This is a genomic window from Streptomyces sp. NPDC058637 (assembly GCF_042717325.1).
GTDB lineage: Bacteria > Actinomycetota > Actinomycetes > Streptomycetales > Streptomycetaceae > Streptomyces.
Genome location: NZ_JBHXRD010000015.1, coordinates 66,339 through 124,009 on the forward strand (window position 1 = coordinate 66,339; position 57,671 = coordinate 124,009).

Sequence of the window (57,671 nt, forward strand, 5' to 3'; positions counted from 1 at the left end):
GCCGTATCCGGCGTTCCGTCGGCTCCCGATCGTGTGCTTCGGCCGTCCTTCGGCCGTCCGACGGTCCGTGCGTCCGTCAGGCGCCCGGACCCGGCCCCGCCGCTACGACTCCTGGTCCTCCAGCACCGCCGTCTGCACCTGGATCTGCTTGCGGCGCGTCACCCGCGTGCCCCGGCCCGGCGGCAGGTTGCGGCCCTTGATGCTGCCCAGGATGAAGCCCTCCGACGGCGGGCACGAGAGCAGCAGGGTCGGGGTGTTGACCTCCTGCATGCGCCGCAGCATGGGTTCGCCCAGGCCCCGGCCCGCACCGGCGGCGGAACGGGAGACGACCAGGTGCAGGCCGACCTCGTAGCCGAGGGCGAGGTGGTTGAGCAGCGGGTCGAAGGGGGCGTTCATCGCGCTGGTGCCCAGCATGTCGTAGTCGTCCACCAGGATGAACAGCCGTGGTCCGTCCCACCAGTCGCACTTGCGCATCCGGGCCGGCGTGATGTCCGGGCCCGGTACGCGGGCCGTGACCGCCCGGGCGGCACCGGAGACCAGCTCCTTCAGGGCGTCCATCGACACGGCGTGGCCGAGGCGGTACTCGTCCGGGATCGCCTCCACCAGTGCGCGGCGGTAGTCCACGACCATGATCCGCGCCTCGGCCGGGGTGTAGCGGTCCATGATGGCCTTGGCCGTCAGCCGCAGCATGTTGGTCTTGCCACTCTCCGCGTCGCCGACCACGATCATGTGGGGCGTCTCGGAGAAGTCGTGCCACACCGTGGACAGGCGCTCCTCCTCCAGGCCGATGGGCATCTTGAAGTCGCCCTTCGGAGCGGGAAGTTCCGACAGCTTCAATCGGGTGGGCAGCATCCGGACCGGCGGGGCCGGCGGGCCCTGCCAGCTCTCCCGGAGCGCCGCCACGACGCCCGCGACGCCCTCGGACAGATCGTCCGCGGACTCCACGCCGTCGATCCGCGGGAGCGCGGTGAGGTAGTGCAGCTTGGCGTCCCGTGTCAGGCCACGGCCCGGCAGCCGTGGCACGGTCGCGGCGCGCCGCATGTCGATCTCGGAGTCCATGGCGTCCCCCATCCGCAGCTCCAGGTGGGTCGCGGCCTGGTCCCGGATGGCGGAGGTCAGTTCCACCCAGCGGGCGGTGGTGACGATCAGGTGGATGCCGTAGTTGAGGCCGCGGGCGGCGATCGAACCGAAGGTCTGGATGTAACGGTCGAAGTCCTGGCGCACCGTCGACCAGCCGTCGACCACCAGGAACACGTCACCGTGCTGGTGCTCGGGGAACTCCCCGGCGGCCAGGCGACGCCGGAAGGTCGCCATCGAGTCGATGCCGTTGTCCAGGAAGAACCGCTCGCGTTCCGCCAGGAGCGTGGTGACCTCCGAGACCGTACGGCCGACCCGCTCGGTGTCCAGGCGCGCCGCCACCCCGCTGACGTGCGGCATGTCGGACAGCCCGGCGAGAGTGCCACCGCCGAAGTCGAGGCAGTAGAACTGCACCTCGCGAGGGGTGTGGGTGAGCGCCAGGGCGGTCACGATCGTGCGCACCATGGTGCTCTTGCCGCTCTGCGGACCGCCCGCGATGGCGATGTGCCCGCCCGCGCCCGAGAGGTCGATGGTCAGCAGGTCGCGGAGCTGGTCGAAGGGGCGGTCGATGATGCCGATGGGGACGGTGAGCCGCCCCCGGTGCGGTGAGTCGACGGTCGTCAGACCGAGTTCGGGGTCCGGGGTGAGGGGCGGCAGCACCTGGTCGAGGGTGGCGGGGAGGTCCAGCGGCGGCAGCCACACCTGGTGGGCCGGCGGCCCGGCGGTCAGCAGCCGCTCCACGGCCACCGAGAGAAGGGTGTCGCCGGTCTCCTCCTGCTCGGGGGTGGGCTCGGGGTCCGGGCTGTCCGGAAGCTGGCGCGGCACGACGTAACTGTTGGTCCACGGGACGGTCTGGCTGGCCACCCGCGCCTGGTTGGCGCTGCCCCGCCGCTGCAGGTACGGGCCGGAGACGTACGCGGCGCGGAAGCGGGTCAGCGCCTCCACGCCCGACTTCAGGAAGCCGCTGCCGGGCGCCGACGGTAGCTGGTAGGCGTCCGGCACACCGAGGACGCCGCGGCTCTCCATGGCGGAGAACGTGCGCAGACCGATCCGGTACGACAGGTGGCTTTCCAACTGGTGCATCCGGCCCTCGTCCAGGCGCTGCGAGGCGAGCAGCAGATGCACTCCGAGGGACCGGCCGAGGCGGCCGATCATCACGAACAGCTCCATGAACTCCCGGTGTGCGGCCAGCAGCTCGCTGAACTCGTCGACGACGACGAACAGGCTGGGCAGCGGTTCCAGCGGCACGCCCGAGGCGCGGGCCTTCTCGTAGTCCAGCGCCGAGCTGTAGTTGCCCGCCGCCCGCAGCAGCTCCTGGCGGCGCATCAGCTCGCCGTGCAGGGCGTCCTGCATCCGGGAGACGAGCGCGACCTCACCGGCCAGGTTGGTGATGACGGCGGAGGTGTGAGGGAGTTCGTCCAGCCCCAGGAAGGTGGCGCCGCCCTTGAAGTCGACGAGGACGAAGTTGAGCGTCTCCGAGGAGTTCGTCAGGGCGAGCGACAGGACGAGGGTGCGCAGCAGTTCGCTCTTGCCGGAGCCGGTGGCGCCGATCAGCATGCCGTGCGGTCCGGTGCCGCCCTGGGCGGACTCCTTGATGTCCAGTTCGACCGGCTCGCCGTCCGCGCCGACCGCGATCGGCACCTTGAGCCGGGAGGATCCGGTGTTCTGCTGCCACAGCGTCACCGGGTCGTGGCGGTGCAGGTCGGGAATGTTCAGCAGCGCGGTCAGTTCGACGTTCGCGGACAGCGGCTCCGCCGAATCCGACGCCGTGCCCAGACCCATGCGGTACGGGGCGAGCCGCCGCGCGAGCGACACGGCGCCCGTCGGCCCGAAGCTGTCGGGCCTGCCCAGCCGGGTGGTCTGCTCCTTGCGCTCACGGTCGGTGCGCACCAGGCCGAGATCGTCCTCGCCGACCTCGAAGCGCAGCGTGATGCGGCCGGGCCGCCAGGACAGGGCGTCGCTGAGGTCCAGTACGACCGTGTTGCGGAAGCCGGAGCCGTCCAGGCGGTGACCGGTCGGGACGGTGCCGCCGTCCACCACGATCACGGTGTACGGCTCCTCGCGCCCGGGTACGGCGTCCGGGTCGAACTGGGGCCGCTCCATGAACTCGGCGCCGAGCAGGTTCTCCAGCTCGCCCAGGGCGGAGACGGTCATCCGGGTCGGTCCCGCACCGTCCGTGTCGTGCGGGTGGAGGCTGTGCGGGAGCCACTTCGTCCACTCCCAGTCCGCCCGCCGCTCGTCGGAGACGCACAGGGCGATCCACACGTCGTCCGGTGAGTGGAAGGTGGCCAACTGGGCTATCAACGCCCGGACCACGGACCGTATACGCTCCTCGTCGCCCCGGAACAGCACCCGGGCCCAGGCCCGCAGGTAGATCGCGATGGGCTGCTCGGGCACGGTCGAGTAGGCGCGGATGAAGCTGCGCAGGGCGTGCGCGCTGAGCGGTTCCAGGTCCTCGACGGGGTTGGTGGAGCTGGAGTTCAGCTTCAGGCTCAGCTTCTGCTCGCCGACCGCGATCCGGACCTCGCCGAAGTCCTCGTCGCGCGGACGGCGTTCCCACAGCCGGGTGGTGCCCGTCATCGACCACAGGGCGGCGGGCTCGGGGTGGCGCCAGGCCAGGGCCACCTGCTGGTCCACGACGGCGCCGCGCACCTTGCGCCGGATCTGGGTGAGGTAGCGCAGGTAGTCCCGGCGCTCGCCCTTCAGCTTCTGCTTGCGCTCGGAGGCCTTGCGCATGAACTGGCCGATGAACATCGCGGCGGCGCCGAGCACCATCAGGCCCAGGGCGATGTAGATGAACCCGCCCGAACCCCTGGTCATGCCGGGCCGCATGAACATGAACATCATGGAGACCGACATCAGCGCCATGGGGAGGTACGTCCACACGGCGGAGGTGTCGGGCACCGTCTCGGGAAGGATCGGCGGTTCCTGGAGATTCAGCTCCCCGTCGGGCATCTCCGGGCCCCGGCGTCGGGCCGGGCGGCGGAACAGGACCACACTCAAGGAACCGTCTCCTTACGGGGCAAAAAAAGGGGGAGAGCAGGCGGAACGACGCCGTCGTCGGGGCGATGCCCGTCGTCGTCGACACGGTGCCGGGACACCGGGCGGGACAGCGCTTCCGCTCGGCACCCTACGCCGCGCTCCGGCCGGCGACGAGCGGTCGTCCCGGCACCGCCGAGCGGCGCCCGCTCCTGCCCTGGCGCCAAGTCACGATCCGGCTACAACGCCAGGTCACGCTCACGCCGCACGGAGGGCGCGACGGCAGGCGACGGCGTGTACCGCGCCGCCATCCGTACCGGGCCGCCTTTCGCGCGGTGCCAGATCGTGCGCCAACGGCCATGTTCCGTTCAGCGGTTACGAGCCACGTCGTCCGCACCAGTTGGTTGATACTACGATCAATGCGCCGACCGCCAACGCCCGTTCCGTCCCGTGTTCTTGGAACGCGACTGTCGAACTGTGATGTCCGGCGGCGCGTCGGGCCTCGTCCCCCCAACCCGTACTCAGCAGTAACCGGAGAAGCGTGAGCCATCCCGATGACTGACACTCAGGTGGCCGAGCTGTGCCGTCTCACGGTACGAGTCCCCGCCAAGAGCATCGACCTCGCCGTGCCCGCCGACGTCCCCGTGGCGGACCTGCTGCCGGCGGTGCTCAGATACGCCGGCGACAACCTCGAGGAAACCGGTATCGACCACGGCGGCTGGGTACTCCAGCGGCTCGGCGGCGAACCACTGGACGAGGAACGCACCCTCGACTCCTACGGCCTGCGCGACGGCGACATCCTCTACCTCAGACCGCGCACCGAAGCCCTGCCCGAGGTGCACCTCGACGATCTGGTCGACGGCATCTCCACCACGATGCGGGACCACCCCTTCGGCTGGACCCCCAAGGTCAGCCGGTGGGCACTGCTCGGCACAGCGGTCACCGTGCTCATCGCCGGCATGGTGGTGATCGCGTGGCCCGGCGGCTCCGCGCTGCCCCGGGCCGTGTTCGCCACCGCCGTCGGCCTGCTCCTGCTCGCGGGCGCGGGTTCGGCGAGCCGGGCGGTCGGGGACGCCGGAGCCGGAGCCGCGCTGGGCTTCATGGTGGCGCCCTACCTCGCGCTGGCCGGCTGGATGCTGCCGGGCGGCGAGCTCAGCGGGCCGCACATGTACGAGACGCTGGGCGCGCGGCTGCTCGCCGCCGCCGCCGCGGCGGCGGGCGGTGCGGTACTCGCGCTCGCCATCGTGGCCGCGTTCGCCGCGCTCTTCCTGGGCGTCGCCGTCGCCTCCCTGTTCGCGGCCCTCGCCGCCGTCCTGCTCATCACGACGAATCTGGCGCCCGTGCACACCGCCGGGATCATCGCCGTACTCGCGGTGGTCCTGGGCGCCTTCGTCCCGTCGCTGGCGTTCCGGATGTCCGGGATGCGCATGCCCCCGCTGCCGACCAACGCCCAGCAGCTGCAGGAGGGCATCGAGCCGCACGCCACCTCCGTGGTCTCGGCCCGCGCCATCCTCGCCGACGGCTGGATGACCTCGCTGTACGGGGCGGTGGGCGTGGTCAGCGCCGGCTGCCTCCTCGCACTGGCCCGGGAACGCGAACTGGCCGAGATCATCATGACGGTGGCGCTGTGCCTGCTGCTCATCCTGCACGCGCGTGGACTGGGCAACATCTGGCAGCGCCTGTCGCTGGTGGTCCCGGGCGTGGCGGGGCTGCTCCTGCTGGTGCTGGTCGCCGCCCCGTCCTCCTCGCCGAACTCCCGGCTGGTGACGGCCGCGGGACTGCTCGCGGCCACGGCGATGGTCGCGATCGCCGCCTGGACCGTACCCGGGCGCAGGCTCGTGCCGTACTGGGGCCGCATGGGGGAAATCCTGCACTCGGCCCTGGCGATGAGCATGCTGCCGCTCGCCCTGTGGGTGCTCGGCGTGTACAGCACCCTGCGGTCCATCAACGCCTGACCAGAAGGGAGACCCGCTGCCATGCAATCCAAGCGCGATCAGGTCCATGCCCACATGTTCGTCATGGGCCGGCTGACCTCGGGCATGCTGCGCGCGGACCCGGACGCTCCGGAGAGCCCCCAGGGCAGGACCAACCGGGGCATGGTGATCGGCATCGTGTTCGCCGTCCTGCTGTCGGCCGGGTCCTTCGTCCTCGGCCTGCTCAAGCCCGGCACCACGGACTCCTGGCAGGCGGCCGGGACCCTCGTCGTGAACAAGGAGACCGGCTCCCGCTACCTCTACCTGGACGGGCGGCTGCGGCCGGTACGCAACTACGCCTCGGCGCGGTTGATCGCCGGCGCCGACATGAAGGCGGTGACGGTCGGCTCCAACTCCCTGAAGGGCACGCCGCACGGGGCGCCCATCGGCATCAGCGGCGCCCCGGACGCGCTGCCGGGGAGCGGGGACCTGGACACCGGCCCGTGGCAGATCTGTTCGGGCAGCCGGACCGGCTCGACCGGCACCGTCCTCGCGGTGGGCGGGACGACCGACGGCGCCGGGCTGCCCACCGGCCAGGGGATGCTGGTGACGGGTCCGGACAGGACCGGCTATCTGGTGTGGCGGGGCAGCAAGCTCCGGCTCGACGAGGACAGCCGCGCCCGCGAGGCCCTCGGCTACGGCTCCACCCCACGGCTTCCCGTCTCGGCGGCCTTCCTGAACGCCCTGCCGTCCGGTCCCGACCTGCGCTCGCCGGACGTGCCCGGCAAGGGGCAGGACGGGCCGTCGCTCGGCGGCCGGGAGTCCCGGATCGGTGAGGTGTTCCGGGTGACCGTGCCGGGCTCCGCCGATCGCTACTACCTGCTGCGTGAGGAGGGCCTGGCCCCCCTCACGGCGACCGGTGCCGCGCTGGTGCTCGGCGACCCGGAGACCCGCGAGAAGGTGTACGGGGGCGACGCGGCGAAGGTGGCCACCCTGGGTGCGGACGTGCTGAGCAGCCGGCTGGCTCCCGGCGCGGCCGAGACGGCCGAGGACCCGGACCTGCCCTCGGCGCCGCCGGAGGCGGTGGCCCTCGGCGGGGACCGTACCGTCTGCGTACGGGTGCAGCCGGGCGGACAGGGCCCGCAGATCAGCGTGGCCCTGACCGGGACCGGCACCTTGGGACCGGCCTCCCAGGCGCCACCCGAAGGACTCACCCCGGCCTGTATGCCGGTCGGCACGATCACCGTACGGCCGAGCGGCGGATCCCTGGTGCGCGTGCTCGGGGCGAGCGGGAGCAAGGTCGGCGCCACCGTCTACCTGGTGACGGACACCGGGATGAAGTACCGGGTGGGGACGGCCGACGCGCTTGCCGCGCTCGGCTACTCGGAGAGTCAGGCGCGCGGACTGCCCGCACCGCTGCTGGCGATGCTGCCGACAGGGCCGGACCTGACGAAGGAGGCCGCCGCCCTCGGCCGGAACGCGAGCACGACTCCGCGCTGTGACCGGAAATGAAGGCATCGGTGACGAAGTCGCCGGCGGCCACGCCGCACAGTGACTTTCCGCGAACACACCGTGGTGGCAATGGAGATGAACTTCGCGTACACGAGGAATCGTGGCCGTGACACCGCAACGCGAGGTGGCGATCGTCCGTCCTAGGAACGGGAAAGCACAGAGGCCCAGCTGACGGGCAGGTTAAATCTTCCCCGCGAATCACCTGAAACACCCGGACGGAGCCGAAAAGGTGACTCAGGCCATTGAACCGTCAACTGGCTTTTCCTTAGGCTCTGTTCGTTAGACCATCCGGATGCCGGTCCTCCGGCCGTGTCCGGTCACGTACCGCGCCGACCGGTCCGAACAACCGGTGGCGTGACACTCCAGGAGGCACAGGCATATGGCAGGCACAGGCGGACAGCAGTCACTGGCATCAGCGACACAGAACGGTGTCACGGCTCTGGAGATGGCCTTCAACGGCGTCCAGAGGAGCCGTCAGGACGTGGAGAACATGAAGCACAACCTGTCCTCCGGATACGCCGGTAGTGACGGTGGCGCGTTCCAGAAGCTGCTCGACCGGTGGGACGCGCAGGCGGAGATCATCTCCGGGAACCTCCGCGACATGATCACGACGCTGGAGGAGACGATGCGCGCGCAGGGCATCCAGCAGTCCGCGGCGAGTGAATCCATCCAGCAGGCGTTCAACCGCTCCGAGGAGATCTTCAACGCGCTTGCGGGCTCGACCGCCGGTCGCTGACGACCCCACGCGCCCCGGGAGCCCTGACGGGCGCCCGGGCACGACACCCTTCCCCTCTTGAAGTACCCGCCGCGAGACGAGGACGACCATGACTCCCCCGCTTGACTTTTCCGACGGCCAGATCTACGTCGACTACTCCCACATGCAGAACGCCGCCGACGACATGGTCCAGCAGACCAAGGCGATCGACAGCATCCTCACCAACCTGGAAGCGGAGCTGCAGGAGCTCCAGCGGACCTGGGAAGGTGACGACAAGGCGGTGTACACCGAGAAGCAGGCGTCCTGGAACAACGCCGTCGAGGAGATGAAGCGCATCCTCTCCGAGAACTCGGCTCTGCTGACCGACGTCTCCGACAGCTACCAGTACAGCGAGAAGTCCCTGACCTCGCTGTGGGAGAGCGTGCGGATCGGCGGCTGACCCGGGGCGACACGCTCCGGTCTTCTCGGGCGGCCGTCCGCGTGTGCCTCACGCGAGCGGTCGCCCGCTGTTGTGAGGGCGGCGTGCCGCCGCCCTCGATCCGCGCGGATGGTCGGCTCCGCGCGCTCGCAGAACTCCTCGAAGTCGTCGGAACATGGAGACAGGAGAAATAGGCATGGCGGAGAACTCCCCCCCGGTCAATATCAACAAGGCGTGGTTGCAGGGCTTTCTCGACAACGACGTGGTCCCCTTCCTCGCCGCGGTCAAGAAGATCCGGGAGAACGGGAACTCAGCTGAGGGTGTGCTCGTACCCGGGATCCCCACGCTGCAGGGCGGCGAGGACGGGGCGAAGACAGCACCCGGTTTCCTCGACGGGCAGCAGGTACCGCTCGCGATCGGGGCGATGGCGGGTGACAAGGAAGGCCGGACAAACGGCGGTTACCTGATCAAGAGCCTGAACGGGATGGTCGACCAGCTCGACGAGATCCTCAAGCTCCAGGTCGAGCTCTTCGAGGAGATCGAGGACGACCTCGAGGACACCATCGAGAAGATGTTCAAGACCCAGGAAGACAACCTGGGGAAGATCGACGGCAAGGAACTCATCGACTTCTTCGAAGGCGTGGACGAGGTGCTCTCCGAAAGCGGCGGCTCGAACGACGACGAGGACTGAGCCGGCGTCGGTGCCTTCCGGCCCCGCCCGCCGCGGCACCGGCCGTATCCACGCGACTCCGGGAAGCGCACCCCCGTCCACCCGCTCCCCCCATCCGCCCTGACCGAAAAGGCCTCCTGGCATGGCGCTCGACACCAGCAAGATCACCGACGACCTCAGCGGAACCAACGACAAATGGTCCGAGGCGGTCAGTTTCTTCACGGGGTACAAGGCGCCGAACAGGAGCGAACTGTTCGACGCCCTCGTCGGTAACGAGGGAATTCCACTGATGAAGGTGGAGATCTCCGACGTGGGCTACGTCGACTACGTCGACACCGAGGACATGAACTGGCTTTACGAGAACGCCGGTTCCGAAATCCAGAACACCGACTTCGTCATCCCCTTCTACCACGCGAAGGGCGGCACGGGGTCCGACGTGTCGATGTACAAAGCACGCATCACACTGCTCGGCAGCAAGGGCGACGGCAGGATACCGAGCCAGGGCTACCACGAGGGCGGGCAGTTCTCCAGCGGTATCGACGGTCACCTCGGGATGGACGGCAAGCCCACCTGGGACACCACCCCGACCACGCGGTACGCCTACGGCACCGGTCTGGCCCTGGAGGAGCTGCTCAACAACGGGACGCAGGGAACCCACGGGTTCAGCTGGAACGGTCTGCCCGTGGCCGACGGCGACTCCGTCACCCTCGACAACTTCGACGTGGTGGCCGGTGCCTTCGACCGGGTCGCCCAGTTCTTCACCAGCCAGCAGAAGGTGGTGGAGGAGTGGCAGCGCAGGGTCGGCACGGAGAAGAACGAAGCCTGGCGGGGCAAGGCCGCAGGCGTTTTCTGGGACCTCGTCAACAAGATCAACCAGCAGTACACGGACTACGCGGAGGACATGAGCTCGGGTACGGGCTACTCCAAGCAGGGCAACGAGATCCGGCAGGCGAAGAAGGACTTCAGGGACGCGGTGAGCGACCTGCACAGCGTCTGGTCGAAGTGGCAGTGGGCCTACGGAAACCCGCTGACCGTGCTGCACACGCTGCTGTCCGCGGTGATGAAGCACGTGTGGGACCACAACATCACGAAGATCACGTACGAGATCGAGACCTACGGGACGTACGGCGGTGGGTACAGCACCACCACGAACTACATCTCGGAGGAAGGCTTCAGCAACACGGCCGCCATCGCCGCGATCACGGGCAAGACCGACTCGGACCTGAGCGCCGAAGCCCAGGACTTCGGTGACCTCAAGGAACTCAGCACCTGGGAGCACATCGGCAACAAGGCCCTCCTGATGTGGCAGCAGACCATCGTGGACCAGCTCGACGCGGCGGCGATCACGGCCATGACGAAGGTGAGGGACAGCTGGAGCAACAGCACCTTCGACCTGGGGTCCGTGAAGTCCCGGGGCACGAGCGGCACCCTCGAGTCGGACTACAAGGAGGAGAAGGCCGAACTCGCGGAGGAGGAGGCCAAGAAGAAGGAGGAAGCGGCCGCTGCCGCAGCGGCTGCCGCCGCCAAGAAGCAGGAGGAGTTCATCCAGTGGCAGAAGGAACAGGCCGCCAAGGCGGCGGCGGAAGCGGCGGCCGCGAAGGCCGAACAGGAGGCCAAGGAGAAGGCCGCCAAGGAGGAGCAGGCCCGGAAGGAGCAGGAGGCCAAGGAGGAGCAGGCGCGTAAGGAGGCGGAGGCCGAGGCGAAGGCGGCAGCCAAGGAGGCCGAAGCGGAGGCCAAGGCCGAGGAGGCGAAGAAGGAGCAGGAGGCCAAGGAGGCGGAGGCCAAGGCCGAGCAGGAGGCCAAGGAGAAGGAAGCCGAAGGCAAACAGGCCGAGGCAGAGGCCAAGGCGGAGGCCAAGCAGGCGGAGCAGGAAGCCAAACAGGAGGCCAAGGAAGCGGAGCAGGAAGCCAAACAGGCCGAACAGGAGGCCAAGCAGGAACAGCTGCGGGCCGAGCAGGAGGCCAAACAGGAGGAGATCCGCAAGGAGCAGGAGGCCAAGCAGGCAGAGGCCCAGGCCCGTGCGGAGAACATGCAGATGATGCAGATGAACCAGGCCAGGACCCAGCAGGAGGAGGCGAAGAAGGAACAGGAGGCCAAGGAGGCGGAGGCCAGGGCCGAACAGGAGGCCAAGGAGAAGGAAGCCGAGGCCAAGCAGGCGGAGCAGGAAGCCAAGCAGGAGGCCAAGGAGGCGGAGCAGGAAGCCGAACAGGAGAAGAAGGAGAAGGAGGCCGAAGCCAAACAGGCCGAGGCGGAGGCCAAGCAGGACCGCATCCGCACCGAGCAGGAGGAGCGTCAGGAGGAGCAGCAGGCCGAGCAGGAGAAGAAGCAGGCCGAGCAGGAGGCCAAGGCGGAGGCCAGGCAGGCCGAACAGGAGGCCAAGCAGGAACAGATGCAGGCGGAGGCTGAGGCCAAGCAGGAGGAGGTCCGGCAGGAGCAGGAGGCGAAGCAGGCCGAAGCGGAAGCCAAGCAGGAGGAGATCCGGCAGGAGCAGGAGAAGAAGCAGGCCGAAGCGGAAGCCAAGCAGGAGGAGATCCGGCAGGAGCAGGAGAAGAAGCAGGCCGAAGCGGAAGCCAGGTTCGACAGCTCCCGTGAAGGGCTTTTCGGCAACGGCGATCTGCCCGACCTGTCGTCCACCCCCATCTCCGGCCCCGTCAACGACGGCGTCCTGGAGCTCCCCGGCGGCGGCGAGTCGCGCCTCGACTCCAGCGGCCGGGTGATCACCGACTACCCGGACGGCTCCACGGTCACGATCGACCCGGACACCCACTCCTCGACCCTGACCCGGCCCGACGGCTCGACCATCTCCGGTCCGCTCAACACCGGTGACCTGCTGACCAACCCCGACGGCAGCACCACGCACCTGGACTCCGGCGGCAACCTGGTCACGGAGTACCCGGACGGTTCCACCCAGACGATCAATCCGGACACCGGCACCACCACTATCACGCGTCCGGACGGCTCGACCGTTTCCGGCTACCTGGACGACTCCGGCCCCTCCACCCGCGAGTCCGGCCGCCTCAACGACGGTTCGCTCAACTACACGCCTCCGTCGTACGACTTCCCCTCCTACGAGGAGGAGTTGTTCGACGACCAGCCCTACGATTCACCCCTGGCCGGCAGTGGTTCGTCCGGCGAGTCGACCACCCCCAGCCACAATCGCCCGTTCCTGAACAGCGGACCGTTCCCGGGGCCCTCCGGCGGAGCCATGGGAGACACGGGCGGTGGCATGGGCACAGGGACCGGCGCAGGCACCGGCTCCCCGATGAGTCCGGGCATGGGCGGCGGCATGGGCGGCGGCATGGGTGGCGGCATGGGCGGCGGCATGGGCGGCGGGATGGGCGGCGGCCAGGGTGGCCAGTCGGACTCCGGAGAGCGCGTCCGCAACGTCATCGACGGCGAGGTGGTCAAGAACCGCCGTCCCCGGGCCGGTGCGGGCGCACCCGTCAGGAACGGCCAGTACGCCGACGACGAGGTGCGCGTGGCCACCGGCGGATCCACCGCCGGCGGCACACCGTTCCTCCCGCCGATGGCCGGCGGCGGTGGCGCACCCGGTCAGCAGACGCAGACCCAGAGCGGTGACCGCGCACGGGGCTCGTGGGTGCCGGAGGACGACGACGTATGGGGCACGGACGAGGGCGGCGCACCTGCGGTGATCGGGCGGTGACCGCTACGCAGGGGGCTGTCACCGCGACTCAAGCACCGGGATAACACCGGGATTTCGCCTGACGCACATGTGTGCGGCAGACTTTCGTACGAGCACGTGGAGGGGTGACCGTTGAGCGAGTCGATGGAAAAGAAGCTGGCCGACGCCATGGCCGAGCTGACAGCCGTACAGGAGGCCGTCGCTCGCGCCGAGAGCGAACTCAGCCAGGCCTCGGCCACGACCCGTTCACGGGACCGGGCGGTAGAGGTGACCGTGGGCCCGCAGGGCGAGCTGACGGGCCTGAAGTTCCCGGACAACAAGTACCGGAACATGACGGGCATTCAGCTCGCCGCCTCCGTGCTGGAGGCGGTACAGGAGGGTCGCGCCCAGATGGCCCGTAGGGTGATCGACGTGTTCGAACCCCTGACGCAGTCGAGCGGAGGCCCGACGGGCCTCAGGGGCGTGGACATCGACTGGGACCGGGCCTTCGGTTCGGCACTGGACGGCCCGGACGGCGGAAGAAGGCGCTCGGCGGCCCGGCTGCACGACGAGATCCACGAGGACTGACGTTCCACCAGAAGGCGACGACGGAGGGAGTCATGGCCATGGGTAAGTACATCGCGGATCCCGGACGCATGCGTCGCGGCGGCGAGATGATGGAGGCTCTGCCGGAGAGAACGAACAAGATCGCTGACGACTTCATCTCCGATGTCCAGAACTACCGGGGCTGGGCGGGTTACAACGACGACTTCGCCCTTGAGGTGCTGCCCAAGTACGAGGCGAACAACGAGGCGTGCCTTGAGCTGATCAGGACCATCGGCACCGCGTTCTCGGAGCTTCGGCAGGCCGTCTGGGCCAACGGGCAGCACATCGAGGGCGTCTCGTCCTACGCGCACGAGCAGATCGGGCGGCAGTCGTCCAGTCTCGACGGCCTGGGCGAGGACTCCACCGGGGGTGGCAGGCACTAAGTGGAGGAGATCGACTTTCCGCCGGACGTCAGGACGATGCTCTGGATTCTGCTGGGCGAGATGCCTTTGCAGGCCAGGGAGAATCTGGCGTGGGAAAGCCGACAGCTCTACCTGTCTCTTCAGAAGGGCCTGATCGATCTCCGCGCTGCGTCGCGGGAGACGATTCAGATGGTGGAGGAGGCGTTGCCGCCGGAGGTTGCCCGGCCGTACATCGAGAGTGTGCGGATGCTCACCGATGAGCCCGGCGGCACCGATCCCATCCAGAGGCTGCTGTACCAGCTGGATGATCTTGCCAACGGCCAGATCGATTACTCACAGAAGATCCAGGGATCCAAGTGGGAGATCATCGCCGAGATCATCATGCTGCTCGCCGAGCTGGCGCTGCTCGCGGTGCTGATGGCGTTCACGGGCGGTGCTTCGGTGTCGCAGATGTTCCTGGCGAGGGCCCGGAGCAAGCTGGCGATCCTGATCATCATCGACCGTCTGCTCCGGATGACGCACATCGCGCCGACTCTCGGGGAGGCGGTCCAGGAAGCCATCCAGACCCTCGCTGTCCGGCTGGCTCAGATCGGTCTGAACACAGGTGGCCGCAAGCCCGACGGCGTGGACTGGAAGGACGTCGGGGTCGCCGCGGTGTTCGGGGCGCTCACCGCGGGCTTCATGGAGATCTTCGAGAAGGTCCTGAAGCCGCTCGAGAACTACTTCAAGGATCTTTTCGGGGACGTCTTCAGCAAGTTCAAGATCGACCCGGACAGCTGGGTGTTCAAGGGGCTGGTGAACGGTCCGCCGACCGTCGTCACGGTCTTCGTGGTCGGGGGTGCGGCCGAGAGCACCGCCGAGGTCATCGTCAACGGGGCCTTCTACGACACGTGGGAATGGAAGTGGGAGACGTTCGTCGGTTCCGGCACCAGCAGCCTGTTCGACGTGGGCGCGGGGCTGGCGATCGGCGCGGGGGCGTTCTCGGTCTACAACAACTACTTCGACAACGACCGGTTCACCGATCTCAACGAGCTGCCCGGGCCTGACAGCCCGCTGGGCGGCGGCTCCGGGGCCTCGGGATCCGAGAAGCCGGACGTGAGCGGCCCGGACGTCAAGGGCCCTCCGGCGGTGAAGAGCACCCTGTTCACGTCCGGTCCGGCGGCCCCCTTCCCGAACACCGTCTCGGCCGATCTCCCGGACGCGCCGGGCAGCGGTATCGACGTCCCGCCGTCCTCGTACACGCCTCCGCCGCCGTACACGTCCCCGGCCGCACCGAACACCCTGCCCACCGGCGGCCCCGACGCGCTGTCCGGGCCGTTCGACCTGACCACACGGACACCGGACACCCTCAGCGGTACGAACGGCATCGGCGGTCCGAACCAGGCCGGTGGCAGCAACGGCTTCATCGGCACGAGTGGGCAACAGGTCCCGTATCTGCCACCGCCCACGTCTTCGTCCTTCTCGCCGTCCTCATCCTCGTCCTCGTCCCAGCCCGACATCACGTCGCCGGCGTCCGGGCGCACGTCCGGACCCTCGTCCGGCTCGACCACCGGCTTCACGGCGCAGGACCTCACTCCCGACCCGCTGCCCGACGCGTCTTCGGGGCTGCCGGCATCGACGAGTGACCTCCCCCAGGGACTCGCCGGGCCCAAGGGCTCCTCCGCCGCACCGGGCCCGATTCCCCTCACAGGCGCCATGAGCGGTGCGAACGCGGAAACCGGCCTGGACGACGCACCGGCAGGGCAGGACGGGACACGCGACGTCCAGGACGCCACCACCGCACAGGACCTGCCCGGCCAGCAACCGGCGGCAGGCCGGAACACCGGCGCGCAGCCGGGCACGGAGGACGGCACACACCAGCGGGACAGCGGCGCCGCGCCTGAATCCGGCACCGGATCCGCCGGCACCGTCGCACCGCCCGCACCCGTGGCCACGTCGGCCGGCCCCGGCGCGGCGGCACCCGCCCCCGGAAGCCAGGGCACACCGCCCGGCACCGCGCAGGGCACGTCCGGCACGGGAAACCCGGCACAGCAGCCGTCCCGGACCGACCCGACAAGCCCCGAGGACACCACCGGCCCGCCGGAGCGGCAAGCGGACCGGAACAGTCCCCAGGACCTGCACGACGAAGCCGAGCCGTCGCCCGCCCTGCCACCCCGCGGCACGAGCACGAACGCCGGCACGGACACGACCGTGCCCGAAGCCGACCCGGCATCGCCGACAGGACTGCGTACGTCCTCCGACGCACCGCCCGGCGCGGATCCGGCCGACCAACCGGCCACGGTGGGCAGCGACACCCCGACCGGTGAGGCCTCAGCCGATCGCGCCGACGTGGACGCCGAAAACGGCGCCGACGCCCTCACCGGGCCGACGCCGGAGCCAGCCGTGCCCGCAGCCGATCCGGTGCGGCCCGAGCAGTGGCGGGCCGGGCGCCACGACGCACCGGTGGTGCCCGTGCGGACCGAACAGCTCGACCCGGCCATGGAGCCCGGCCCGCCCGGCGACCGCGAAACACTCGTACGGGCGTGGGTGCAGCGGATCCAGGCCGACGACGGCCGCTGGATGAGCAGTGTGTCCCTGCACCTGCCGGTGCGCGCCGGTGAGGGCTTCGCCGAGGGCGACCTAGTCACGTTCGAAAAGCGGATTCAAACGCTCCTGGACGCCCGTCTGAACAACGGCCTGCTGCTGCCGCAGTCGGGGGACCAGCTTCATATCGACTTCACGCTCACGCCCGCACCCGGTCACTCCGAGGCCGTCGAGCTGAGCCGGACGCCCCGGCCGGACGGCTCCGACCAGTTGAACTGGCGTCTGCACACCGCCGATCCCGCCGCCTCCCCCGAGGAGGCTGCCGCGCGGCTGGCACGGGACGACGCCGCGGTGCTCCACGGTCTGCTGAACTTCGCGGGCGTGCCGGACCGAGGCCCGGCCGCCGAGGCGTTGTTCCGCCGTCTGGCGCAGCAGGGCGACAGCCAGGGCAACCCGGCCGGCCCCGGCCGGCTGTCCGATCCGGCGCCCGCCGTGCCGCCGCACTACCTGGAAAGCATCGAGAACGTCATCACCGGCGGTGCCGTCGTCGACCATCCGCTCTCCGCACGGGGCACCCGGCCCCCGAGCGGTATCGACGACCCGGCGCGCGCACTGCGGATGCCGGCACCCGACCGGCCGGACCGCACCGGCCTCGTCGCGCCGTCCGTCCCTGTCCGGACCGCCTCGGACCCGGCCACCGCGTCCGCCTCGGACCCGGCCACCGCGTCCACGACGGACGCGGACGAGGAGCGGTCGGGCACCGGCCCACCGACGGCCGTCCCTTCCTCCGCCGCGGCGTCGGCCCTCGACACGGCCTCGCCCGCTCCGGCCGGAAGCGCGGGCCTCACACCCGGCCAGGACACAGGCAAGGGCAAGGGCAAGGGCAAGAACCCTGGCCCGGACCCCCTGGGCGATCCGATCGTGGTGGACCTCGTCGACGGCTCCACGGTCGACTCCGCCGTCGACGAGGCACGCCAGGAGCACGGCGACGCCCTCATCGCCTTCAACCAGGCCGTCCGGGCCGTGGGGCTGCTCGACGAGCGGGTGGAGGGCGGCCGGGGAGGCACCGACGACACCGCGAGGCTCCACGCCGCGTGGCAGGACGTCGAACGGACGCAGCGGCGGCTCGACGAGGCCGCGGACCGCCTGCGCGACCTCGGCGCGGACGCCGCCCACGACGCGGCGGTGGCCTCGATCGTCCCGCGTGTCCGGCGTACGGACTCCGAACGGCGGCTCATCGCGGCCCTGATCACCGCCGACGATCTGCCGGGCGACCCGCCCCGGCTGGCTCCCGAGGACGTGATCACCCGCGCCGATCTGGACACGGCCGGCGTCACACCCGGCGAAGGCCCCGCGCTCCAGATCGCCCTCAACGGCTCCGTGTCCGTCCGGGACAGCGAGTTCACACCCCTCGACCACATCCGGCTGCTGATGAACCGGGCCGGGCCCTGGACCGACGCGCTGGACGGCATCGCGGCACGAGCAGCCCGCCGTACCTCCGCCGAGCAGGGCACCCTCCACACCTTCTCCGGCCAGGAACCCGTCATCACGCCCGCCGCCGCTCCGCCGGCGGGCGGCGATTCCGGGGGCGGCCGCCGGGCGGACTCCGACGCCGCCCGTGGTGACGACACCGGTGACGCCGGCACCGCGCCGCCCTCGTCCCGGCCCGGCGGAACCTTCGGTTCGCCGCCCGTTCCTCCGGCCTCCGACGAAGCGAAGCTGGCCGTCGGCCGGCGGTTCAGCGCGCTCATGCGGGATCTCGGCCACCCCGTGGTCCTCTCCGGCGGAGCCCGGGGCAGGGTGCTGTTCGACAACCCGCGCCCGGTCGGGCGGTTGGAGTTCCAGCTGCCCGCCGGCGTCGCCCAGCACGCCGACGCCGTCAACGAGGCCCTCGCCCGGCAGTTCCCCGGAACGCGCCGGCACTCCCTCCGCGTGAGCGAGGACGGGCGCACGCTGTCCGGTGTGGTGAACGGCGTGGAGATCGTCGTCGGTACCGCCCCCCACGTCTCGACCGGCACCGCCCGCACCACCGAGACCGACGGTTTCCTGGTCCCCGAGGTCGCCGAGTCGCTGGCGGACACCGCGTACACGCTTGCCGTGGCCACCGACGAGCAGCAGCGCGCGCGGGACCTCTTCGACCTGCTGTGGGCGCTGTCGTACGCTCCGGCCGACGACGCGCTCCCGGCTGCCGGGCTGGAGGCCCTGCGGGGCGACGCCTACCGTGCCGCGCGTACGCCCGGGGCCGCCCCCGGCCTGACCGTCCGGCTCAGCGAACTGCTGGACGGGGTGGCACGGAACCCGGAGGCCCGGTCGGCGGTCGAGCGGAAGTGGCTCTCGCTCGGCGCGGTGCCGGCAGACGTGAGGTGGCTGAACGACGAACTAGGCACCCTCGCCGACGCTCTGCGAGCCGTCGACACGGTGGCCTCCGACCCGGTCCGGCGGCTGGCGTCGCACCTGGCGGGCATGCCGAAGGACGACCGGGAGCAGGAACTGGCCGTACTGACCCCCGGTGAACGCGAGCGGCTGGCCTCCGATCCGACGCTGGTTCGGGCGTTGCGCAACACCCTGTCCACCGCGGACTTCGCGGAGACTGCGGCGCAGCTGATGGTGCAGGTGCCGCCCGGGGTGGACCAGCCCGTGTCGGCACGCCAGGAGGTGCGCAGGCAGATCGCGCGGATGCTGCGCGACCCGGACGTCACGGCGAAGCTGCTCAGGGACGGCGCGCGCGTGATGGTGGTTCCCAGGAGCGAGGCGATGACCTCGCTGGACCCCTTCCGTGACCTGGAGGGACTGACCACGCGGGACGGTCGGCCGTGGAGCGAGGTGCGCGGCGTCGGCCGGCTCACGGCGGGTGTCACGGAGGAGAACCTCCTCGGCGAACTGACCTCCGTCCCGGGCGCCCGGCCCTCCTACGCGGACGGGTACTCCACGACGCTCCACGAGTTCGCCCACACGATCCACCAGTACGGGCTGAGCGAGGAGCGGCAGCAGCTCGTCCACGACGTCTTCCAGGAGACCAGGGCCGAGGACGGGGCTCTGTGGCCGGACGGATGGCTGCACGGCATGGACGGCGAGGGCCGCCGTACGGGGGCCAACTACTCGAGCCGGGACGAGCTGGAGTTCTTCGCCCAGCTCACGAACGTCTACTTCCGGGCGAACCGGGGAACGGACGCGTACACCGGGCTGGGGCGCCAGAACGGCGGCGAGGACTGGGTCCGCAGGCACTACCCGGCGCTGTACCCGCTGATGCGGGAGCTGTACGGCGAGGGCCCGGACAGCGCGGACCGGATGCCCGTCAACCCGGTCGTGGCCTCGCAGGAACAGAACGCGATCTATGAGGGCTTCCGGGCCCTGTGGGACCAGGCAGAGGGCGTTCATGTGCCGCAGCCCCACGCCCCGGCCCCCGCGTCCGCGCCTCCGGTGCTGCCCGTCGACGCGGTCCGGCCGTCCGACGGGAGCACGGACGCTCCCGCGCCGCCGCCGGAGACGGGCGGTATGACGTCCACGCAGTGGTACGCGCTGTCGACCGCTCTCCTCCAGGTGTTCGGTCCGGATGCCGCCGCGAATCCCGCCTTCACGCAGACGGTGAACTCGCTCGCGGTTCTGGACGCGGCACGCAGGGGGGACCGGCACTTCGGCGCGGGACCGATCGACGTGGACGGCATCACGCGGCGCGTACTCCACCTGAGCCCTTCGGTACCGGTGACCGGGGACCTCGTGTACCAGGCCCTGTCGATCGCGGGCAGCGCGGCGCGTCGTCACCGGGCCCGGACCCTGGCGGCGGTGTCCGCCTACCAGCTGGAGCGGTCCGGGGCGCTGGGTGCACCCACGACGCTGTACGGACCGGAAGGGAACGCACAGGGACGCAACCTGACGGGACGCCAGGGGCTGCACCTGCTGTTGGACAGGACGGGGATCCAGGACGAGCAGGGCCTGGTCGGACCTGGGCCGCTGCCGTGGGGAGGCCAGGCCCACGCGGTGGTGGCGGAGCGGTCCGCCTCGGGACGGATCGTCGTCGACAACGGCCACGGGACCCCGGTGGAGCTGGACGAGCAGGAGCTCATCGAGCTGGTGGCGCACGACCCCGGCCGGCCCGCGGGGGTCCCCGTGGTGTTGCTGGTGGAGGAGGCCGGCGAGTCGCTGTCGCGGCGGCTGGCGGACCGGATCGGCGGGCGGGTCTGGTACACCGACGGCGGCTTCCGGTTGCAGCCGGCGGCCCAGGGCAGCGGTTGGCGGTACGCCACCCTCGAGAATTCCGACCCGGGGAAGGTCCCCGTGGGGACATGGCTTCCCGCCGATCCCGGCCTGGTGCCGGACGATCCCGGCGTCCTCGTGACACTGGCCGACGGGACGCGGGTACCCGAGGACGACCTGGTGTCGTACGCCCTGACGACCGCCGACGGGCAGGAGCTGACCGGACGGGTCTTCCTCTCCCCGATGGACATGGCGATGCGGGAGCAGAGCCTGCGCCCGATCTCCGCCGTGCAGTACTACACCGATCTGTACGAGGGGCTGCCGGGAGTCGACACGGACCGGGAGAGCGGACTGCGGCCGCTGCCCAGGGCGCTGGCGGACTCCTACATCTTCGTGGGGCACGGCCGCACCGGTATGAAGACCGTTCCGCTGCGGAGCACCGGCCGGGGCCACCTGCTGGGCGACAGCGAGTTCGGCAGGCTCCTCTCCCGCCGCAAGAGCCTGCAGCGGATGCGGCCGGACAAGCCCGTCTGGGCGCTGTGGTGTGAGCTCGGCCAGGTGAGGACGGGGAAGGACCGGCTGGAGTCCCCGCCTCCGGCGCAGTCGGCCTCCAACCTGGCCGACCGCACGGTGTTCACCGCGGAAGCGACGCAGGGCTGGAGCGCGGCGGAGGGCGACTGGCCGCCGCGGCTGATCAAGTTCGACGATCCCGACCGGCCCGTCTTCCGGTACCGGGAGTTCCGCCCCGAGCCCGGTGCCACCGTGCTCACCACCCTCGCCGGTCTGGGCGGACTGCCCGCGGACGCGGAGCGCAGGACGACCCGGGCGCTGCGGTGGGTACGGGCGCTGCGGGAGACCCACGGTGTGGACATCGACACCGATCCGGCCCGGGTCGCGGAGTTCCACAACCTGATCCGCGGCTTCGGCGCGCTGGAGCGGCTGCGGACGGACGCCCCGCAGAACCCGGACACCGGACCGCTGACCTGGCGGTCGCTGGATCAGATCGTCGGCGCCTACGCCCAGTCGCAGGGCTGGGACCGCGCACTGACCGCCAACGCGCTGGAGCACGTGCTGTACCAGGCGCAGGTGGGCGGCCTGTCGCCGCAGGCCGTGGTCGCCGCCGGCCCCGCCGCGCCGGCGGCCCCTCCCGTGGCGGAGTCGTCGCAGTCGACGGCGGTGGCGCCGCCGGCGGACGGTTCCTCGCCCCGCCCGCTGTCGGAGTACGTGCGTACCCACGGCGCCCGGCACGACGGGCACGTCGGTCTAGTCATCCACGAGCCGACTCCGCGTTCCGTCCTGGAGGGCCTGTACCGGCAGATCATCGGTGCTCTCGGAGTCGCCCCGGACAGCACCGAGGGCCGGGCGCTGCGGACCCGGCTCAGCGATGTGCTGAGCGCGGAGGAAGTCGAGTCGAACAGGCCGTACCTGCGCAGTCGGCAGGGCCACCGGATCACCGTCCGCCAGGGCGGCCGTGACCGGTCGGTGGACGTACGGCTCGCCTACGCTGACCCCGGGCAGTCGGACAAGTACGGCCGGAACACCGGTCAGCGTCCTCCGACACTGCCCGACATGCAGGTGGAGCTCCGGTCGGGCGGCGGACAGTCGTCGTCGCACGCGGAGAGCTGGGGGACCTTCCGCACCGGCTCGGTGCCGTGGACCACGGTCTTCCCGGACAACGACGCCGGGGCGCTGCGCTGGGGGGACGGCAACGTCAGCCTGTCCGCGACGCACAACCAGCTCGCCCAGTCCATCACCGTCGGCGAGACGTTCCTGGTCACGAGCAAGCAGCAGGCCGAGGAACCCTCGCACCCGATGGATGTCGACGGGCGGTGGCAGGTCCAGGTGGACACCACCCGCGAGGCCCCGGCCGACAACTGGCTGCCGGAGCAGTCGCACGGCTCCCTCACGATCTGGTTCCACGAACATCTCGCCTTCGACGGAGCCGGCTCCACCGACCTGCCGGAGCCGGGAGACGTGGACGACCTGCCGCTGTGGGGCGGCGACAGCGTCGCCGAACCGCGCCGGCTGCTGACCGAAATCCTCCAGGACGCGAACTTCGCCTCTCTGCGCGGCCTCGGCGAGGAGTCGGATCAGGCGCTGGAGAACTTCCTGTCCCAGCGGATGCTGCAGGGAACTCCGCATCTCCAACGCGACGGCGGGGTGTTCTCACCGACCTTGCTGGACGAGGACGGCAACGCGATCGGCGTGCTCGAACTCACCGCGGTGATCGAACCGGGGCGGCCGATGCGGAAGAGCGCCGACGGCAAGTCCACGCTGGAGACGTGGTTCTCGCACGCGTCCAGCGTGGACCGGTCGGCGAAGCTGACCAGCGGCCTGGGGGTCGAGGGCGCGGGCGGAGCGTCGTTCACCACCGACCACGCCGCGGGACACCCGAGTGCCTCGTCGTCGTTCGGCGGCAACGTCATGGGCAAGGCCGGCGTCAACTGGCAGATGAACGAGCAGCTGAACAGCGTCAGCAGCGCGACACTGATGCACGGTGTCCGGACCAAGACCAGTCATCTGCTCACCGCCGGCCGGGTCTCCTACACCGTGACGCTGCACCGGGCGGGCGGCGGCCAGGCCGTGAGCACGTTCGGGCCGTGGGAGGACGGCCTGCGGCTGCGCATCGCCCAGCGGGCGACGATGGCGGGCCACCGGCCCGGCCCGGAGGAGGTCCGGGAGCTTCCCGAGCACCTGGAGAACCTGGCGAACATCGGCTACACCGAGACGCCCCTCAAGATCGACGGAGCGGATGCGCTGTTCACGGGGGCGGAGGCGTGGCTGCGGCGGGAGGGTTTCCTGCCTCCCGCCACGCCCCGACGGCGGTCGTTGCCGTTCCGGCTGGACGAACCACTGGTCGTGGCCCAGCTCGAGAACCTCCGCCGACTGCGGCAGATGCGCTCGAAGTTCGGCCTGGCCGCGTCGGCGGCGGACGCCGTGGACGGCGGGGAGCCGGTCTGGTTCCAGCGGCCGAACGCCGTCGCCGGCACCCGCCGGGTGCAGTTGCGGTTCTCCGTCACGAGGGACACCGCGCGGCCCTCGGTCCACAGGCGCAGGCTGCCCGATGTCCTCCAGGTCGGCTTCAGCTCGTACGAGACCAGTGGCGGGCGGCTTCGGGGCACGGCTCTGAGCGGCGCCGCGGGAGGCGGCGGCGGCTTCAACGCCCCTCTCGTGGACGGCACCTGGGGACTGAACGTGGCCCCGGACTACCTGGCCACCAGGCAGCTCACGGACGCCGGGACCGCCGGTGACTCGGTCGGCTACGACCAGTTCGTCATGACGACCAAGAACGGCAGCGAGCTGTTCGAGGTGCCCGCCAGGCTCGGCCTGGACCTGTACGAGGGCTCCGGTGAGGAGCCGCTCGTCCACTTCGCCGACGGGGTGGGAACCGACGACGACGGTGGCACGGACACCGCGGACGGGACGGCGCTGAGAGCCCCGGGCGCCACCCCGCACACCGTGCCCGGCGACGTCTCGCTGCTGGTGCCGCACTACCGGACGCGTGAGCCCGTCAGGAGCCTCGTGCCCGCCGGACCCAGGCCCGGACATGTGATCCGGGAACCGGTCACCGACGGCGGGCCGACGGACGACCTGCGGCGCCTGAACCTGGTCGACGCCCACGGCCGTCCGCTGCCGGGCCTCACCAGGCTGCCCGAGGGCGCGATCGTGGACACCTTCCGCGGCACCGCCGCGCTGATGGCGGCACTGGGGCAGATCGTCGCGGGGACCTATCCGGGCCATCCGGGCCAGGGCCCGGTGGGCCGGGCGGTGCGGCGGGCCTCCGCGACGCTGTCCGGGCTGGCCACGGAGACCGCCAGGCGGGGATCCGTGGTGAAGGAGTCGCTGCCCGAGAGCCTGTCCGGTGCGGTCAACCGGGTCGGCTCGGCCGTCAGCTGGGCCGCCACGCCGGTGACCTGGGTGAGCAGGACGTCCGCCGACGGTGCGGCGGCGACCTACAAGTGGACGTCGGTCGCCGTGGCGGGCGCGTCACTGAACGATCAGGGCACCCTCGCGACCGAGGCCCGGCACGACGCGCTCCGGCCGTCCCAGCTCATCTCCCGGGCCCCGCAGATCCTCGGCGGTACGTACGTGGTCGAGGGCCTGACGCTCCCGGGCATGGCGGCGGACCAGGTCATGATGCTGGAGGTCAGCGGCTACCTGACCAATCCCCGCAACCTCGGCTCCGAGTCGCTCTACTCGGAGCAGGACGTCTCGGCCGGTGACACCGCGGGCCGGCAGCGCGGCACCGGTGTCACCCACCAGGGCAACATGCAGGTCACGGCGTTGCAGGCGGCTCCGACCCCGCCCGACTTCCTGACCCATCAGGCCAACCCGGGCGGCCGCTACTCCCAGTCCCGCCGCACCGACGCCGTCAGCACGGTGAACTCCGGCACGAAGTCCACGCACGCCACGGAGGACTCGGGCGACAAGCTGTGGATCGGCAACGATCTGACGCTGCTGGTGACCGTCCGGTGGGGTGTGCGCAACGTGGCCGGGAACACCGTCGGCCTGGGCGCCTTCGCACCGGTCACGGTCGCCGTCGACCTGCCCCGCGCGGTGACGTACCTGGCTCCCGCCCAGGCCATGGCGCGCCTGGCGGCATGGTTCCAGGGGATGCCCGGGATACCCGGCCCGGCGCAGCCCCGGCCCGGCGTCCCCCTGCCCGGCCGGTTCGTCCGGACCCGTCAGCTCGGCAAGGCGAACGTCCTGTCGGTCACCCAGCTCGACGACACGACGGACCGCAGGGAACACCGGGACCGGCTGCGCCAGGAGCTCACCACCCTGGTGGAGAACGAGGCACCGGGCATCACCAGACCGGGACACGCCTCCTACGTGCCCGGGGTGGCGACCGAGATCGCCCGCGCCACCGAGCCCGCGGCGCTGCGCGCCCTGCCCCGGCGCGGTCCCGGCGGTCACGCGCGTTTCCACTTCATCCACGTCGCGTACGGCGGTGCGCGACTGGTCGAGGTGTCCCTGCGCGCCGAACCGGTGATGCAGACGCCCGCCCTGCGCGGCGTACGCGGCCGTCCGGCCGACGAGGGAAGCGGCCTGGAGCAGGTCGACACGCACATCCCGCAGGGGAAGGTGACGTCATCCGCCGTCACCACGACGCGCCAGGCGACGGCCAACGCCGTCTCCCGCTATCCGCGTACCGGTGGCCTCGGTCCCGTGGACCGCGAGGGACCGTCCGTCGGTCTGACCGACGTCCGGTCCCGTACCGCGCGCTCCGAGGTGACGACGGAGGACCGCAACTGGACACGCTCGGGGAACGCCGCCGACTTCGACGTCGACTACCGCTACACCGCGTCGGCGCGCTCCCAGGTCGTGTGGCAATGGCCGCCGAACATCCCCGGCGCGATCTTCCAGAACGGGCTGCTGAACCTGTCCGGCCTCGAAGGGGACGTGGCGCGGCGTGCGCTCACGTGGATCGGCCGTGTGCTGCGGGGCCGGCCGGTCAGCCGGGTCTCCGTACCGGCCGCGACGGCAGTGCGGTTCATCGGCTCCGAGGCCGCCCAGCCGCGGCAGCACGCGGGGCCCCGGCCTCCCGCGCTGCTCACGGTCGACCCGTTCACGCTGTCACCGCGCGACGCCCCGGCCCATGGCACACTGCCCTTCCCGGACGGCGCGCGCCTGGAGCCGACCGGCCCGACGACGGTGTACGACTCCAACACCGCTCCGCAGATCGTGCAGGCGCTGCACGACGTCGATCCGCGCATGGCCGCTTCCTGGGGACTGCCCGCGAGCGCCTCGGCGGAAGCCGTGGCCATCCGTCTCGGCGAGCTGATCCAGGCCGGTGAGATCAGCCTCGACCCGTCCCGCACGGCGGCCGGTCTGACCACCACGATGCCCGGAAGCTGGCCGGTCCAGAGCCCCGATCCCGCGCCGTCGTTGAAGATCTCCCTGCACCGCCCGCGGCCGGTCACGGACTCGGGCGACGTCGCGGTGGACCGGGTCCGCAGGCAGAACCGGACCACCTCGACGACGTCGTCGGCCGGGAGGTCGTTCGTCCTGAACCAGCAGGGCGCGTACAGCCTCGGGGACGGCAACCTCCAGGTACTGGGTGTGACCTTCCCCCTGGCGGCGCAGCAGCCGCACACCGTCTCGTCCGGTGGCAACGTGTCCGCCTCCGTGTTCAGCCGACTGCGGATCGGCAACACCAGCGAGCCCCAGGACCGGCGCGGTACACGCAGCTACGAGACCCTGGTCGACACCGTCATCGAGGTGAACGGTCCCGACGGCGTGCGGTACGTCACCGGAAGCTCCACCACGCGGCTGTGGGAACGCGATGTGCTCGGCTTCGGTGTCACACCGCCGCGCCCGGGCCCCCGGATCTACGATCTGCCCGCGATGCTCGCCGACCTGGACTCGGACGATCTGCGGGACTGGGCACAGCATCCGGTCACCGACCTGCCGGACGTGCTGGCGGACGGCATCGACGAGCAGGACGCGTCGGCGGAGATATGGCTCGCGCTCGGGCCCGATCCGGACGGCACCCGTCTGGCCCGCGCCCTGTTCGCCGGCTCCCGCACGGCCGCGCTGGCCGGGAAACCGGTCGAACTGGTCGTGCGTACCGAGCAGGGGCTGCGCAACTGGCCGTTCGCCGCCGACGGTTCCCTCGCCGACACGACCGTGGCCACCCGTGACGCCTGGGAGGGCGTACGGGACACCATCGGCGTCTATCTCCGGGCGGTGCGGGCCGAGGCCGCGGCGCGCCACCGGGAGGAAGTGCTGGTACGGCGGCAGCCCGGTGCGCTGGAGGCCCTGGGGTCCGCCGTCCGTGCCGTGGACACCGCCACCGCCGCGCACCAGGATGCGGACCGGACCCACGCGGCCGCCGTCCGGTCCGCCGGGGCCGTACGGTCGGAACTCGTCGCGGTCCGGGGCCGGATCGGGGAGGCGCGGGAGGAGATCGCGCGGCTGGACGGGACCGCGCGTGACGCGCGGACCCGCTACGACTCCGCTCCGGAGCAGGAGCGGGTCCTGCGGTCGCGGGGGCAGGAGGCCCGGGCCGAGGTGGAACGCCTCGAACAGCTCATCGCCACCGCCCCGGAGAACGGACCGGCCGCCGCCGAACGGCGCAGTGCGCTGGCCTCGGCCGAGGGACGCGCCGAGGCCGTCCGGCAGCAGGAGCTGGCCGTCCGCCGGCAGCGCGGGCTGGACCTCGACACGATGACCACCGCGCGTGAGGCGGCCGACGAGCTCGGGACCCGCATCGAGGGGATGCGCGAGCGGGAGACCACCCTCGTCGGGGACCTGGGACGCGCCGAGCAGGCCGTGGACCGCGCGGAGCGTACGGTGCGGCAGGCGGACGCCGACCTGAGGCGCCGGACGAGGACCCATGACGCGATCCGGGCCCAGGTCCGCGAGATCGAGCGGGACCTGAGCGAGGTCCGGCGGGAACTGGCCGAACAGGCGCGCCGCCACAGCCAGGCGTGGGAAGGACTGCCGGGCCTCGCGAGCACGCTGGACACCGGGCGCCGCGCGGAGGGCACCGGTGACGGGCCGTCCCTGCGCGGCTCGGTGTCCTCGGTACCCGCCCGTCCGACCCGGTCCGGCCGGTTCGGCGGGCAGCCCCTGCCCGCGCCGCCGCCCGCGGAGGCGGCGGCCGAGGCGCCCGCCGGCACCGTGCCGCCCCTGTCCCCGGTGCCGAGGCAGTCGCTGCAGCCGGCCGAGCGGGCGGACCTGGCCGGACGGCTGCCCGGGATGACCGAGGAGCAGCGGACCTCCCGGCTGCTGGACCTGTCGTCGGGCGACCGAGAGGCGCTGGCCGCCGACCGGGCGCTGGCGGCGGCACTGCGCCGGGCCCTGCCCGCCGACGCGTTCGCGCGTACCGCCGCACTGCTGATGGTGGACGTGCCGGCCGGTGTGGATCTGCCCGTCTCGTCGGGCATCGAGGCGCGCGCACAAGTGGCCCGGATGCTGCGTTCGCCCGCCGTGGCGGAGAGGATGCTGAACGAGGGCGCACGGATGATCGTGGTCCCGAAGGACACCGCGATGACGTCGCTGGGCGAGTTCGGCGCCCTCCGGGGCGAAGCGGCCGAGGACGCGCGCCCCTTCGAGACGCTGCGTGGTGTCGAGGTCGGCGGGCTCGTCGCCGTCGGCGAGGAGAATCTGCTGGGGGACGCCACCGGCGTGCCCGGCTCCGGGCTGTACGCCGACGGCTACTCCGCCGCGACCCACGAGTTCGCGCACGCCCTCCACCGCCACGGCCTGACCGACGACCAGCGAAGCCTCATCACCGAGGTGTTCCGCGACAAGGTGCTGGCGGGCGGCTTCGCGGAGTGGCCCGACGGGCCGCTGTACGACACCTCCGGAAGGCACCGGAACTACTCCTCCCGTGACGAGTTCGAGTTCTTCGCCCAGCTGACCAACACCTATCTCGGCACCAACACCGGGACCGACCCGTACACCGGCCTGCCGCGCAACAACGGGGCGAAGTGGGTCGGGCGCCACGAGCCGAAGCTGCTGCCGCTGCTTCGGGAGCTGTACGGCACCGACCCGAAGGGCGTCCACCCCCACGGGGCCAACCCGAGGGCGGAGGATGACGTCTGGGCGGCCTTCCGCGCGATGTGGGACGGGACGGAGAACACGTACCGGCCGCAGCCCCACGCGCCCGTTCCGGTGACCGCTCCGGCCCCCGTATCCGCTCTCAGCCGTACGGAGTTGGCGGCGGCGGTACACCGGGCGGCGGGTCGCGGGTGGGTGACGGCCATGTCCGTCGAGCGGTGTCTGGTGCTGTTGGGGGCGCTGCGGGACGAGTTGTACCCGCGGGGGGTGCGTCCGGCGGTGACGGTGGACGATGCCGTGGTCGGCGGGACGTCGGCGGCCTCGTCGCTGGTGGTGGGCCCCGGGTGGCGTGGGGTGCGGTCGTGGGAGTCGGTGGCCGGGGCGGTCGCCGCTCAGGGGCCGGGCGCGGTGGCGTTCGTCCTGGCACGGCGCCAGGGTGAGGCGCTGGGGCACGCGTGGGCGGCGTACCACCTGGGTGGCCGTGACGGTGTGGTGTGGGTGGATGTGTCGGCCGGGGCCGGCCGCCAGGTCTCGACGCTTCCGCCTGCGGTCGCGTCGTCCGACGCGCAGGCGGTGGTGATCGGTCCCGGCGGCCGGGTCGTGGAGCGTGCGCTGCCGGGGTTCGCACAGTCGTCGTCCACGCCGCACGCCGGACTGGACGCGGCGGCCGGCCGTCGGTACGGCGCGATCGGCCTCGAGGTCGAGAAGCGTCAGATGTTCGTGATCACCGGCATCGGTGACGTTCCGGCCAAGCAGGTGCTGGCCGAGGCGCCGGGCTTCAAGATCGTCACTGATCACGCCGGGTTCTGGCGGAGCGCCGACGGGCGGACGCACCTCAGCTATCCCAAGCCCGCACCGGGAGAGCCGCAGCCCAGACAAGCCTCCTACCTCATCGGCGAGATCGTCATCGAGCCGATGGCGGTGCTTCCGGGCGAACGGAGGCGGTCCCAGGAGGAGACGCTGGCACGGCTCGGGAGGGTGGAGCGGGCGCTGGCGGCCAGGGACGAGCCGCATGCCGCTCCGGAGATCCCTCTCGCCGGTCTCCTGCCCGCGCAGGACGGCTGGAAGACCACCGACCTGGGTGACAAGGTCCTGGTCGGCCCGACTCCGGTCAGGACGGACCGCGCCTACGTGCAGCCCACGACCGGCTTCCCCGCCCTCGGCCTGAGCGTGCTCCAGGACGAGGCGGCGGACCGGTTGCCGCGGGGCGCCATCGAGGCTGTGGAGTCGACGAGCAGGATGTTCGGGATGGCGGCCACCGCGGACTTCGTGCGCGCCGTCACCCGCCGGAGCGATCTGCCGGACGTGGCCGTTCCCTTCCTCGCGGCCGTCCCGGACGTCGACGAGGTGTGGGGCTATCTGCGGTTCGTCTACGCCCACATCGTCGCCAGGCCGATCGGCGTCATCCTCAACCAGGGCCCGAGCCCGTTCATGGCCAAGCACGGCCTGCCGGTGGCGTCCCGGCCCGCGTTCGACCGCGTCCTGCGGGCTCTGCGGCCCCGTACCCGGGGCTACCTGGACATGCACCACGACGGCGTCAGCGGGCACCTCACCGTCACGCTCGGGAAGCTGCTGGAGTTCTACCGGAAGGCCGTCACGCCGGACAAGCCCTCCTTCCCCGGGTTCTTCGACGCCACCATCGGCGATGTGCCGTCGCCCCGCGAGCACACGACCTCCGCGCTGACCGGCCGCACCTCCCGGGGCAGGGTCGTCACCCAGAAGCAGATGGTCGACATGGACGACGACCAGTACCCGGTCCTGGACACCGATGACGGCCGGCTGGAGATTCCGCTGGTCCTCACGGAGCTGCGGCACTTCGCCTACGACGACGAGCTGTTGATGACCCCGCAGGAGATCCGGCGGGCCGTCGCCGAGCTCTCCGAGCTCAGCCGGGAGGCCTACCGGCGGGCGCTCACCCATCGCGCTCCGCTGCCCGAGGACGTCCTCCTCGAATCCGTCGCGCGGGTCGTGAACAATCCGGTGGTCCGGGGCATGGCCAACTTCGTGCACATGGTCCTGATGGCGGGTATGCCGCAGCCCGGCGGCACCCGGAAACTGATGTCCGTGGGGCAGAGCCAGAGGGTCGCCCGTGCGCTGGGCGCATACGCCCTGGGCACCCCGCTGCCCGTCGACGACCCGGTGCACCAGGCGCTGCGTACGGCCTTCGACGAGGCGTCCCGTGCCCTCGGCACCGCTCCCCCGCAGCACAGGGAGCAGCTCCGGACGGTGCTCGATGCGGCGCGGGGTGCTCTCGACATCCTGGCCGACCCGGAGCGGACGCCGCCGGCGATGGTGTGGGCTTCGGAGCTGGTCGCGGTCGACGGATCCCGGATCCCGCTGGACCGGGTGCTGGTCGTCCAGCACCGGGACGCGGCGGGCAGGCCGGTGTCGGTGTCCTCGCGTCCTGTGGCGGACTGGCAGGATGCCCGTCGGCACATCTACGGCCTGTTGCCGGAGGTGGGCGAGTTCACCTTCGTGCGGTCGGGGCCGGTGCCGATGGAGGGTCCGGCACATCCGTTGCCGTTCGCCGAGGCGTACGTGGTCGGACTTCGCGGTGACGCCCGCAGCGCCTCGCTGGCGTTGTCCGACGGCACCGACGGAGTGTTCGACTACACGCGGGTCGTGGACTTCCTGTTCGCGGTGGACGGACATCTCACGGCTCTGCCGCCGGAGCGTCCGGTGCTGGTGGCCGGAGCGGATATCGCCGGCCCGCCGGGGGCCGACCCGTTGGATACACCGCCGGCCGGCCAGGTTCTGGCGAACGGCCTGGACCGGTGGGTGTGGACGACCGGCAGCGGTATCGAGCCGGTGCTGGTCCCGGAGGACGGCGACCAGGGGCCGCGCTGGCAGTTGGCCGAAGGGGACTGGTGGGCCGGTTTCCGTCCCGAGCCGTCGACGGCCGAACTGGGCCGGTGGGCCGGGCAGGTGACCGGTGAGCGGGGCCGCGCCCCGGACGTACTGCGCTGGGTCCGGGCGATCCGGCTCGTCTACGGCCCGACGCTGGAGAACGACACGGCGGCGTTCGAGACGCTGCTGCGGGGCTTCTGGGCCCTGGAGCGGACCCGGGCGGCCAACGGTCACCAGTCCTCCCTGACCTGGAGCGACCTGCGGTCCGCGATCGGTTCGTACTTCGCGGCCAACGGACAGCCGCTGCCTCCGCTGCCGGTGGCCCTTCAGTTCCTGCTGGTCTCGGTCGCGGGCTCGGTGGGCGTGGACCTGGAGCTGTCCGGATTCCAGATCGTGCCGGTCCACCACAGCATGCGGGCCTGGCACATGCCTGCCGTCGGAGAGCCGACCGGCTACGGAACCGCGCGGGACGAGGAGGTGTCGCTCTTCGCGCCGCAGGCGGGGCCCTCCGCGCCACCGTCCGTGCCGTCTTCCGTGGTGAGTCCTCCCGCGCCACCCGGGATGCCGGGAACCTTCACCGGGCCGAACGATGTCCTGCTGTCTCCGGAGACCCTGATCAGGGAGACGTCGGGGCGCTCGCAGGGCCGTAACTGGACAGGCAGACCGGTGAGCCGGGTCCTGCCGGCGACGGTGCGGGTCATCGAGACGCGGCCCGGTGTCACACCGAAGATCGTGTCGAGCGGGCCGGCGCCGTGGCCGGACACCTCGTACGTGGTGGCGGCACAGGGTGAGCACGGGCTGGTGCGGCTGCCGGACGGCCGGGTGCTGGACGGCGAGGGAATCGCCGCCGCGCTGGCCGCCGACCCGGAGCTGACCCAGCTGCCGAAGGACATCCCGGTCGTACTGGCCGTACCGTTCGCGGGCCGGCAGTACCAGGAGGTGCTGCGGCTGGTGGCCGACCGGCTCGGCCGCACCGTGTGGGGCTCCAGCGGTACGGGGCGTCTGGCTCCCGACGGTTCCGGCTCACACGTTTTGGCGCTCGTGGATTCCGCCCCGGACGCGCCGGTCGGCTCGTGGGTGTCCACCTCCCCCTCGACCACGACGGGCCCGGACCCGGACCGCCGGTGGACGTCACTGGACGGCACCGCGTTCCGCGACAGCGACGTGTACACCCAGCCGCTGGTGGACGAGAGCCATGAGCGGTACGGCCGGATGGCCGTCTCGGGACAGGACGGTCTGCGACAGCGCGAACTGCGTTTCCGGACGTTCCGTCGGATGCGGCAGCTGGCGCACCGGCTGCCCGCCGGCGCGGGGTACCAGGAGGGCGGCTCCGAGCCGGTCTCCATGGACGCGGCGGTGTACGTGTACGCCGCCCATGGATCACCGGGGCGGATAGGGCTTCCGCTTCACGACGGACGGACGGTGCGACTGGGCAAGCGGGACGCCGCCGCGTACATCGCCGGGCTGCGTGAGGTGCGGGAGCTGCCGTCCGGGCACCGGATCCATCTGGAGGTCTGCTGGAGCGAGTCCGACGGCGATCCCCTGAAGCAGCAGCCGACGTACGGTCAGGCTCCCCATGTCGACGACCCGTTGGGCGACGTTCCACTCGCCCAGCACGTGGCCAACCTGACCCGGCGTGAGACGGACGGCGCCACCCGGCAGACCGGTCTCAGCAACAGCGAGCGCGTGACGGTGGACGGGGCGAACGGTGAGCGGGGCCGCCGGGTCGTGCGCCGTCCCGAGCCGCTGGACCCGGAGCTGGACCAGCTGGCGCGGGACGCGGGGCTGCACCGCGCTCCGGGTGCGGTGCCGCCGGAGACCCGGGCGACGGCACTGCGGTTGGTGCGTGCCTTGCGGACGGTGTTCGGCAACGAGATCGAGGACGACCGCGGCGTGCCCGGCGGCCGGTACGAAAACGTGCTCAAGGGCATCGGCGCACTGGAACGGATGCGGGCCAACGACCCCGCGCTCAGCCAGTTCACCCCCTTCCGCATGGACATGCTGGACTTCTACGTCCGGGAACACACGGACCGCGCCCCCGACACGGCCGGATACCAGGACCTGCTCGACTTCGCGGCGGCCCGCGTGGCCGCCGACCCCGGCGCCCGGCTGACCGAAGCGGTGCCGGTGCAGGCGCTCGTGGTCACGTTCAAGCAGCTGGCGGCCGACGGCGAGCGGATGACCCGTCACGTGCAGTCGCTGTCCGCCTCGGCGGCGTTCACTCCGGGGCATGTGGCGTCCACGCTGTGGGCCACGGCCCGTGCCGCCCAGGTCTTCGGCCTGACGACACTCTCGGACCGCGAGGCCATGGGCCGCAAGGTCCTCCACCTGGACGCGTCCGCCGTATGGGACCGGTCGCGGCAGGAAGCCCTCTGGGCGGTGCTGTCGAAGGCGATCGCGGAGGGCGTGGACGTCTCCGACCACGACCTGCTGGCCGCCTACCACCTGAAGGAGGCGGGTGCCTTCGGTCCGTCGGCGCTGCTCATGCAGGGACCCAATGTCCAGGGCGTCAACTGGTCGGGCACCACCGTCCCCGCCGGGATCAACTGGGGCGCTGTGCACCAGGTGGTGTCCGGGCCCGACGGGATCACCACGCAGCCGGTCCAGCCGGACTGGACCGGCCCGGGCAAGCCCATGCCCATGCTGCACGTGGTCGAGGTCGACCAGGCGGGCACCGTCATCGTCCACCTGCCCGGCCGCTCCCCGGTCGCGGTACCGGAGAACGAGTACCTGGCCCTGCTGGGCCTCGATCCGGCGCTGCGCACCATCCCCCTGGGTACGCCGGTGCTGTTCCTGACCACCGGGCCGGGTGCGTTGGACCCGCAGCTGGTGCGGCGGTTCTCCCAGCGCACCGGGCGCCCCGCCTTCGGCTACAGCGCACCGATGTTGCTCGCCCCCACGGCGCCCGGCTCCCCGCTCGGCATCCTCACCCTGCCGGACCCGGCCCTCGGGGCCCCGGGCCACTGGACCACCGCCACCCGGCAGCAGACCACCGCCGCGGGGACGGCCGGCAACCCCACCGCCGCGCGGGACGAGGAGGTGTCCCTCTTCGCGCCGCCGCCGGGATCACCCGCGCCGCCGTCCGGGGTGAGCCCTCCCGTGCCTTCCGCCGTGCCGGTCGCCTTCACCGGCCCGAACGACCCGGTCCTGTCGCCGAGGACCCGGATCACCGGGCCGTCACAACGCTCGCAGGGGCGCAACTGGACGGACAAGCCGGTGACCCGGGTCCTGCCGGGGACGGGCGTCATCGAGACCCGTCCGGGCGTGGAACCGAAGGTGGTCTCGAACGGTCCCGCACCATGGCCGGACACCGCCTATGTCGTGGCCGCCGAGGGCGAGAACGGGCGGGTGCGGCTGCCCGACGGGCGGGTGTGGGACGCCGAGGGGCTCGCCGCCGCGCTGGCCGCCGACCCGGACCTGGCCCAACTGCCCCAGGACGTCCCCGTCGTACTGGCCGTGCCGTTCGCCGGACAGCTGTACCAGGAGGTGCTGCGGCTGGTGGCCGACCGGCTGGGCCGCACCGTGTGGGGCACGAGCGGCGTCGGCCACCTGTTCCCCGACGAGACCGGGGACACGCATCTCCTCGCCCTGGTCGACAACGATCCGAACGTGCCGGTCGGCGTGTGGGTGTCGGCCTCTCCGTCGGCCGTGACCGGGCCGTACGCGGATCGCGTGTGGACGGCGCTGGACGGGACGACGTTCCGCGACAGCGACGTGGTCACCCGCCCGATGGTGGACGAGAACCACGAACGGTTCGGCCGGATGGCGATCGGGCAGAAGGACGCGCTGCGCAAGCGCGAGCAGCGGTTCCGGACGTTCCGTCGGATGACACGACTCATGCACTGGGCGCCCGCTGGTGGGAGCCATCAGGACACCGAGGCCGAGCCGGTCTCCATGGACTCGGCGGTGTACGTCTACGCCGCCCATGGGTCGCCCGGGCGGATGGCGTTCCCGCTCCGCGACGGACGGACGGTGCGGCTGGGCAAGCAGGACGCCGCCGCGTACATCGCGGGGCTGGCCGAGGTCCGGGCGCTGCCGCCGGGGCACCGGATGCACCTGGAGGTCTGCTGGAGCGATTCCGACGGTGACCCGCGACAGCAACAGGCCGCACACGCGCCGGCACCCCATGTCGACGACCCGCTGGACGACGTTCCGCTCGACCAGCTCGTGGCCAACCTGACCCGTCGGGAGACGGACGGAGCCACCAGGCCCACCGGCTTGAACGACCACCATCGTGGACTTCTGAGTTCGGCGAGCGGCGAGCGCGGGCGCCGGGTCCTGCGTCGCCCCGAGCCCCTGGAGCACGAGCTGGACCGGCTGGCGCGCGAAGCGGGCCTGCACCACGGTCCCGGGGCGGTGTCACCCGCGACCAGGGTGACGACGCTGCGGCTGGTCCGTGCTCTGCGGACGGTGTTCGGCACCATCATCGAGGACCACCGCGGCATACCCGGCGGCCGGTACGAGCGCGTACTCAGGGGCATCGGCGCTCTCGAACGGATGCGCGCCAACGACCCGACGATCAGCCAGTTCACCCCCTTCCGCATGGACATGCTGGACTTCTTCGTCCAGGAACACACCGGGAGGCCCGCGGACCCCAGGGGCTATGTGGCCCTGCTCGACCTCGCCGCGGCCCGGGTGGCGGCCGACCCCGGAACCCGGCTCACGGACGCCGTGCCGTCGCCCACTCTTCAGGTCACCCTCAAGCAGTTGGCGGACAAGGGTGAGCAGGTGATCCGTCATGTGCAGTCGGTCCCTGCTCCCGCGGCGTTCACCCCGCGGCAGGTGGCGTCCACCCTGTGGGCCACCGCCCGAGCCGCCCGGACCTTCCGCCCCATGACACCCGAGGACCGGGAGGCCATGGGCCGCAAGGTCCTCCACCTCGACAGCTCCACCGCCTGGGACCGGACGCGGCAGGAAGCCCTGTGGGCGGTGACGGCCAAGGCCCTCGCCCAGGGCATGGACGTCTCGGACCACGACCTGCTGGCCGCCTACCACCTCTCGGAGAGCGGCGCCTTCGGCCCCGCGGCACTGCTCAGACAGGGCCCCGACATCCAGGGCGTCAACTGGTCCGGCACCCTCGCGCCCGCAGGCGTCAACTGGGGCAGCGTGCGCCGGATGACCCACGGGCCCGACGGAACCACCACCCAGCCGGTCCAGCCGGACTGGACCGGCCCGGGCAAGCCCATGCCCGTACTGAACGTGGTCGAGGTCGACCAGGCCGGCACCATCGTCCTCCACCTCCCCGGCCGCTCCCCCGTCCCGGTCCCCGAGAACGAGTTCCTGGCCCTGATGGGCCTCGATCCGACACTGCGCACCGTCGCCCTGGACACCCCCGTACTGTTCCTGACCACCGGGCCGGGCGCCCTGAGCGCGCGGCTGGTGCAGCGGTTCTCCCAGAACACCGGGCGCCCCGCCTTCGGCTACAGCGCACCGATGATGCTCGGCGACGCCGGCCCCGCCGTCCCGCTCACCATCCTCGCCCTCCCCGACCAGGCCACCAGGGCGCCGGGCCGCTGGACCGCCGCCACGCGGCAGCAGGGCGGCCGGACCGCGGCGGCCGAGGACGACCTGATCATCTTCAGCCCGAAGGATCCCGCCACCCCGGTACAGCTGCCGGACATCGGGGCGCTGCGCGTCGGTGAGGGGGGCGAGCCCTCGGCCGGCTCCCTGCTCGCGCCTGAGACGCTGATGACGAACGCGTCGGGTGTGCCGCGCGGTCGCAACCTGACGGGCGAGAAGGTACGCCAGCTGCGCATCGGGCGGGTGCGCGTCTTCGAGGAGCAGCCGGGTGTTCCGCTGAAGGAGGTGTCCGGCGCGGACGCCGCCGCACCGTGGGGGGACTCGGCGTACGTCGTATGGGGTGAGAGCCGTCCGGACGGCGTGCGTTTCCCCGACGGGCGGGTGCTGGACGCCGGGAAGCTGGCCGCGGAACTGGCGGCGGACCCCGAGCTGGCGAAGCTGCCGAAGGACGTCCCGGTCGTGCTGCTGGTCCCGAACCTGGCGAACGAACGGTATCTGGAGTACCTGCGGGCGGTCGCCAACCTGCTGGAGCGGCCGGTGTGGGCGCCCAGTGGTGACGGCCGTCTGGTGCGCAACAAGAAGCGTGAGCACGTCCCGGCGCTCATCGACCACGGCCCGGACCAGCCACTCGGCTCGTGGGTGCCGTTCCGGCCGGTGAAGGCGGTGGCACCGCTCCCGGACCGCTCGTGGACGGCGCTGGACGGTACGGCGTTCCGCGACAGCGACGTCGCGTCCCGGCCCCTGGTCTCCGACCGGAACGAGCGGTTCGGCCGGATGTCGCACGCGGACGACGTACGGGACCGCGAAGGGCTCATGCGGTCGTACCTCCGCGCGAAGAAGCTGGTCCACCTCATGGCGTCCGGCAGCCGGACCGCGCTGATCAGCGAGGAGACGCGCACCCCGGAACCGGCGGCGTACGTGTACGTCGCCCACGGGCTGCCCGGCGGCCTCCTCCTCGCCCTGCGGGACGGCCGGACGGTGTGGCTCGGCGCGGCGGACGGCGGACGGTACGTCGGCGGGCTCCCCGAGGTGGCGGAGCTGCCGAAGGACCACCGCGTGAAGCTGGAGGTGTGCTGGAGCGACTCCGCGGGGAACCCGACGCTGCCGCAGCTGGACAACCGGCCGGCGCCCCAGGTCCACGACCCGCTGGCGGAGGTGTCCCTGGCCCAGCACACGGCGAACGCGAGCCGTCGCGTGACCAGTGGGTCGCTGATGAGCAGCGGCTTCCACACCGACGCCCACATCCTGCACGACGCCCCCGGCGGGGTGGTCGGGCGGCGCAGGGACGCGGTCCCCGAACCCCTGCCGCACGAGCTGGACCGGATGGCCAGGTCCGCGGGGCTGCACACCGGCGAGGAGGAGGCGTCGCCCGAGGTGCGCGAGACCACCCTCCGGCTGGTGCGGGCCCTGCGCATCGTGTTCGGCCCCGAGCCGGAGACGGACGGCGTACTGCACGAGGGACTGCTCAAGGGCATCGGCGCCATGGAGACCCTGCGCGCCAACGACGCGGCGCTGGGCCGGTTCACACCGTTCCGCATGGAGCTGTGGACCTTCGTCGCGCAGCGGGTCGGGGGCAGGACGCCGAGCCCCGACGACTACCGGAAGGTCCTGGACCTCGCCGCGCGACTGCTGACGCAGAAGCCGACGGCCCCGTTGAGCGAGGCCATCGGGGACCCGGCGATCCTGCACGCGATACGGCAGGTGACGCAGTCCGGCGCGGCCCTCGTGCGGAACGTGCTGAGGCAGCCCGAGAACTTCCCGGTGACGAAGCGCGCCGTGACGCAGGTCTTCTGGGCGATGGCGGGCGCCGCCCAGCAGATGGCCGGCCGGGACGAGGCGTTCACGGAGAAGCTGGGTCGCAGGGTCCTCCACATGTTCCCCGACGAGCAGTGGACCCCGGCGCGCAAGCAGCAGCTGTGGATGCTGACGGCCCAGGCCGTCTCCGCCGGGCTCGACCCGGCGGACTTCTTCGCGCTGTCCGCCTTCCACCTCGCGTCCAAGGGCGCGTTCGGGCCTGTCCGCCACCTCAGGAACGGCGAGGAGTTCCAGGGCTACAACTGGAGCGGCAGGCCGGCTCACGGTGGTGTCGACCTGCGGGGCGTCGGCCGGCAGGACATGGAGGGCGACGGGTCCTCCCTCACGCACTTCCGCGCGCCGTGGACGGCCGAGGGCGAGCACGAGGACGTCATGGTGGTGTGGACGGACACCGACGCCGAAGGCTTCGTGGTCCTCCACCTGCCCGGTACACCGCCGTTCCGGGTGTCGGACAGGGAGCTCCTGGCGCTGCTGGACCTGGCACCGCCGCTGCGCGTGACGGCGCTCGGTGTCCCGGTGCTGTTCGTCCTGTCCGGCGCGGGCAGCGGCGCCGGGCGCGCGACGGCTCTGTCGGAGGCGTTCTCCAACCGCACCGCCCGCAACGGATGGGCGTACAGCGGGGCGTTGACGGTGGCTCCCACCACTCCGGTTCCGGGTGGCACGTCCGCCCCGCTGCGCCTCATCGGTCTGCCCGAGACGGGCACCGGGAAGCAGGGTGTGTGGCGCAAGGCGTGGTTGCGGGGCCTCAATTCCAGCGTCCTGGTACCGGCTCCGTACGGCGACGCCCTGTTCTCCTCGCCGAAGCGGCCGGAGATGCCCGCCGCGACACCGGCGACGCTGCCGCGGAGTCTGACCGGTGCCGTGGTCACCGTGCCGCCGCCGCTCAGCCGCGAGGAGCTGACGGCGGCGGTGCGCCGGGCGGCGGGCCGCGATCCGGTGCGTGGCATGACGGTCGAGCGGTGCCTGGCGCTGCTGGGCGCGTTGCGCGGCGAGCTGTTCCCGCGCGGGGTGCGTCCGGCCCTGGGGGTGGACGATTCGGTGACCGGGGTGAAGCCGGCGGAGTCGTCGCTGGTGATGGGCCCCGGGTGGCGTGGGGTGCGGTCGTGGGAGTCGGTGGCCGGGGCGGTCGCCGCTCAGGGGCCGGGCGCGGTGGCGTTCGTCCTGGCGCGGCGCCAGGGCCCGCTGCCGGGGCACGCGTGGGCGGCGTACCACCTGAGCGGCCGTGGCGGTGTGGTGTGGGTGGACCTGTCGGCCGGTCACGGCCGTCAGGTGTCGGCGCTCCCGCCGTCGGTCGCGGCGTCCGACGCGCGGGCCGTCGTGGTCGGTCCCGCCGGGCAGGCACTGGAACGCGCGCTGCCCGAGTTCGCGCAGTCGTCGTCCACGGTGCACGCGGAGCTGGACGCGGCGGTCGAACCGGCTTACGGCGCCCTCGGTCTTGAGGTCGAGGAGCGCCGCGACCTCTTCATCGACGTGCCGGGCCGCATCACCACGACGCTGGTGCTGGCCCATGGCCCGGGGATCACGCTCGTGACCGACGGCCGGGGCTTCTGGATGACGGCCGACGGCCTGCTCCACGTCGACAGGCCGCAGGTCGCTCCGGGAGAGCCGCAGCCCGTCAGGGGGAAGTACACCATCGGTGAGTTCGTCCTCGATCCGATGGCGGTGATCCCGGGAGAGCGCAGGCAGTCCCAGGAAGAGGGCATGGCCCAGCTGCAGCGTGCGCGGGCCGCGGGGAGGATCGCGGACGAGCGGCAGGTCGCCGTCGCACTCACCGAGGTGCTGGGGCCACTCGGCGGCTGGACGTTCACCGAGGTGGGGTTGAAGACGAAGATCAACCCCGCGCCCGAGGGCTTCGACTGGACCGCCTACGGCCAGCTCACCGTCGGTTATCCCGCCGTCGGTCTCCGGGAACTCCAGGACATCGCCTACGAGCGCCTGACCGCGAAGCAGTTCGAGACCGCGGTGGCCGGTGCCCGGAGCTTCGGCCAGATGGTCACCACGATGTTCGCGAACCACGTACTCGGCGGGACCGCCGTGGAGAGCCACATCGTGCCGTTCCTCGCGGCCGTCCCGGACATCGACGAGGTGTGGGGCTACGGATGGCTGGGCTTCCAGAACGTCGCGGCCGCGCCGATCGGCGACGTCTTCGACAACTCCCGGCCGCCGGGGACCGACCCGGAACTCATCAAGAACCTCCTGCCCGCTGCCTCGCGGAACGCCCTGGACCGTGTCCTGCGGGCGCTGCGGCCCCGTACGCGGGCCTTCCTCAACGAGCGCCACGACCAGCTCACCGAGGACGCGGTCCAGCAACTGGGCAGGCTGCTGGAATTCTTCCGGCAGCGGCTGACGCCGGACCTGCCCCCGGCGGCCGGCTTCTTCGACACCGCCGGCGCGGACGTGCCGACGCCCCGGGAGCACTGGACGGCCGTCCTCACCGGACGTACGTCCCAGGGCGCCCTCATCAGCCAGCGCTACGCCGTCGGGATGGATGACGGCGACTACCCGACGCTGGACACCGACGACGGCCGGCTGGCCGTTCCGCTGGTCCTCGCGGAGCTGCGGCACTTCGGCTACACGGGCCAGTTCATGACGCCCGAGGAGATCCAGCGCGCCGTCGCCGAGATGTCCGCCCTCAGCCGCGGCGCCTACGAGCGCGCGCTGACGTCCCGGGCCCCGCTGCCCGAGGACGTCCTGCGTGAGGTGGTCCGGCGGATCGTGTCCGATCCGGTGGTGCGGGGCGTCTCGGGGTTCCTCGTGACCGCGCGGGCGGGCATCCCGCAGGCCGGCGGTCCCACCAGGAAGCTGCTGACGGAGTGGGACAGCAGGAAGATCGCGCTCGCGCTGGGCGGATACGCTCTGGGCAGGCCGCTGCACGACGGGCACCCCGCCTACCGGGATCTGCGGGCGGCGCTCGTCGAGGCGTACGCCCTGCTGTCCCGGATCCCCCCGGGCCGGCGGACGAAAGCCCAGGGCATCTTCGACGCGGCCCGCACCGCCCTGGGCATCCTGACCGACCCCCGGCAGACCCCTCCGGTCATGCCGTGGTTCGCGGAACTGGTCGCGTCGGACGGGTCCCGGATCCTCCTGGACCGGGTGCTGGTGATCAGGCACCGCGGTGCGGACGACAGGCCGGTGGGAACGTCCTCCCGGCCCCTTCAGGACTGGCAGGACGGACTGCGGCAGAGCTACGGCCTGCTGCCCGACGTGTCCGCCTTCACCTTCCTGCGGCCGGGCCCGGTGCCGCTGGAGAGCCCGGTCCAGGCGCTGCCGTTCGACGACGCGTACCTGGTCGGGCTCCGCGGCGGCCCCGGAGGCGCGGTCCTCGCCCTGGCCGACGGTGCCGACGCGGTCTTCGACTACGCCCGGATCGTGGACTTCCTGTTCGCGGTCGACGGAGACCTGACGGCACTGGCCCCGGAGATCCCCGTACTGGTGGTGGGGGCCGACCTCGCGGGCCCTCCGCCCGCCGACCCGCTGGAGACTCCGATGGCCGGTCAGGCCCTGGCCAACGGCCTGGACCGCTGGGTCTGGGCCACCGGTAGCGGCATCGAACCGTTCCTGGCGCCCGCGGACGGAACAGCCGGACCGCGCTGGCAGCTGGCCGAGGGCGACTGGTGGGCCGGGTTCCGTCCCGAGCCCTCGACGGCCGAACTGGGCCGGTGGGCGGAGCAGATCACCGGCGACCGCGGGCGGTCACCCGACGTACGGCGATGGGTACGAGCCGTCCGGCTGGTCTACGGTCCCGTGCTCGAGAACGACACAGCCGCGTTCGAGGCGCTGCTGCGCGGCTTCTGGGCCCTGGAGCGGACCCGCACGGCCAACGGCCTGCACGCCCCCCTCACCTGGATCGACCTGCGCTCCGCCGTCAGCTCGTACTTCGCCGCCAACGGCCAGCAGGAGCCCCCACTGCCGATGGCCCTGCAGTTCCTGCTCCTGTCCGCCGCTGGCTCGACCGGTGTCGACCTGGAACTCTCCGGGCTGTCGATCGTCCCGCGGCATCACAGCGTGCGGGCCTGGGAACGGGCTGCCGTGGGAGGTGCGGTCGGCGACGTGACGGCGCGGCCGGCCGGGACGTCCTTCTTCGGGCAGTCGGACACCGCGCCCGCGTCCGCCGTTCTCCCTGCCGCGCCTCCGGCGGTGTCCGGGGCGTTCACCGGGGCGACCGACCCGCTGCTGGCTCCGAAGTCCCTGCTCACCGGTCCGTCGGGGGGTCCGCAGGGCCGCAACTGGACGTCCAGGCCGGTGCAGCGGGTCCTGCCCGGGACGGTGAGGGTCGTCGAGACCCGGCCGGGCGTGGCGCCCAAGGTGGTTTCGAGCGGGCCGGCACCATGGCCCGAGTCGGCGTACGTGGTGGCCGCCGACGGCCGGGACGGTCGGGTGCGGCTTCCGGACGGCCGCGTCCTGGACGGCGAAGGCGTCGCCGACGCGCTGGCCGCCGACCCACATCTCGGCGGGCTGCCGCTGGACGTTCCCGTCGTCCTGGCCGTCCCGTTCGCGGGGGACCAGTACCAGCAGATGCTGCGGGTGGTGGCCGACCGCCTGGGCCGCACCGTGTGGGGGCCGAGCGGGGTGGGCCGCGCGGTTCCCGACGGCTCCGGGGACGCGCACGTCCTGGTGATGACGGACCCGGACCCGCAGGCGCCGGTCGGGGAGTGGGTGGCCGTCGCCCCGTCGGCCGCCACGGGCCCCTACACCGACCGCGCGTGGACGGCGCTGGACGGGACGACGTTCCGCGACAGCGACGTGGTCACGCGCCCCCTGGCCGACGAGAACCACGAGCGGTTCGGCCGGCTGGCCGTCCAGCGGCAGGACAGGCTGCGACAGCGGGAGCAGAACTTCCGGACCGTCCGCGACATGCGACGGCTCGTGCACTGGACGCCCGCCGGTACGCGGGCCCAGGTGACGGCCTCCGAGCCGGTCTCCATGGACTCGGCGGTGTACGTCTACGCCGGCCACGGCGAGCCCGGCCGGATGCAGCTCCCACTCCGTGACGGCCGGACGGTGTGGCTGGGCAAGCGGGACGCGGCCACGTACATAGCGGGGCTGCGTGAGGTCCGGGAGCTGCCGCAGGGGCACCGGATGCATCTGGAGGTCTGCTGGAGTGCTTCGGACGGTGACCCCGGACGCCCGCAGCCGTCGTTCGGTCCGGCCCCGCACATCGACGATCCGCTGGGCGACGTCCCCCTCGACCAGTACGTCGCCAACCTGAGCCGCCGGGAGACGGACGGGTCCACACGGATGACCGGTCTGGACGGCAGCCAACGCTCCGCCATGGGTGCGGCCGACGGTGAGCGGGGCCGTCGGGTCCTGCGCCGCCCCGAGCCGCTGGACCCCGAACTGGACCAGCTGGCGCGGGACGCGGGGCTGCACCCGGCCCCGGGCGCGGTGCCGCCGGAGACGCTGGTGACGGCGCTGCGGCTGGTGCGTGCGCTGCGGACGGTGTTCGGCAACGAGATCGAGGACCACCGCGGCACACCCGGCGGACGCTACGAGCGGGCGCTCAAGGGCATCGGCGCGCTGGAACGCATGCGCGCGAACGACCCGACGTTCAGTCGGTTCAGTCCCTTCCGCATGGATTTCTTCGACTTCTTCGTCCAGGAGCACACCGGCCGCGCCCCGGACCCGGCGGGATATCTCGCCCTGCTCGACTTCTCCGCCGGACGGATCGCGGCCGATCCCACCGCCCGGCTCACGGACGCGGTGCCGTCGCCGGCGCTCCAGGTCACCCTGAAGCAACTGACGGACGCGGGTGAGCGGGTCATCCGTCACGTGCAGTCGCTGCCCGCCTCGGCGGCGTTCACCGCGGGGCACGTGGCGTCCACGCTGTGGGCCACGGCCCGTGCCGCCCAGCTCTTCCGCCCGATGACACCCGCGGCCCGGGAGGCGATGGGCCGCAAGGTCCTGCACCTCGACAGCTCCACGGTCTGGGGCCGTCCGCAGCAGGAAGCCGTGTGGGCGGTGGCGGCCAAGGCGATCGCGGAGGGCCTGGACGCCTCCGGCCACGACCTGCTCGCCGCGTACCACCTGGCGGAGAGCGGTGCCTTCGGTCCGGCGGCGCTACTGAGGCAGGGGCCCAACATCCAGGGCGTCAACTGGTCCGGCACCGCCGCACCCGCCGGGGTCGACTGGAGCAACGTGCACCTCACGACGCACGGGCCCGACGGGACGGTCCCGCACCCGGTCAAGCCGGAGTGGACCGGCCCGGGCAAGCCCATGCCCATCCTGAACGTGGTCGAGGTCGATCGAACCGGCACCCCCGTCCTCCACCTGCCCGGCCGGTCTCCCGTCCCCGTACCCGAGAACGAGTTCCTGGCCCTCCTGGACATGGCCCCGGTGCTGCGTACGGTCTCCCTCGGCATTCCGGTGCTGTTCCTGACCACCGGACCGGGGGCGTTGAGCCCGCGGTTGGTTCAGCGGTTCTCGGAGCGCACCGGACGCCCCGCCTACGGTTACAGCGCCCCGATGACACTCACCGCCGGGAGCCCCGCCGCCCCGCTCGATGTCGTCACCCTGCCGGACCCTGACACCGGGGCCCCGGGCCACTGGATCGCCGCCGCCCGGCGGCTTTCCGGCACCGGGTCCGCCACCGCCCAGGACGACCTGGCCCTCTTCGGCCCGGCGTCCCCGTCCGGGCGGGCGACGGACCCGTTCCAGGACCCGGCCGCCGTGCTGCGGGACGGCTCCGGCACGGTGCGCGGACGCGACCTGACGGGGGCGTTCGTCGACCGGGTACGCGTCGACCGGGTACGGGAGATCACGGGCGGCCAGGGCGGCCCGGAGGTACCGGAGCCGGACCGGCCCGCGCCCTGGGGCGACGACGCGTACGTGGTCGGGGACCGGTCCTTCGTCGAGGAGCAGCTGAGCCACGAGGCGTTCGCCGAGAAGCTGGCGCACGATCCGGAACTGGCGGCGCTGCCGCCGCGCGTGCCGGTGGTCCTGGCGATCCCGTACGCCGGGTCCCAGTACCTGGAGCTGATGCGCGCGGTCGCCGTCAGGCTGGGGAGGCGGGTCTGGGCCCCCAGCGGTGACGGGCGGCTGCGGTACGACGCCGCGCTGCGCGCCCACGTGCCGACGATGACGGTCCGGGACGCCGGGGGCTGGCACGGTGACTGGGTGCCGTTCGACCCGCCCGCGGTGCCGGTGCCGTTCGAGGACCGTGAGTGGACGTCGGCCGAGGGCAGGCGGTTCCGCGACAGCGACGTGGCCACCCGGCCCCTGGTCTCCGACCGCCGCGAGCGGTTCGGCCGTGCGTCGGTGAACGACGACCTGGCACGGCGCGAGGAACTGCTGCGGGCCCTCCTCGACAAGCGGCAGCTGATCCACTACGTGGCCACCGGCGAGGGCGACAAGCAGGTCGCCACCGAGCGGATCACCCCGGACGGCGCTGTCTACAGGTACTACGGCCACGGGCTCCCGGGCGCGCTGGCGGTCGTCCTGCGTGACGGCGGGACAGTGTTGCTGGACGCTGCCGACGGCGGGCGGTACATCGGCGGGCTGCGCGAGGTCGGCGAACTGCCCGCCGGCCACCGGATGGGGCTGGAGGTCTGCTACGGGGCGTCGGCGGGCGACCCCGGGCACCAGCAGGAGGAGGGCCGCCCGGTACCTCGCGTGGAGGACCCTCTGGAGGAGGTGTCCCTCGCCCAGCACACGGCTAATGCCAGCCGTCGGGTGGTCGAAGCGTCCTCACTGATAAAGGCGTTGGACGATGACTCCCATGTCGTGGAGGACACCCCCGGTGGTGTGATCGGGCGTGTGGAGCGCTTCCGGCCGGAGCCGCTGGACGACGAGCTGGACCAGCTGGCGCGGGACGCGGGCCTCCACCGCGACCCGGGTGCCGTGCCACCGGCGGTCCGGGCGACCACACTTCGGCTGGTCCGTGCGCTGCGCCTGGTGTTCGGCCATGACGTGGAGGACGACCGCGGTGTGCCGGGCGGCCGGTACGAACGGGTGCTGAAGGGCGTGGGCGCTCTGGAGACGCTGCGCGCCAACGACCCCGGCGTGCGGCTGTTCACCCTGTTCCGGACGGACCTGTGGACCTTCCTCGCGCGGCGGATCGGCGGGTACACCCCGGACCGGGCCGCCTACCTGGCCGTCCTGGACGCGGCCCGGGACCGGGTCGCCCTGCGGCCGGACATCACGCTCGGCGAGATGCTCCCGGACACGGCCCTGACGTACGCCGTCGACGAGTTCTCGGGAAGCGGCGGGCAGGACCTCGTCCGGGACGTGCTGGAGCTGCCCGACTTCATGGCGGTACGCCCGAAGGACACCGCACGGGCCTACTGGGCGACGGTGGCGGCGGCCGACCAGGTGCTGTTCCGGATGACACCGGCGGAACAGGAGAGCCTGGGACGCGGCGTTCTCCACATGGCGGACACCGACCCGTGGACCGATGACCGGATCATGGAGCTGACCCTCCTGGCCACGCGGGCCCACGCACGCGGCCTGGACATCACCGACCCGCATCTGCTGGCCGCCCACCACCTCGGCGGACTGGGGGCCTTCAAGCAGATCCTCACGGACGGGGCGGAGCCCACCGGTTACAACTGGAGCGGACGCCCCGCCCCGAACGGCGTGGACATGGACCACTGGTACGCGCGGGTGAGGAGCGGCAGCGACATCCTCACCGTTCCTCACCCGGCCCGGTGGAAATCCAGGGAGCAGCCCGGGAAGTCCCTCGCGATCTGGACCGGGACCGACCAGGGAGCCGTCGTCATCCACCTCCCCGGGCACGCTCCGCTGCCCGTGCCCGACGAGGAGCTCTGGGCACTTCTGGACCTCGCCCCGCTGGTGACCGAGGCGGGCGTCGACGTCCCCGTCGTCTTCCCGATGTCCGGGTTCACAGCCGCGGGGCCGAAGCGGACGCAGGCGTTCTCCGACCGCACCGGCCGGAACGCCTTCGCCTACTCGGGACCGCTCGACGTCATCGAGGACGACCTGTTCGCCCCGCTGCGCATCACCGCCGTCCGCGAGAAGAAGCTGGGGCGGTGGACCACGACCGTCTGGAAGGCCAGGCCGGTCCGGACGTCCTCCTCCGGCATGGTCACCACGGCCCCGGACACCGGTTCCGGTGACGCCGACGGGAACGTCCAGGCCTGGCCGGCGCCGTCGGCCCGCCACGACCCCGGCGTCGGGACGTTCCACTTCGCGACCGGGACGCCTCGTCGGGACCCCGGTACCGACGAGGAGGGCGGGGACACGGGGATCGCCTATCCGTCCGCCGTACGGATCAACGCCACTCCCGTGTCCCCGGCCGGCCGGGAGGGCACCCCCGAGGCGGACACCACCGACGGCGGGACCCGTTCCGACGGCGGCCCGGCCTGGGCCGTACGGTCCTGGCGCCCCGCCGGATCGGCCGGCACGGCACGGTTCGCGCCCATGTACCGGGACCGTGAGTGGCGGCGCCGCAGCGTGGCCCTGGAGCTCGCGTTCGCCGGGCACACGGGCCGTACCGGCGGTCTCACCGAGTCCGTACGCGACGCGGTGTCCCGCATGTACGGGGAACTCACCGCACGCCACGGCGAGGACGCGGCCCGGAGGTCCTTCTTCGCACCGGACTCGGTCCCCGGCGACCCGGCCGCGGCGCTGGAGCGGCTGCTCGACGCACCGCCGGGACCGCTCGCCCTCGACGCGCTGATGACCGCGTTCACGTACGCGTCGTACGCGGGCCCCGGCCTGCCGCGCGAGACGGCCGAGGCCCTGTCCCGCCCTGCGGACCGCCGTGGCCGGTACGCACCGGGCAGCGCGTACCGCGACGTGCACGACACCAGGGGCATGCGCCGCGTGGGCGGTGAACACGGCCCCGCGCTGCGGCTGTTGCAGACCTACGCCGCACTCGGCGCGTCGAGGGACGGCCTGCTCGCGCTGCGCGGCGCGCTCATCGCCTGGGCGATCCCGGCCGACCTCCAGTCGCTCCACGAAATCCTCCGCGCCTCCCACCGGATCGGCCTGGGAACCGATGAGGAGCGCGGCCTCGCGCTGCGCGACGGTGCCGGACTCCACACCTGGGTGGCGGACCCGGCCAGGTCCTTCGACGTGCATCCGACCGGCGCGGGGGAGCCTTCCTCCGCGCGGCTCGTCCCGCCGCACCGCGCGCTGTACGCGGAGCGGATGACGTTCGGCCGGACCATCACGCGCAGCAAGCTCGACCTCCCGGGCGGTCTCGTGGACCTGGTCGACGCCGCGCTCGCCGGAAACCTGCCGTCCGACACGGACCGGAGCCGAGCCCTCCACTCGTGGCTGAGCCGCTACGGCGACGTGGGCCGGGCGGCCCTGGAGCGACTGCACCCGGCCCACCTGACGGCCGTTCACCTCTACAGCGGGGCCGACTACCGGCTGATGAAGGCGTTCCTCAACGGCGAGCGGTTCGGCGAGGGAATGGGACGGCGCCTGGTGCGCCTCAACGCCTGGACGATGACCCGGAAGATGGCCGAGGTCGGCGCCGCGGACCTCCTTCCGACGACACTTCGCAAGCAGGCCGGCTTCGCCGCCCTGTTCGACGCCATGTGGGACGTGGACGACCTCCTGGAGCGGACCGCCGAGGTGGCCCGCCTGAAGAGCCGCATGGACGCGATGGCCGACGCGGTGTACGAGGAGCTGTCGCTGCACGTCGACATGACGATCGAGGCACTGGAGATCCTGCCCCCGCTGAACGCCGACGTCTGGTGGGGTGACCGCGGGATGCCCGGCGCGCTGGGCGCCCCGCCGGCGGAGGGACCGGTGTACGGCCGGGACGCCATCACGATGCCGTTCTTCCGCAGTACGGCGCTGGTGGAGGAGGAAGCGCTCGGCTTCATGAACCGGAGCAAGGGCGTGCCCGGCGACGCGCACCGCGGGCTGGTGCACGTGGCGCGCTCGACGGCCCGGGAGGTCAACCCGTTCGCGGCCCTGCCGCTGGAGACGGAGGCTCTGTACCCGCCGGGTGCCTCCTTCGACGTCTTTACCCGGACGATCGTCACGGGCGACTCACGGAAGGAGCCGTACGAGGCGATCGACGTACACGAGAGGGCACCGCGCCAGGACGCACCGGGCGCCACCGGTCGGATCACCGAACCCGGCTCCCCCGACGACCTGTTCGGCATCGCGCCCTCGGTCACCGCCGTGGGGGGCAGTCCGCGCCCGGCGCCCGTGGTGCGGCCCGTGCACCGCAACGGGGAGGAGCCGGCGGCCCGCGCGTTCTTCGCCCCGGACGAAGCACCGGAGGACCCGTTCGCAGAGGGCGAGCCGCACCCCCGGATCGTGGAACTCACCGACGAGGACACCTCCGTAGGGAACGGCACTCCCGCGCCCCCCGACGGCTACCGGCGCACCGGGCCGTACGCCGCCGAGCTCGACGGCACCGTGTTCGCCCTCCACGAGTCGACGGGCGAGGGCGGCCGGTCCGTCGACACCCTGCTGTTCGCCCTCCGTCACGTGGCGGCCGACGCGCTCCGGGAGGCGGGCGTCGAGACGTCCGACGACTTCCGCGCCTGGCTGGGTGGCACCCTCGCCGACGACGACGTGTCCGAGCCGGAGGTGCCGTCGCTCGACGAGGGTCCGAGTGTTCCGTTGAGCCTCCTGGACAAGGCCGGGGTGCCTCTTGATCTCGGCCTGCGCACGGAGGGCATGCTCCTCGGTGACCGGCTCCCCGCCGCGCGGGTTCCACTGAGCGCCGTGCAGCGGTTGAGGGTGCTGCTCGCCGACTCCTCCTACGGGGCCGAGGGCATGGACGTGCCGATGGGGCCGCTCGTGGCGGCGGCGGTCCGCGGGCTCGGGGTGACGGTGGCCGTGGCGGACACGGGAGGCGAGGTGACGTTCCACGGTGAGCGCATGGGCGGCACACCGCCCGCCCTGCTCGTCCGTGACGGGGACGGCCATCTCGCCGGCCTTCCGGACGGCCCGGGCGACACCACCGCCGGGAGCGAGGCACGGCTGAGCCGGGTGGTGGACGCCCTGTACTCCGCTCCGGTGTCCGTGCTGCGCCCGGCCGCGGACCGGCAGGCCCCGGAATGGGTCCTGGCCCGCATCCGCTATATGACGGAGGCGGTGCGCTTCGAGCAGCGCCTGGGCCGGTATCTCGGGGGTCACGCGGCGGCGAACGCACAGCTCGGCGTGATGACCCGCGAGCTGTGGACCCGGGCGGTGGCCGCGGGCCGCTGGTCGGAACTGGGCTCGGACGACCCCTCGGTCGACGGCGCGGTGGGCACCGGTTGGGACCAGCTCGTGGCGGTGGTGGAGTCGGGCAACCTGCGGGAGCGCATGGGCATGCTGTGGATCGGCTCGCAGGCTCCGGACGGGCAGGGCGGAGTGATCTCCGACCTGCTCGGCAGCCCCGATCCGAACCCCGAGGTCATCACCGCGGAGTACCGGTCGTCGAGGCCGCCCTCGCAGACGATGACGGTGTACCAGGAGTTGGGCGGACGGTCCGACAGGACGCCCGAGGAGCAGGCGCTGATGGACCGGGCGGAGAACGCTCTGCGGACGCCGCTGCGCCCCGAGGACCTGTCGCCGCCGCTGAGTGACGCCGAGCGGGCCCTGATGTCGGGCGACGGGATGCCCTGGATCCCGGGGATGAACCGGTACGGCATCGCCATGGACAGCGTTCCGCAGTCCGAGGCGGAGAGGAACGGCGCCCTGGTCCGGGCCGGTACCTCCGGCTCGGCCCGCCGGCTGCTGGCGCAGGCGGTGAAGATGCGCGACGTGTGGGGCCTCGACGTCGATCTGGGCCTGGTGCGGCTCGCGCTGATGGCGGAGATGCTGCAGGCCGAGCACCACACCCTGGACGAGATCATGCGGGGCAGCCAGCTGGTCCTCGATCGTCTGAGGCAGAGCGGCGCCCCGGCGTCGGCCGACCTCGACTACGTCAACAACTGGGGCCGTTACTGGCGTATCGCGCCCCTGACCGAGGCGGAGCTGCGGGAGCACGTGGCCGTCGACGGCAGGTTCCCCGACGAGCACGCGCTGGACACGGCGGAGCTGCCGGACAGTGACGGGCGGACCGGACCGGCCGACCCTCCCGACCCGGCGGCGGCCGAGTGGGCCCAGGAGCACCGCGACGTACTCGATGACGCCCTGCGCGTACTGGCGGCGCTCGGGCCCGATGCCCTGCCCGGAGCCGACGGCGGTGTGCTGTCGGCCGGCCGGCTGGAGCGGCTGGTCGACGCGTGGTTCCGCGCACGGAACCTGGTCCCGCCCGCCTCCTTGGCCGACGGGCTCCGCCGCATACTGAACGACGACCGTGCCTGACGTCCCAGCGAGGAGCTCATGAACGACAACACCGCCGCGGGGGCGTCCGTCCCCGGGTCCGGGGTCGCCGACACCCCGCCGTCGGTCCCCGAGGACATCAGGGAAGCCGCCCGGCTCGCTCCCGACCACTGGCTCGGCATGGTCGACCCCGCGTGGTCGGGCGAGGGGGAACCGCCGGGGTGGGCGGTGGTGGGCCGGTGGAGGTCCGGTCTGGACGGCGAGATCGAGGAGTGGCGGGCGAACGAGGAGTACCGCCCCTCGCCGCGGGCGCTCGGCTGGCCCGCGCCGACCGACCCGGTGGACGAGGCGGTCCAGCTCGCCGCCACGGGTTACGGCCCGGGCGACGCCGTCCCGCGGGCGCTCGCCGTGACCGAGGTCGCCGTCCTGCTCGGCCCCGGGGGTGTCCCGCTGTCGGCCACCTCCCCCGACGGGGCGGCGGTGGTACCCGTGTTCACCTCCCCCACCTACCTGCACGCGGCCGGGCGCTTCGGTTACGAACTGACGCCGGTCGGCGAGGTGGCCGACCGGATACCGGAAGGCCATGTGCTCTACCTCAACCCCTCCGGCCCGGTCGGCATGACCGTGGAGACGGAGGTCCTGCGTGAGGCGGTCGGTGCGGCGGCCGGGCGCGGGGCGGGGCCCGCAGAGCCGTCGGCGTCCCCGCGCTCCTCGACGGCCGGTACGCCGCTGCCGAAGCATCCGGTCACCGCGCCCCCCGGCGGTGCCCGGGACGGAGAGGGGGCCGGTCCCGGGCAGGCCCCCGGCCCCGGCAACTGACCGCGTCGCACCGCCCCTCACTCACACACCTATGGAGTTGCCCCCATGACGAGCGCTTCCGGCCTTCCGGACCACGAACCCGAGACCGACGCCGACACCGCCGGCGGGCCCACCGGTGAGGGTCCGGGCCCCTCCGGTACGCAGGGCGGCCCGTCCGCCGTGCTGAAGGGCCAACCGGGCTTCCGGGAACCGCCCGAGGACTACGTCAGGGCCGCCGCGGTGGCCCCCGGGCACTGGCTGTCCGTGATCGACCGGCACTGGAGCGGCGACGAGGGAGAGCCGCCGCCCGTCTGGGCGAGCCTCGGACGCTGGCGCAGTGACGAGAACGGGGAGATCGTCGAGTGGGAGGTGAACACCGAGTACCGGCCCTCACCCGACGCGCACGGCTGGGCCCCGCCGGTCAGTCCCGTGGACGCCGCCGTGCAACTGGTCGCCACCGGCTACGCCTCGGAGGATCTGTTCGCCCTGATGCTCGCCGACGCCGAGGTGGCCGTGTGCGTCGACGGCGACGGGGGCCTGGCACTGACCGACGCGGAGGACGGTACGGAGGCCGTGGCCGTCTTCTCGACGTCACCGGAGCTGGTGCAGGACAAACTGCCTGCGCACGAGGTGATGTCGGTGCCCGATCTCCTGGACCGGCTGCCGGAGGGGAAGGAGGTGCTGTTCCTCAGCTCCTCCGCTCCGGTGGGACAACTCGTCACAGCGAGCGCGCTGCGGGCCGCCAAGGCCGAACTGGAGACGTACGAGAGGGAGGAGGACCTCGACGAGTGGCCGCTGGAGCCCTCATGGGGCGACGGCGTTCCCGCGAGCTTCACGGATCTTCCGGACATCGGACCGGCCGAGGGCCGGCCCGGGCGCGGGGTGGAGGAGAACTGATATGCCCGTGCCCCGGTGGTCCGCTCCGCGGCCACGGGCGATCAGCGCGGCGACGAGAACGTACACGCCCGTCAACACGGAGCAGCGCGTGTACGGTTGACACTTGAACGGTATCCTCGACCGTCATGGTCGATCTCCTGTCCGTGGCGCACGCCGGTCCCACGCGGCCGGGGTTCCGTTCGTCGGCAACGCAGTGGAACGCGAGGGCGGCGTACGGCATCTTCCCCGCAGCAACGGCATCTCTCGTGGCGTACGAACCGGGCGTCGGGCCCCACTGCCGGAAGCGGCCGGGAACAGCGTCGTCCCCGGATCGGATCACGGCCCTCCCGTGTCGTACGACGTCGGGTCCCGGTCCCCGGCACGTCGCGGGGACGGTGCGGGCGGGGACACCGGCTGAGGGGTCCGTACCGCCGAACTGTTGTCTGACGATGGTGTGTTCGAAAGGTTGGACCGTGTCTTCTGCTTTTGGAGTGCCCGCCGGTGAGTGAGTACACCGACAGGCCCGTCGCGGAAACGTCCCCCGCGCCTCAGCCCGAACCCTTCCCCCTCGCCGAGGACACGGTGGCGATACCGGTGTACGGGCGGACAGTGACCGAGATCCGGCCGGTGAGCGTGGACGAGGCGGGGAGGCCGAGGACCCCGCGCCTTCACGCGGTACGCGTGGGAGACCCGGTGGACCGGGCCGCGGACGGCGAGGCGCACCCGGACTCGACGGCTTCCGCGGACTCCACCGCGACGGACTCCGACGCGGCCCCGGGCGCGGACATCGCCCTGGACGACGCGGCGGACCGCACCGGCCGGGCCGGCGCACCGGACCTGTCCGCCGACGCCGCGCAAGCGGCCGGGTCCCCGGCCGGCGAGGGGCGCCGGAAGTGACACGCTGGGTCGGTCTCTTCGCACGGCGCCGCGGTGACCGCTCCCCGGCCCCGACCGCGCCTGCCGCCGCCGCGCCCACCGCCGAGGGGCCGGACGACGGAGCGGCGGAGGAACTCCTGGTCGAGGACCACGCCGGTCTGCTGTTGCTCCGGACCCCCACGGATGACGACCTCACTCCCGCCGACATCGCCGATCTGGCGCACGGTATGCGCGAGGACGAAGGGACCGTGACCGTCATCGCGGGCGCCGAGGGCATGCGGTCCACCGCATTCTGGCCGAGGCTGAGCGAGCTGCTGGACTCACTGAGCGAGTCGGGCGCCGACACCGTACGGCTGGTCATGACCGGGGCCGGGCACGACGTCGAGGACCGGCCCGCCACCGCGCGCCAGATCGCCGACGCCTGGGGACTCGAGGTCAGAGCCCCGGACGGGCCGACCCTCGTCGTGCCCGGCGGCTCGCTCTACGTCCCGCCCGTCGACGGGAGACCGTCGGGGGGCGGCTGGTGGCGGTTCGCCCCGGGCGCGGAACCTGAACCGCTGGGCCCGCGCAGCCCGGAGCCGTCCTGGCAGCCCGCCCTGCGCGGCGTGCCGTCGGGTACGGCCGGCGGGAGCGTGGTGGAACAGATCCCGGCCGGGCTGCTGGTACGCCCCGCCGGGGCGACCCCGACCCAGCCCGGTGACCTCTACCACGCCGTACCGATCGACCCCCGACACCCGGCCGTGGTGATCGGCGTGCCCTTCGGGGAGGACGTCTCGGCCGACGAGGTCGCCGAGGTGCTGACGGCCCTGCCGGAAGGGGTCAGGTCCGACGTACGGCTCGCGCCCGGCGGGCGGCGTGACCTGCTGCCGCTGGCGCAGTCGGTGTCCGACCGCCTGGACACCGACGTGCAGGTGATGACCGGGCTGCCGCTCGTCGCGGCGGCCGGTCCGCTGGGGGCGTACTCCGTACGGTCGGTCCTGGCCGCGCCGGACGGTACGCCGAAGTGGATACCGTTCGTGGACGCCGTCGTGTGCCGCCCGCCGGACGGGAAGGGCCGTGCCCGGCCGCCCCGGCTGCTGCGCTGGGCCCCTCCGGTCCAGGGGCCCGCGCGCCCTGAGGAGGGCGTGATCGGGCTGACCGACCGCTGGCAGGTCACGGTCACCCGGGCGGGCCTGTGGGTCGGCCCGTCCGGCGGGCCGCAACTGTCCTCCACGGAACGTCCGGTGGACGCGAACGGCCCGGTCATCGACCTGGGCGTCCCTGGCGAACTGATGGACCCGTCGCTGTGGCCGGCCCTGTCGGGTCTGCTGGCAGCCCTGACACCGGCCCTGCGGCAGCGCGCGACACTCCATGTGCACGGCGTGTCCCAGGACGGCGGACGTGAACTGCGCCGGCTGGCGGCCCAGCACGGTCTGCGTACCCTCCGTCATGCCACTCCCGCCTCGGCTCCGACGCGGACCGACCCGCCGGCCCGGACCCAGCTCCGGCACGCCCGGACGGCGGCCCCGGAGACCGCATCCGCGTCTACGTCCGCGCCCGCGTCCGTGCCGGTGACGACCGGGGGCGCCCCGCCGTCGACGATGCCCGTGCGCGGCCCGCAAGAGTCGGAGCAGCCCGCACAGTCGGGGCGGTCGGGCCTGCCGTTGCGGCCGTTGCAGCCGGGGCGGACCTCCGGATCCGTGCCCGGCGAGCCGGCGGAAGGCGCTGGACGGGCCGCGCGGGTCGAACGCGTCCGGCAGCTCAGGGAGGCCATGGCAGCAGGCACGTCGGCGGCGGCGGACGCGAGTGCGTCGGCGAGCACAGGGGCCCCTGGACGGGCCTCTGGGCGGGCCCCCGGCTCGGGAGCGGCCGGAGGGCGCGACGGCCTCCGGTCGTTCGCAGCGCCCGGGGAGCCTGCGGCTGCCTCGGGGCAGGACGGACGGGCCGAGGTACTCGACTGGCCGGACGACCCCGTCGCGACGGGGTCACCGCGTCGCTCCGGCAGCTCGGTCGCGGCCGGTGGTCCGGCGAAGCGGCGGGAGCCCGTCGGGCGGACCGGAACGCCGGAGGGTGACGACGCCCGGAATCCCCGCAGGGCGACTCCGGCCGCCGACGAACAGGGCGAGGACCCCGTACGTGCCGCACTGCCGGACCCGGACCCGGAGGCGGGTACCGGACCCGGGGCCATGTCCGAGCCGGGCTCGGCCGGACCGAACCGGCCCGCGACGGGGCCGGTTCATGCCGGTGGTTCCGTGCGGGGCAGTGAGCCCGAAGCGAGTGAGCCCGACACGAGTGGTCCCGACGCGGTCGGTGGCCCTGTCACGGCCGATGGTCCCGAGCGGACCATCGGCGCGGGAACGGGCGATGGCACCGGTACGGCCGACGGCCCGGCGAGGACCGGCGATCCGGAAGGAGTCGGCGGTGCCGACGTGCCCGGTGGCCCCCCGCAAGCCGCTGAGCCGGTGGGAGCCGGCCCCGAGGCGGACGGGACCGTACCGGCCGCCGAGCCGGAGCCGCACGGTACGACGCCCCGGACGTCGCGCCCCGAGGCGACCGCAGGAGACGGAGAGGACGACGGATCCGCGTCGTCCGGTGCGGACGAGCCGCAGGAAGACGGCCCGGCGGCGGACCGCTCGGAACCGTCCTCCGCGCAGGGCCCGGCCGTGGAGCCCACGGGTAGCC

At 72.4% G+C, this 57,671-nt stretch carries 14 protein-coding genes (1 of these 14 only partly in view); 13 read left to right on the forward strand and 1 reads right to left on the reverse strand.

What is annotated here, in order from left to right; all coding sequences use genetic code 11:
- Nucleotides 1-102: 102 nt before the first annotated feature.
- Entirely contained in the window at nucleotides 103-4,074 is a 3,972-nt protein-coding gene (eccCa, locus tag ACFWVP_RS17415; RefSeq protein WP_384497652.1) for a type VII secretion protein EccCa, read from the reverse strand.
- Between the two features lie 536 nt (nucleotides 4,075-4,610).
- Here eccCa and eccD point away from each other — a divergent pair.
- From eccD to ACFWVP_RS17480, 13 genes are all read left to right on the forward strand, one after another.
- Entirely contained in the window at nucleotides 4,611-6,011 is a 1,401-nt protein-coding gene (gene eccD / locus ACFWVP_RS17420) for a type VII secretion integral membrane protein EccD (protein WP_384497521.1), read from the forward strand.
- Between the two features lie 21 nt (nucleotides 6,012-6,032).
- A complete protein-coding gene (gene eccB / locus ACFWVP_RS17425; RefSeq protein WP_384497523.1) occupies nucleotides 6,033-7,481 on the forward strand; it encodes a type VII secretion protein EccB in 1,449 nt (482 codons plus the stop codon).
- Nucleotides 7,482-7,860: 379 nt separating this feature from the next.
- Nucleotides 7,861-8,217, forward strand: coding sequence for a hypothetical protein (locus ACFWVP_RS17430; RefSeq protein WP_384497525.1), 357 nt, complete (start codon nucleotides 7,861-7,863; stop codon nucleotides 8,215-8,217).
- 88 nt (nucleotides 8,218-8,305) lie between these two features.
- Entirely contained in the window at nucleotides 8,306-8,635 is a 330-nt protein-coding gene (locus ACFWVP_RS17435; RefSeq protein ID WP_384497526.1) for a WXG100 family type VII secretion target, read from the forward strand.
- 175 nt (nucleotides 8,636-8,810) lie between these two features.
- A complete protein-coding gene (locus tag ACFWVP_RS17440) occupies nucleotides 8,811-9,305 on the forward strand; it encodes a type VII secretion system-associated protein (protein ID WP_384497528.1) in 495 nt (164 codons plus the stop codon).
- Nucleotides 9,306-9,426: 121 nt separating this feature from the next.
- Entirely contained in the window at nucleotides 9,427-12,948 is a 3,522-nt protein-coding gene (locus ACFWVP_RS17445) for an AAWKG family protein (protein WP_384497529.1), read from the forward strand.
- Nucleotides 12,949-13,059: 111 nt separating this feature from the next.
- Complete coding sequence (locus tag ACFWVP_RS17450) at nucleotides 13,060-13,494, forward strand: YbaB/EbfC family nucleoid-associated protein (RefSeq protein WP_384497531.1); 435 nt, start codon at nucleotides 13,060-13,062, stop codon at nucleotides 13,492-13,494.
- 38 nt (nucleotides 13,495-13,532) lie between these two features.
- Complete coding sequence (locus ACFWVP_RS17455) at nucleotides 13,533-13,895, forward strand: hypothetical protein (protein WP_384497532.1); 363 nt, start codon at nucleotides 13,533-13,535, stop codon at nucleotides 13,893-13,895.
- 36 nt (nucleotides 13,896-13,931) lie between these two features.
- Nucleotides 13,932-52,502 carry a lonely Cys domain-containing protein gene (locus tag ACFWVP_RS17460; RefSeq protein ID WP_384497534.1) on the forward strand — a complete coding sequence of 12,857 codons (38,571 nt, stop codon included), beginning with the start codon at nucleotides 13,932-13,934 and terminating at the stop codon, nucleotides 52,500-52,502.
- An 18-nt stretch (nucleotides 52,503-52,520) separates the two neighbouring features.
- On the forward strand, nucleotides 52,521-53,279 hold the full coding sequence (locus tag ACFWVP_RS17465; RefSeq protein WP_384497536.1) for a type VII secretion system-associated protein: 759 nt from the start codon (nucleotides 52,521-52,523) through the stop codon (nucleotides 53,277-53,279).
- A 45-nt stretch (nucleotides 53,280-53,324) separates the two neighbouring features.
- Entirely contained in the window at nucleotides 53,325-54,155 is an 831-nt protein-coding gene (locus ACFWVP_RS17470; protein ID WP_384497538.1) for a type VII secretion system-associated protein, read from the forward strand.
- A gap of 480 nt (nucleotides 54,156-54,635) precedes the next feature.
- Nucleotides 54,636-55,031 (forward strand): hypothetical protein, encoded by a 396-nt coding sequence (locus ACFWVP_RS17475; RefSeq protein WP_384497539.1) that lies wholly within the window; start codon nucleotides 54,636-54,638, stop codon nucleotides 55,029-55,031.
- A protein-coding gene (locus ACFWVP_RS17480; RefSeq protein ID WP_384497541.1) for a hypothetical protein crosses the window boundary here: on the forward strand, nucleotides 55,028-57,671 show its 5' portion. 1,058 nt of this gene lie beyond the right edge of the window; the window shows 2,644 of its 3,702 coding nt (coding positions 1-2,644); the start codon lies at nucleotides 55,028-55,030; the stop codon falls past the right edge of the window. The genes ACFWVP_RS17475 and ACFWVP_RS17480 overlap by 4 nt, the downstream gene beginning before the upstream one ends.

What these genes read in the sequence shown, in the direction of transcription:
- ACFWVP_RS17455 (WP_384497532.1), top strand. Translation starts at nt 13,533, where the DNA reads ATGGGTAAGTACATCGCGGATCCCGGACGCATGCGTCGCGGCGGCGAG.
- ACFWVP_RS17460 (WP_384497534.1), top strand. Translation starts at nt 13,932, where the DNA reads ATGCTCTGGATTCTGCTGGGCGAGATGCCTTTGCAGGCCAGGGAGAAT.
- ACFWVP_RS17470 (WP_384497538.1), top strand. Translation starts at nt 53,325, where the DNA reads ATGACGAGCGCTTCCGGCCTTCCGGACCACGAACCCGAGACCGACGCC.
- ACFWVP_RS17465 (WP_384497536.1), top strand. Translation starts at nt 52,521, where the DNA reads ATGAACGACAACACCGCCGCGGGGGCGTCCGTCCCCGGGTCCGGGGTC.
- eccD (WP_384497521.1), top strand. Translation starts at nt 4,611, where the DNA reads ATGACTGACACTCAGGTGGCCGAGCTGTGCCGTCTCACGGTACGAGTC.
- ACFWVP_RS17430 (WP_384497525.1), top strand. Translation starts at nt 7,861, where the DNA reads ATGGCAGGCACAGGCGGACAGCAGTCACTGGCATCAGCGACACAGAAC.
- ACFWVP_RS17435 (WP_384497526.1), top strand. Translation starts at nt 8,306, where the DNA reads ATGACTCCCCCGCTTGACTTTTCCGACGGCCAGATCTACGTCGACTAC.
- ACFWVP_RS17440 (WP_384497528.1), top strand. Translation starts at nt 8,811, where the DNA reads ATGGCGGAGAACTCCCCCCCGGTCAATATCAACAAGGCGTGGTTGCAG.
- ACFWVP_RS17445 (WP_384497529.1), top strand. Translation starts at nt 9,427, where the DNA reads ATGGCGCTCGACACCAGCAAGATCACCGACGACCTCAGCGGAACCAAC.
- eccB (WP_384497523.1), top strand. Translation starts at nt 6,033, where the DNA reads ATGCAATCCAAGCGCGATCAGGTCCATGCCCACATGTTCGTCATGGGC.